The organism is Mycobacterium shunyiense, assembly GCF_058270075.1.
This window is the reverse complement of the sequence record NZ_JBZDPU010000014.1, coordinates 1-54,746: the sequence shown is the minus strand read 5'-3', so window position 1 is coordinate 54,746 and position 54,746 is coordinate 1. Positions and strand designations below refer to the sequence as shown.

The 54,746-nt window shown below is 65.8% G+C and carries 59 protein-coding genes (1 of these 59 running past the window's edge); 25 read left to right on the top strand and 34 right to left on the bottom strand.

The window, feature by feature from the left end; genetic code table 11:
• Positions 1-38, top strand: the end of a protein-coding gene (locus AC4ELH_RS11315) for an alpha/beta hydrolase-fold protein (RefSeq protein WP_448448084.1). The gene continues 922 nt to the left of window position 1, outside the view; the window shows 38 of its 960 coding nt (coding positions 923-960); the start codon falls outside the window, past its left edge; the stop codon is at positions 36-38.
• 75 nt (positions 39-113) lie between these two features.
• Positions 114-1,196 (top strand): ABC transporter ATP-binding protein MceG, encoded by a 1,083-nt coding sequence (gene mceG / locus AC4ELH_RS11310; protein ID WP_418009076.1) that lies wholly within the window; start codon positions 114-116, stop codon positions 1,194-1,196.
• A gap of 545 nt (positions 1,197-1,741) precedes the next feature.
• Here mceG and AC4ELH_RS11305 read toward each other — a convergent pair.
• Positions 1,742-2,443, bottom strand: coding sequence for a UdgX family uracil-DNA binding protein (locus tag AC4ELH_RS11305; protein ID WP_448448087.1), 702 nt, complete (start codon positions 2,441-2,443; stop codon positions 1,742-1,744).
• Positions 2,444-2,512: 69 nt separating this feature from the next.
• On the opposite strand from AC4ELH_RS11305, the gene AC4ELH_RS11300 reads away from it, so the two are divergent.
• Positions 2,513-3,505, top strand: coding sequence for an alpha/beta hydrolase (locus AC4ELH_RS11300; protein ID WP_498884516.1), 993 nt, complete (start codon positions 2,513-2,515; stop codon positions 3,503-3,505).
• 48 nt (positions 3,506-3,553) lie between these two features.
• Complete coding sequence (locus tag AC4ELH_RS11295; protein WP_448448091.1) at positions 3,554-3,835, top strand: hypothetical protein; 282 nt, start codon at positions 3,554-3,556, stop codon at positions 3,833-3,835.
• A 55-nt stretch (positions 3,836-3,890) separates the two neighbouring features.
• Here AC4ELH_RS11295 and AC4ELH_RS11290 read toward each other — a convergent pair whose 3' ends face one another.
• Genes AC4ELH_RS11290 through AC4ELH_RS11245 form a run of 10 tightly spaced genes read right to left on the bottom strand, consistent with a single transcriptional unit; the run spans position 3,891 to position 11,707 of the window.
• Complete coding sequence (locus AC4ELH_RS11290; protein ID WP_498884514.1) at positions 3,891-4,658, bottom strand: GntR family transcriptional regulator; 768 nt, start codon at positions 4,656-4,658, stop codon at positions 3,891-3,893.
• Between the two features lie 49 nt (positions 4,659-4,707).
• A complete protein-coding gene (gene fabG / locus AC4ELH_RS11285; RefSeq protein WP_064913152.1) occupies positions 4,708-5,487 on the bottom strand; it encodes a 3-oxoacyl-ACP reductase FabG in 780 nt (259 codons plus the stop codon).
• A 19-nt stretch (positions 5,488-5,506) separates the two neighbouring features.
• Positions 5,507-6,511: a phosphotransferase enzyme family protein gene (locus AC4ELH_RS11280; protein ID WP_448448093.1), complete on the bottom strand. Its 1,005-nt coding sequence runs from the start codon at positions 6,509-6,511 to the stop codon at positions 5,507-5,509.
• Entirely contained in the window at positions 6,511-7,173 is a 663-nt protein-coding gene (locus tag AC4ELH_RS11275; RefSeq protein WP_064882009.1) for a hypothetical protein, read from the bottom strand. Before AC4ELH_RS11275 ends, AC4ELH_RS11280 begins: the two co-directional genes overlap by 1 nt.
• 2 nt (positions 7,174-7,175) lie before the next feature.
• Positions 7,176-7,457: a BMC domain-containing protein gene (locus AC4ELH_RS11270; RefSeq protein ID WP_019347921.1), complete on the bottom strand. Its 282-nt coding sequence runs from the start codon at positions 7,455-7,457 to the stop codon at positions 7,176-7,178.
• A 31-nt stretch (positions 7,458-7,488) separates the two neighbouring features.
• A complete protein-coding gene (locus AC4ELH_RS11265) occupies positions 7,489-7,746 on the bottom strand; it encodes a EutN/CcmL family microcompartment protein (protein WP_064882011.1) in 258 nt (85 codons plus the stop codon).
• Positions 7,740-8,276, bottom strand: a complete 537-nt coding sequence (locus AC4ELH_RS11260; RefSeq protein WP_448448096.1) for a hypothetical protein — start codon at positions 8,274-8,276, stop codon at positions 7,740-7,742. Before AC4ELH_RS11260 ends, AC4ELH_RS11265 begins: the two co-directional genes overlap by 7 nt.
• The gene (locus AC4ELH_RS11255; protein WP_064957841.1) at positions 8,273-8,878 is read right to left on the bottom strand and encodes a BMC domain-containing protein; all 606 of its coding nucleotides are present in this window, start codon (positions 8,876-8,878) and stop codon (positions 8,273-8,275) included. Before AC4ELH_RS11255 ends, AC4ELH_RS11260 begins: the two co-directional genes overlap by 4 nt.
• A gap of 4 nt (positions 8,879-8,882) precedes the next feature.
• On the bottom strand, positions 8,883-10,430 hold the full coding sequence (locus tag AC4ELH_RS11250) for an aldehyde dehydrogenase family protein (RefSeq protein ID WP_448448099.1): 1,548 nt from the start codon (positions 10,428-10,430) through the stop codon (positions 8,883-8,885).
• On the bottom strand, positions 10,427-11,707 hold the full coding sequence (locus AC4ELH_RS11245) for a class-III pyridoxal-phosphate-dependent aminotransferase (RefSeq protein ID WP_064957843.1): 1,281 nt from the start codon (positions 11,705-11,707) through the stop codon (positions 10,427-10,429). Before AC4ELH_RS11245 ends, AC4ELH_RS11250 begins: the two co-directional genes overlap by 4 nt.
• Positions 11,708-11,892: 185 nt before the next feature.
• Between AC4ELH_RS11245 and AC4ELH_RS11240 the strand changes: the two genes are divergently transcribed.
• A complete protein-coding gene (locus AC4ELH_RS11240) occupies positions 11,893-13,428 on the top strand; it encodes an APC family permease (protein WP_064882020.1) in 1,536 nt (511 codons plus the stop codon).
• 241 nt (positions 13,429-13,669) lie between these two features.
• Here the strand turns inward: AC4ELH_RS11240 and AC4ELH_RS11235 are convergent, their stop codons facing one another.
• Both AC4ELH_RS11235 and AC4ELH_RS11230 read right to left on the bottom strand, forming a co-directional pair.
• Complete coding sequence (locus AC4ELH_RS11235; RefSeq protein WP_064882024.1) at positions 13,670-14,560, bottom strand: alpha/beta hydrolase; 891 nt, start codon at positions 14,558-14,560, stop codon at positions 13,670-13,672.
• Between the two features lie 27 nt (positions 14,561-14,587).
• A complete protein-coding gene (locus AC4ELH_RS11230; RefSeq protein WP_498884508.1) occupies positions 14,588-14,950 on the bottom strand; it encodes a nuclear transport factor 2 family protein in 363 nt (120 codons plus the stop codon).
• A gap of 88 nt (positions 14,951-15,038) precedes the next feature.
• Here AC4ELH_RS11230 and AC4ELH_RS11225 point away from each other — a divergent pair, with 88 nt between their 5' ends.
• The gene (locus tag AC4ELH_RS11225) at positions 15,039-15,857 is read left to right on the top strand and encodes a MerR family transcriptional regulator (protein ID WP_082941655.1); all 819 of its coding nucleotides are present in this window, start codon (positions 15,039-15,041) and stop codon (positions 15,855-15,857) included.
• Positions 15,854-16,627, top strand: coding sequence for an SDR family oxidoreductase (locus tag AC4ELH_RS11220; protein WP_064882028.1), 774 nt, complete (start codon positions 15,854-15,856; stop codon positions 16,625-16,627). The genes AC4ELH_RS11225 and AC4ELH_RS11220 overlap by 4 nt, the downstream gene beginning before the upstream one ends.
• A gap of 13 nt (positions 16,628-16,640) precedes the next feature.
• Here the strand turns inward: AC4ELH_RS11220 and AC4ELH_RS11215 are convergent, their stop codons facing one another.
• Positions 16,641-18,803: an acyl-CoA dehydrogenase family protein gene (locus tag AC4ELH_RS11215; protein ID WP_498884507.1), complete on the bottom strand. Its 2,163-nt coding sequence runs from the start codon at positions 18,801-18,803 to the stop codon at positions 16,641-16,643.
• A 124-nt stretch (positions 18,804-18,927) separates the two neighbouring features.
• Between AC4ELH_RS11215 and AC4ELH_RS11210 the strand changes: the two genes are divergently transcribed.
• From AC4ELH_RS11210 to AC4ELH_RS11190, 5 genes are all read left to right on the top strand, one after another.
• Positions 18,928-20,154 carry an alpha/beta hydrolase gene (locus AC4ELH_RS11210; RefSeq protein ID WP_064882031.1) on the top strand — a complete coding sequence of 409 codons (1,227 nt, stop codon included), beginning with the start codon at positions 18,928-18,930 and terminating at the stop codon, positions 20,152-20,154.
• A gap of 27 nt (positions 20,155-20,181) precedes the next feature.
• Positions 20,182-21,600, top strand: a complete 1,419-nt coding sequence (locus AC4ELH_RS11205) for a WS/DGAT/MGAT family O-acyltransferase (RefSeq protein ID WP_498884505.1) — start codon at positions 20,182-20,184, stop codon at positions 21,598-21,600.
• 128 nt (positions 21,601-21,728) lie between these two features.
• Positions 21,729-22,484: a DUF6891 domain-containing protein gene (locus AC4ELH_RS11200; protein ID WP_498884503.1), complete on the top strand. Its 756-nt coding sequence runs from the start codon at positions 21,729-21,731 to the stop codon at positions 22,482-22,484.
• Between the two features lie 69 nt (positions 22,485-22,553).
• Positions 22,554-22,742, top strand: a complete 189-nt coding sequence (locus tag AC4ELH_RS11195; protein WP_064957848.1) for a ferredoxin — start codon at positions 22,554-22,556, stop codon at positions 22,740-22,742.
• Positions 22,743-22,819: 77 nt separating this feature from the next.
• Positions 22,820-24,325, top strand: coding sequence for a GMC family oxidoreductase (locus AC4ELH_RS11190; RefSeq protein ID WP_498884501.1), 1,506 nt, complete (start codon positions 22,820-22,822; stop codon positions 24,323-24,325).
• Positions 24,326-24,338: 13 nt separating this feature from the next.
• Here AC4ELH_RS11190 and AC4ELH_RS11185 read toward each other — a convergent pair whose 3' ends face one another.
• Complete coding sequence (locus AC4ELH_RS11185; RefSeq protein WP_498884500.1) at positions 24,339-25,226, bottom strand: LysR substrate-binding domain-containing protein; 888 nt, start codon at positions 25,224-25,226, stop codon at positions 24,339-24,341.
• A 108-nt stretch (positions 25,227-25,334) separates the two neighbouring features.
• Here AC4ELH_RS11185 and AC4ELH_RS11180 point away from each other — a divergent pair, with 108 nt between their 5' ends.
• Together AC4ELH_RS11180 and AC4ELH_RS11175 are read left to right on the top strand one after the other, a co-directional pair.
• The gene (locus AC4ELH_RS11180) at positions 25,335-25,748 is read left to right on the top strand and encodes a cupin domain-containing protein (RefSeq protein WP_064934231.1); all 414 of its coding nucleotides are present in this window, start codon (positions 25,335-25,337) and stop codon (positions 25,746-25,748) included.
• 21 nt (positions 25,749-25,769) lie between these two features.
• Positions 25,770-26,693, top strand: coding sequence for an NADP-dependent oxidoreductase (locus AC4ELH_RS11175; RefSeq protein WP_498884498.1), 924 nt, complete (start codon positions 25,770-25,772; stop codon positions 26,691-26,693).
• Positions 26,694-26,782: 89 nt separating this feature from the next.
• Here AC4ELH_RS11175 and AC4ELH_RS11170 read toward each other — a convergent pair whose 3' ends face one another.
• From AC4ELH_RS11170 to AC4ELH_RS11150, 5 genes are read right to left on the bottom strand one after another with little or no spacing between them, the layout of a single operon-like run.
• Positions 26,783-27,628 carry a TauD/TfdA dioxygenase family protein gene (locus AC4ELH_RS11170; protein ID WP_498884496.1) on the bottom strand — a complete coding sequence of 282 codons (846 nt, stop codon included), beginning with the start codon at positions 27,626-27,628 and terminating at the stop codon, positions 26,783-26,785.
• A 29-nt stretch (positions 27,629-27,657) separates the two neighbouring features.
• Positions 27,658-27,993 carry a hypothetical protein gene (locus AC4ELH_RS11165; RefSeq protein ID WP_448448121.1) on the bottom strand — a complete coding sequence of 112 codons (336 nt, stop codon included), beginning with the start codon at positions 27,991-27,993 and terminating at the stop codon, positions 27,658-27,660.
• Positions 27,990-29,264: an aromatic ring-hydroxylating oxygenase subunit alpha gene (locus tag AC4ELH_RS11160; protein WP_498884494.1), complete on the bottom strand. Its 1,275-nt coding sequence runs from the start codon at positions 29,262-29,264 to the stop codon at positions 27,990-27,992. The genes AC4ELH_RS11165 and AC4ELH_RS11160 overlap by 4 nt, the downstream gene beginning before the upstream one ends.
• A gap of 56 nt (positions 29,265-29,320) precedes the next feature.
• Complete coding sequence (locus AC4ELH_RS11155; RefSeq protein ID WP_174554221.1) at positions 29,321-30,079, bottom strand: SDR family NAD(P)-dependent oxidoreductase; 759 nt, start codon at positions 30,077-30,079, stop codon at positions 29,321-29,323.
• Positions 30,072-31,136 carry a ferredoxin--NADP reductase gene (locus AC4ELH_RS11150; protein ID WP_064882054.1) on the bottom strand — a complete coding sequence of 355 codons (1,065 nt, stop codon included), beginning with the start codon at positions 31,134-31,136 and terminating at the stop codon, positions 30,072-30,074. Before AC4ELH_RS11150 ends, AC4ELH_RS11155 begins: the two co-directional genes overlap by 8 nt.
• A 232-nt stretch (positions 31,137-31,368) precedes the next feature.
• Here AC4ELH_RS11150 and AC4ELH_RS11145 point away from each other — a divergent pair, with 232 nt between their 5' ends.
• Positions 31,369-32,466 carry a fatty acid desaturase family protein gene (locus AC4ELH_RS11145; protein WP_448448128.1) on the top strand — a complete coding sequence of 366 codons (1,098 nt, stop codon included), beginning with the start codon at positions 31,369-31,371 and terminating at the stop codon, positions 32,464-32,466.
• Positions 32,467-32,494: 28 nt separating this feature from the next.
• Here the strand turns inward: AC4ELH_RS11145 and AC4ELH_RS11140 are convergent, their stop codons facing one another.
• The 4 genes from AC4ELH_RS11140 to AC4ELH_RS11125 form a co-directional block, all read right to left on the bottom strand.
• Positions 32,495-32,947, bottom strand: coding sequence for a MarR family winged helix-turn-helix transcriptional regulator (locus AC4ELH_RS11140; protein WP_064882058.1), 453 nt, complete (start codon positions 32,945-32,947; stop codon positions 32,495-32,497).
• Between the two features lie 68 nt (positions 32,948-33,015).
• Positions 33,016-34,260, bottom strand: a complete 1,245-nt coding sequence (locus tag AC4ELH_RS11135; protein ID WP_448448130.1) for a metal-dependent hydrolase family protein — start codon at positions 34,258-34,260, stop codon at positions 33,016-33,018.
• Between the two features lie 14 nt (positions 34,261-34,274).
• Positions 34,275-34,604, bottom strand: a complete 330-nt coding sequence (locus tag AC4ELH_RS11130; protein WP_064882060.1) for a hypothetical protein — start codon at positions 34,602-34,604, stop codon at positions 34,275-34,277.
• Between the two features lie 4 nt (positions 34,605-34,608).
• On the bottom strand, positions 34,609-35,874 hold the full coding sequence (locus tag AC4ELH_RS11125; protein WP_064882062.1) for an aromatic ring-hydroxylating oxygenase subunit alpha: 1,266 nt from the start codon (positions 35,872-35,874) through the stop codon (positions 34,609-34,611).
• Positions 35,875-36,020: 146 nt separating this feature from the next.
• Here AC4ELH_RS11125 and AC4ELH_RS11120 point away from each other — a divergent pair, with 146 nt between their 5' ends.
• Complete coding sequence (locus AC4ELH_RS11120; protein ID WP_498884491.1) at positions 36,021-37,481, top strand: aldehyde dehydrogenase; 1,461 nt, start codon at positions 36,021-36,023, stop codon at positions 37,479-37,481.
• A gap of 16 nt (positions 37,482-37,497) precedes the next feature.
• Positions 37,498-38,640 carry an amidohydrolase family protein gene (locus AC4ELH_RS11115; protein WP_498884490.1) on the top strand — a complete coding sequence of 381 codons (1,143 nt, stop codon included), beginning with the start codon at positions 37,498-37,500 and terminating at the stop codon, positions 38,638-38,640.
• Between the two features lie 18 nt (positions 38,641-38,658).
• On the opposite strand, the gene AC4ELH_RS11110 is transcribed toward AC4ELH_RS11115, so the two are convergent.
• Positions 38,659-39,261, bottom strand: coding sequence for a TetR/AcrR family transcriptional regulator (locus AC4ELH_RS11110; RefSeq protein ID WP_064882068.1), 603 nt, complete (start codon positions 39,259-39,261; stop codon positions 38,659-38,661).
• 124 nt (positions 39,262-39,385) lie between these two features.
• On the opposite strand from AC4ELH_RS11110, the gene AC4ELH_RS11105 reads away from it, so the two are divergent.
• Genes AC4ELH_RS11105 through AC4ELH_RS11095 form a run of 3 tightly spaced genes read left to right on the top strand, consistent with a single transcriptional unit; the run spans position 39,386 to position 43,055 of the window.
• Complete coding sequence (locus tag AC4ELH_RS11105) at positions 39,386-40,552, top strand: spirocyclase AveC family protein (RefSeq protein WP_064882177.1); 1,167 nt, start codon at positions 39,386-39,388, stop codon at positions 40,550-40,552.
• Positions 40,549-41,373 (top strand): CbbQ/NirQ/NorQ/GpvN family protein, encoded by an 825-nt coding sequence (locus AC4ELH_RS11100; protein WP_498884487.1) that lies wholly within the window; start codon positions 40,549-40,551, stop codon positions 41,371-41,373. The genes AC4ELH_RS11105 and AC4ELH_RS11100 overlap by 4 nt, the downstream gene beginning before the upstream one ends.
• Positions 41,370-43,055, top strand: a complete 1,686-nt coding sequence (locus AC4ELH_RS11095) for a nitric oxide reductase activation protein NorD (protein ID WP_498884485.1) — start codon at positions 41,370-41,372, stop codon at positions 43,053-43,055. Before AC4ELH_RS11100 ends, AC4ELH_RS11095 begins: the two co-directional genes overlap by 4 nt.
• Before the next feature lie 17 nt (positions 43,056-43,072).
• Here AC4ELH_RS11095 and AC4ELH_RS11090 read toward each other — a convergent pair whose 3' ends face one another.
• Complete coding sequence (locus tag AC4ELH_RS11090) at positions 43,073-43,507, bottom strand: MarR family winged helix-turn-helix transcriptional regulator (RefSeq protein WP_082941657.1); 435 nt, start codon at positions 43,505-43,507, stop codon at positions 43,073-43,075.
• A 188-nt stretch (positions 43,508-43,695) separates the two neighbouring features.
• Between AC4ELH_RS11090 and AC4ELH_RS11085 the strand changes: the two genes are divergently transcribed.
• Entirely contained in the window at positions 43,696-44,307 is a 612-nt protein-coding gene (locus AC4ELH_RS11085; RefSeq protein ID WP_498884482.1) for a hypothetical protein, read from the top strand.
• A 77-nt stretch (positions 44,308-44,384) separates the two neighbouring features.
• Here AC4ELH_RS11085 and AC4ELH_RS11080 read toward each other — a convergent pair whose 3' ends face one another.
• From AC4ELH_RS11080 to AC4ELH_RS11060, 5 genes are all read right to left on the bottom strand, one after another.
• Positions 44,385-45,758, bottom strand: coding sequence for an FAD-binding oxidoreductase (locus AC4ELH_RS11080; protein ID WP_064957859.1), 1,374 nt, complete (start codon positions 45,756-45,758; stop codon positions 44,385-44,387).
• A 10-nt stretch (positions 45,759-45,768) separates the two neighbouring features.
• On the bottom strand, positions 45,769-47,013 hold the full coding sequence (locus AC4ELH_RS11075) for an alpha/beta hydrolase (RefSeq protein WP_498884480.1): 1,245 nt from the start codon (positions 47,011-47,013) through the stop codon (positions 45,769-45,771).
• Positions 47,006-48,613, bottom strand: a complete 1,608-nt coding sequence (gene fadD12 / locus AC4ELH_RS11070; RefSeq protein ID WP_498885019.1) for an acyl-CoA ligase FadD12 — start codon at positions 48,611-48,613, stop codon at positions 47,006-47,008. Before fadD12 ends, AC4ELH_RS11075 begins: the two co-directional genes overlap by 8 nt.
• A gap of 36 nt (positions 48,614-48,649) precedes the next feature.
• A complete protein-coding gene (locus AC4ELH_RS11065) occupies positions 48,650-49,459 on the bottom strand; it encodes a 1-acyl-sn-glycerol-3-phosphate acyltransferase (RefSeq protein ID WP_498884478.1) in 810 nt (269 codons plus the stop codon).
• 147 nt (positions 49,460-49,606) lie between these two features.
• Entirely contained in the window at positions 49,607-50,179 is a 573-nt protein-coding gene (locus AC4ELH_RS11060) for an HD domain-containing protein (protein ID WP_064882083.1), read from the bottom strand.
• Positions 50,180-50,234: 55 nt separating this feature from the next.
• Here AC4ELH_RS11060 and AC4ELH_RS11055 point away from each other — a divergent pair, with 55 nt between their 5' ends.
• The 3 genes from AC4ELH_RS11055 to AC4ELH_RS11045 are packed head-to-tail and all read left to right on the top strand — an operon-like array spanning position 50,235 to position 52,595.
• Positions 50,235-51,074 carry an arylamine N-acetyltransferase family protein gene (locus tag AC4ELH_RS11055; RefSeq protein ID WP_064957917.1) on the top strand — a complete coding sequence of 280 codons (840 nt, stop codon included), beginning with the start codon at positions 50,235-50,237 and terminating at the stop codon, positions 51,072-51,074.
• A 60-nt stretch (positions 51,075-51,134) separates the two neighbouring features.
• Positions 51,135-52,058, top strand: coding sequence for a helix-turn-helix domain-containing protein (locus tag AC4ELH_RS11050; RefSeq protein WP_448448152.1), 924 nt, complete (start codon positions 51,135-51,137; stop codon positions 52,056-52,058).
• Between the two features lie 3 nt (positions 52,059-52,061).
• Entirely contained in the window at positions 52,062-52,595 is a 534-nt protein-coding gene (locus tag AC4ELH_RS11045) for a dihydrofolate reductase family protein (protein WP_448448154.1), read from the top strand.
• Here AC4ELH_RS11045 and AC4ELH_RS11040 read toward each other — a convergent pair.
• Positions 52,573-53,223 (bottom strand): TetR/AcrR family transcriptional regulator, encoded by a 651-nt coding sequence (locus AC4ELH_RS11040; RefSeq protein ID WP_448448156.1) that lies wholly within the window; start codon positions 53,221-53,223, stop codon positions 52,573-52,575. The two genes, AC4ELH_RS11045 and AC4ELH_RS11040, sit on opposite strands and share 23 nt — an antisense overlap.
• 315 nt (positions 53,224-53,538) lie before the next feature.
• Between AC4ELH_RS11040 and AC4ELH_RS11035 the strand changes: the two genes are divergently transcribed.
• A complete protein-coding gene (locus AC4ELH_RS11035; protein ID WP_498884474.1) occupies positions 53,539-54,336 on the top strand; it encodes a crotonase/enoyl-CoA hydratase family protein in 798 nt (265 codons plus the stop codon).
• Positions 54,337-54,353: 17 nt separating this feature from the next.
• On the opposite strand, the gene AC4ELH_RS11030 is transcribed toward AC4ELH_RS11035, so the two are convergent.
• The gene (locus AC4ELH_RS11030) at positions 54,354-54,575 is read right to left on the bottom strand and encodes a hypothetical protein (RefSeq protein WP_064957865.1); all 222 of its coding nucleotides are present in this window, start codon (positions 54,573-54,575) and stop codon (positions 54,354-54,356) included.
• Positions 54,559-54,746, bottom strand: a 188-nt coding sequence (locus AC4ELH_RS11025) for a hypothetical protein (protein ID WP_498884472.1), incomplete at its 5' end; no start/stop codon positions are given. The genes AC4ELH_RS11025 and AC4ELH_RS11030, both read right to left, overlap by 17 nt.

The following is a 54,746-nucleotide window of genomic DNA, read 5'->3' as shown; positions in this document are numbered from 1 at the left end:
CCGGCGATCTCGTCGCCACCATAGGCCAGCCGAAATAGCTTTTCGATCACGGGTTCCGTTGCGGCGCCGGCGCGGTGAACAGGTCCCCGACAAACCCCTGAGAGGTGATGACCATGGGTGTCCAAATCGATGTGGCGGGATTGAGTAAATCTTTCGGGTCGTCAAAGATCTGGGAAGACGTCACGATGTCGATTCCCGCTGGCGAGGTCAGCGTGTTGTTGGGCCCGTCGGGTACTGGTAAATCGGTGTTCTTGAAGTCGCTGATCGGTCTGCTGCGTCCGGAGCGCGGTTCGATCGTGATCGATGGCACCAACATCTTGGAGTGCTCGGCCAAGGAGCTGTATGAGATCCGCACGCTGTTCGGGGTGTTGTTCCAGGACGGTGCGTTGTTCGGGTCGATGAACATCTACGACAACACCGCGTTCCCGTTGCGTGAGCACACCAAGAAGTCCGAGTCCGAGATCCGCAACATCGTGATGGAAAAGCTCGAACTGGTCGGTATGCCTAATGACGGGCACAAGTTCCCCGGTGAGATCTCCGGTGGTATGCGCAAGCGTGCCGGCCTGGCCCGCGCCCTGGTGCTCGACCCGCAGATCATCCTGTGCGACGAGCCGGACTCCGGTCTGGACCCGGTGCGTACCGCCTACCTGAGCCAGCTGCTCATCGACATCAATGCGCAGATCGACGCCACGGTGCTGATCGTGACGCACAACATCAACATCGCCCGGACCGTGCCGGACAACATCGGCATGCTGTTCCGCAAGCAGCTGGTGATGTTCGGTCCCCGTGAGGTGTTGTTGACCAGTGAGGAGCCGGTGGTCAAGCAGTTCCTCAACGGCCGCCGGATCGGGCCGATCGGGATGTCGGAGGAAAAGGACGAGGCCACCGCGGCCGCCGAGCAGGCCATGTTAGATGCCGGTCAGCACGATGGTGGGGTCGAGGAGATCGAGGGTGTGCCCCCGCAGCTGACCGCCACCCCGGGGATGCCCGAGCGTGCGGGTGTGGCCCGGCGTCAGGCCCGGGTCCGCGAGATCCTGCACACCCTGCCCCCGGCCGCCCAGGCCGCCATCCTCGACGACCTCGACGGCACGCACAAGTTGCCGGTGCACCAGTTCGGCGACGAGCCCAACGCACGCCACCACCGCCCGGTCGAGGACGAGACCTCAACGATCTCGATTGCGGCGACGGAGGTATAGCTGTGGATCGAGCCGAGGAATATACGTTCGTGTGGGGGCTCCTCGATGAAGCTGGCGTTATCTTGGATGACGCAGAACGCGCAAAGTTGTGTATCCGAATTGGTGCTGGCGAGTATCGAGAGACGATTATTGACCTGCTACAACGTTTCGCATCCAGCGGCACGGTGCTATTACCAGCCTTGTCGGTTTCACTTCGGACGTGGATGACCGGCTTCGTAGGCAGCGACTCCGAGATGTCGCTGCGGGATCTGGCAAGCCGAATCCGGCCTTCGAACGCCTCTAAGCCACACGTGCCTGTGGTTGGCGAACATCCACCGTTGCTGCGCGTACCCCGGCGGAGCGGTCACTCCGCACGGCGACTCGTTGAAGCGGAGCGATTCTGACACTGAACATCGTGGTACTGCAAGGCTTCTCTCCGTCGCACTTATCGTCCCCATTCGTGCAGCAGACTGTTCCGGCCGCAGTGCGTTAACGGCTGCCCGGGCAGATGAGGTCGGGTGTTCCCGCGGTGTTCCCGGGGAGCGGATCAACGAGGCTGTCCTGGATTACCTGCGCACCGGTTTGGCGGCAGGGATGAACGTGCCGGACCCCGCCGACCCTTCGCTGCGCACGGTGCGCGTCGTCGCGTAGGCGGTGCGAAGGTCGGCCACCAGTCCGTCGAACGCTTCGTCGCGGGTCTCCGACGGTCCGCGCAGCACGGCCGACGGGTGAATCGTCGCTACCAGCGCCGGGTCCCCGCCGGACGGCAGGCCTGCGATGTGGAGGATCTCCCCTCGGTGACGCGAGATCCGAAAGTCATTGCCCAGCAGTGATTTAGCCGCAGTCGCTCCGAGAAGGACCACGACCTCTGGGGAAACCGTGTCCAATTCAGCCAAGATCCATGGCCGGCACGCCTCCACCTCGGTGCGGCTGGGGGTCTTGTGGATACGGCGTTTGCCGCGCTCATTGGTGGTGAACTTGAAGTGCTTCACGGCGTTGGTCAGATAGAGCTCGTCGCGGTCGATCTCGGCAGCGGCCAGGGCTTTGTCCAAGAGGCGGCCGGCCGGGCCGACGAAGGGCTCTCCTGCCCGGTCCTCCTGGTCACCCGGCTGCTCGCCGATCAGCATCACCCGCGCGGACGGTCGTCCGGACCCGAAAACAGTCTGAGTGGCGTCGCGATATAGCGGACAGCCTTCACAGTGCCGCGCCGCACCGGCCAGCTCGGACAACTCATGTGTCTCGGGGACGAATGGCGCTGCGCTGTGCATTGCCGTGGAATACCCGATCAACCGTTTGCCACGCGCAAGTGCGGGTATTCGTTGTCATGACAACAGGAGATGATCGACATGACCGGGGCATACGCAGCTAAACGGGTATTGCATCGCAGGAGCAGCCTTGAGGCCGCGGTCCTGGGATTCGGCTGTCGATTCGCCGTGAAGAACGCGATCCGTGCCTGGGCGTTGCAGCCTGATCTGGCGTGGCCGCTCAGCTCCATCGATCATCTCGTCGGAGTGGTCCCGCGGCGATCGTCGGTGTCGGTGCAGCCCGTGGCACTGCCGAATTGCCCGACGGAACTGGTGCGCGCACCGGGGACATCGGGGCGTAACGCGATTCTGTACTTGCACGGTGGGGCGTTTCTTACCTGTGGGCTCAACACCCACCGTGCTCTGGCTTCTCGATTGTCGGCTGCGGCAGACGCACTGGTGCTCAACGTCGGCTACCGGATGTTGCCCGTGTGCGGCCTTGCCGACGCCGTCGAGGATGCCCTGGCCGGGTTGTCCTGGCTTCGACAGCGGGGTTACGGCGCCGAGCGGACAGTGATCGCCGGTGACTCGGCCGGCGGATACCTGGCCTTCGGGACGGCGCTGAGGTCGTTGGACCGCGGTGTGGTGCCGGCGGCCGGTCTGGCCGCGATCTCGCCGTTGATCGATCTGGACCCCGCGCAAAAACTGGCTCACCGCAACGTCTCTCGGTGCTCGATGTTCACCGGGGCGGCGTTGTCGGCCTTCGCCCGCTGTGTGCGGCGCAGCCAATGTGAGCCCAACCGTTGTGACGCCGAGCCGTTGATCGATCCGGCCACGGCGGATCTGACGGGTATGCCACCGGTCATGATCCACGTGGGCGCAGACGAATTACTCTTGGCAGACTCGGAATTGGTCGCCGACCGGCTGGCCGCCGCGCATGCATCGTGTGAGCTTCACGTCTGGAGCGGCCAGATCCACGACTTCCCGCTCGCCGCCGAGATCCTGCCGGAAGGCAGGCAGGCCATCGGCTACATGGGCGACTTCGTCAAAGGTGTGACCGCCGCACCTGCTCAGAGTGCAGCCTGATCGATCTGCCGGAGTTTCCCGCGGCGGTGCCGTGGGCATCCCACCACTATGAGCGATATCGAAAATGGCCCGGGCGACACTCTCTCGCCGAGTGAGTCAACCGATTCCGACGAAGTCGCCAACGCCGACGGCGACGACGTGGTCGATCCGCCGGAGCAGTGGCACGGCGCCGACCGGGCGGGCGAGCCGGAATCGCTCGAGAGCAAGCTGGATGCGGAGCGGCCCGACCGGCCGGCCGGGCCGGGGCCTGCGCGCGACGTCGACGAGGCGATCGCCGAGCCTGGCGGCTTCCGGATCGTGAGCCCCGACGACGAGTCTCAGGACGGTTGACAGCCGCTCCTTGACGAAGCTGGCGAAATCAGCACGGGCGGCGGCGAATTCCGTCTCAGCCGGCCTGGCGCTGCAGTGTGACCGAGGCGGTGTTGGCATCGGCGTGGGTGGCGATGCCGCTGCCCTTCGCCGTGACGGCCAGCGCCGTGCGGTCCCCGCGGAACAGGTCGCGGGAGAACTCGCACGGGGAACCGTTCTGGTCGTAGGTGACCCGCGTGATCAGCAGCAGTGCCGCGTTGGGCTTGATGCCGAGCAGAGTGGCTTCACTGCTGGTGGCGTTGACTGCCTCGATCCGCTCATCGGCCCGGCCGGTGACCAAACCGTATTGGGATTGCAGGATTTCGTAGAGTGACCCACCCAACTGCTGGTCGAGCAGGCCGGGGAAGGCGTCTGCGGGGAACTGGGCGTGTTCGAGCGAGATGGGCGAGCCGTCGGCCAGGCGCACGCGCTGGATCTCGATGACGTAATCGCCTGCGCCCAGACGCAGCGCGCTCCGGGTGGCGTCGTCGGGGGTGGTGATGCGCGTCGAGAGCACCCGGGTGCCGGCGACATATCCCTGGTTGGCCAGGAAGGCGGGCACACCGACCACGTCGGAGAGGTGCCGCTCCACCTGACCGTGGCTGATGAAGATGCCGCCGGCCCGGCCGATCACCCGGTGCACCATCCCAGCTTCTTCCAGCGCGGCCAGCACCTGGCGCAGGCTGGAGCGACTGGTGCCGTAGCGTTCGGCCAGGTCACGCTCGCTGCCGAGTTTGGCGCCGGGGGTGCCCGCGTTGATGTCGGCGACGATGTGCCTGCGCAACTCTTCGCTGTGAACTGCCACCCCGGCCCCCTGCCCGTGTATTGGTCCAGCCAATTCTATCCAGGTTGAACTAGAGTTCAGCGATCGCCATGTGCGATTCGGGCAGAATCTGTCCGCCGTCCACGACCAGCGACTGTCCGGTGATGTAGGCGGCCTCGTCGGTGGCGAAGAACAACGCCGCATTACCGATGTCGGCGACCGAACCGAGGCGACCGGCAGGTACTGCCGAGGCCATTTGGTTGAGGTAATCGGGGCCCATTTCGTCCAGCCCCTCGGTGACGATGTTGCCCGGCAGGACCGCGTTGACGGTGATTTTCTTGGGTGCCAGTTCCATCGCCGCGGTGCGCAGGAAGCCCAGCTGGGCGGCCTTGGATGCACCGTAGTGCGACCAGCCCGGGTATCCGGTGATCGGGCCGGTGATCGACGAGGTGATGACGACGCGTCCGTGGCCGCTGGCGGTCAGTGCCGCCAGGGCGGCCTGCACGATGTAGACGGTGCCCTTGAAGTTCACCGCAAGGACCTGGTCGATGTCGTCGGGGGTGAGGTCTTCGAGGCGTCCGGACGGGAAGATGCCGGCGTTGGCGCAGACGATGTCCAGGCCGCCGTGCCGTTCGACGGCGGCGTCCACCACCTGGCGGGCGTCTTCAGGACTGGTGACGTCGGCGCGCAGGGCGCTGACCCGACCCGGGGTGCCGGCGAGCGCCGAGACCGTCTCGTCGAGGTCGGCCTGGTTGCGGCCGGTGATCAAGACGTCCACGCCGGCATTTGCGAAGGTCTGGGCGATGCCGCGGCCGATGCCCTTGCTGCCGCCGGTGACGATGGCCGAGCGGCCCTGAAGCGATGCGAACATGGTTGAGATCCTTTGAGAGTCAGGTCAAGGTGAGGCCGTTGGAGCGCAGATAGCGCTCGGCGAGTTCACAGCTACCCGCGGCATAGCTTATGGCCTTGGTGGCCGATTCCCTGGAGTGGCTGTGGCTGCCCATCCAGGCCAGCAGCAATAGCCTGCGCAGCAGCACGAACGAGGCCAGCATGTCCTCGTCGGAGGCCGGCAGGTCGCGTCGCGTGCGGTAGCCGCTCACCCAGGCGTCCTGCCATTCCGGCAGGGCTGGGTCGTGTTCGATGAACGATACGGCGGTGCCGAAATCATAGAAGTGCCAACCGAATCCACAATCATCGAAGTCGATGACGGTGATGTTGGGAGTTCCTGCGGGATCAGGGTCAACCAACAGGTTGGCCAGCCGCAGATCGGCGTGGATCAGCCCGTAGACGTCGGACCCGGTGCCGTACGCCTGCAGCCGGTCATGCAGCAGTGCCTGGGCGCGTTCGAGCACCTGTTGCTCGGCCGGGCCGACGCCTTCGGCATCGTGCCAGCGGCCCCAGCGCGGTTTCGCGCCGAGGCTGTGCTCCCAGTCCCACGAGAACCGGCCGAACCCGGGCGGGCGTTCCCACCGCTGCGAATGGTCGTGCAGCGCAGCGGTGATCCGGCCCAGCGTGTGGAAATCGTCGAGGGTCAACGACCCCTCGTCGGGTTCGGCCCCGGCGACCATGCCGAAATGTACGACATGCCGGGCGACTCCTCCGGTCTCCTCGCCCTGGACCGTGACCAGCCGCCGACCGTTTCTGGCCGGTAGCACCGAGGGCACCGTGACGTCACTGTCAGTCTGAAGTGCCTGCAGCCAGTCCAGTTCGGACTCGATCTCGTGGGGCCGGTGGTAGTCCTGCCGGTGCACTCGAAGGATGGACCGGGTGCTGCCGTCCTCGACGAGATACGTGGCATTCTCGGACAGGTTCAGCAACCTCAGGGTCGCGTCTGTCCCGATGTCGTACTGGCGTAACGCCAGTTGTGCGACATCGATCTCGTCGGTGATGACCATTAGTGATCCCGTCCTTCGATACTGTCGAGCACTGCAGTGATCCGGTCCCGTGCCACCGTGACATCCGCGGTGCTGCCACCGATGTAGAGCCTTCCAGCAGCGCCGATCATCTGCACGTCGACCACGGTAAGCCCGGGTGCGGCGCGCTCCGCCTCGTTGGCCGCGACCGCCGCGAACAACGCCGGGGTCATCTCGTACACCAGCAGCGACTGCCCGGGCAGGATCATCGATGCCTGCCGGTTGCGGTTGAGGATCACCGCGTGCTGATCGGTGATGCTCTCGATGATGTCGTGGTAGAGGACCCGCGGCCGCAACTGATCGGATGCCTTGTTGCCGGTGCCGGCCAGGATCGCCTCGCCGGCCCGCCGGACATCGTCCAGGTTGGCCGAGTGGATCTCCAGGACTCCGAATTGGCGTTCCACGTAAAGGATTCCGGGCTGTATGCCGGGGACTTCACGCAGGGCCAGATCGATCACCCGCTCGATGGCCAGGGCGGGGGATACCTCGACGATGAGCGCATGCTCGCCCTCGTACGGCGGGTATCCCCTGGCCCGGGTCGGCGTTCCGAGGTACGCAGCGAACTGGCGCTGCAGGTCCTCCACCAACAGGTAGACGCGGATCTGGGTGCGAATCCGCGTGCTCTCCTCCGCTTTGGTAGGCATGACTACTTGCTGGCGACCGAGAAGTGTGCGCCGAGCTCGTTGTGCGGACGCGGGATGACGTGCACGCTGACCAGTTCGCCCACCTGGGAGGCAGTCTCGGCGCCGGCCTCGGTGGCGGCCTTGACCGCACCCACCTCACCGGTGACGATCACGGCGACCAGGCCGTCGCCGACCTGCTGCCGGTCGGTGATGGTGACGTTGGCGGCCTTCACCATGGCATCGGCGGCAGCGAGCGCAGCCACGAAGCCTTTGGTTTCGATCAATCCGATTGCGTTGCTGGACATAGGTGTTTCTCCTTATTTGTTGGGTTCGCTATCAGGGTTGGGTGTCTGTATTGATATCGATGGATCCGATGATGAGGGCGTCGACGGGCGGCGGGGTTCCGGTGAACCAACCCGACGCCACCGAGCCCTGGGCCACGAGGACGTGCTCGCCCACGCCGGTACCCAGGACGTCGAAGGCGATCAGCTTCGATCCGGTGCCGTCGACCTCGACCTCGAGGAAGGCGCCTGCGGGGATACCGTCGATGCGCCGGGTCGACCACACGTTGCCGGTGACAGTCGCTGCTAGCACTTTGGCTCCTTTTCAATCTTGATTCCCAAGGTGCGGGCCTTCTCCCGGGCCAGCGGGGTGAGCACCGCCTTGCGACCGAGCACGAGCGTGCCGCCGGCCATGTCGGCGATCTGGCGTTCGGTGACCGCGCCGCTGTCGATGCGCCTGCTGGCCCCGCCGGCCGACGTGCGGGATGCTCCGGCCAGCCGGAACCTGAGCCGGCCGGCCTTCAGATCAGCGCGCGTCTTGGGGCTTTCGAAGAGACGCAACAACTTCCGGACGAAGGTGTCGAGGTCCCTGTCGTTGGCCAGCTGCACGGTCTCGGTGCGGTTCTTGCCGTCGACGGCGCGGGGCCCGGTGGGTTCCACACCGAACTGGGCTGCGACCGTCGGCGGTGCCGACAATGCTGCGACCGTCGGCGGTGCTGTTGGAGCCGGAGCCGGTGGTGGGGGGACAGCCACCGGCCCCGGAGTCTTGGCGGCGGCGCCGGCATCCCGGACGGCCTCCCGCACCACCTCGCGCACCAGGGCGCGCAGCTCGTCACGGTTCATGCCGTGGCCCTGGCGAGTGCGTCCTGGGCGGCCTCGGCCGCGGTGCGGATGTCGGCTTCGGTGCCGGACAGGTAGACGCGGCCGGTGGCGCCGATCATCCGGAAGTCGACCACCTTGATGTCGGCGGCCTTCTCGGCCTCGTTGGTGGCCAGGATGGCGTACGACGCGGGCTGGACCTCGAGTACGAACAACGACTCACCCGGCAGCACCATCGACCCGATCTTGTTGCGGTTGATCAGGAATGCGTGCTGATGGTCGATGCTGGAGATGATCCGCGAGGCCAGCACATTCGGTGCCACAGCGCTTCCGGTGTCGCCGCCCAGCTCGTCGAGCGCGGCGTCGGCAGCGGCTTTGACCGCTCCGGTCTCGCCGTGGAACTCCAGGTAGCCGAATTGCCGTTCGACAACCAGGATTCCGGCCTTGACCTCGGCGTGTTTGAGGGCGACGTCGGTGACGCCCTCGATGTCCAGACCGGGAGCCACTTCGATGATCTGGGCGGCCTGGTCGGCCCGGGGCAGGGCACCTTTGATCCAGGTGCCCAGATACGACATGGTCTGCGGTTGCAGCCGGTCGATGAAAATGAAGGAACGAAGTTCAGCCACAGCCCTACCTCTTGATCAGTTGTGCGAGTTCTTCGACGACCAGTGCGCGCAGTTCGGCGCGCAGCGTGTCCAGCCCGGGGTCCGAGGACCGGTTGGCAGCCGGGTACGAACGGCGCGGCGTGACGGGTACGCCGTCGCGGTCGTTGGTGGCGCGGGGATATTCGGGCACCGGACCGGCGGGGGAGTGCCACGGGTTGATGCCCGCGAAATTGCCCATCGGCACCCCGGCGTCGCTGTTGTAGGCGACACGGGCCCAGTTGACCAGGTTCTGCGGCTGCAGGTTCTCTCCGATCGAACTGCGACCGACAAACCCGGTGCCGATGGTCATCGACGGTGCCAGGTTGGTGTCCAGCCCGGAGCTTCCGGTGGAGTTTCCGACGTTGACCGATACCCGTAGCACGGGAACCTGCGCGGCGAAATCGGTGATGACCGAGGGGTTCTCGCTGTGGATGGCGGCCGAATGCCCGGCCCCGCCGATCCGCACCACGGCCCGGGCCGCGCGAATGCCTCGCGCGGCGTCGGCAGCGGTGGTCATGCCGAGCACCGGGGACAGCTTCTCGTGGGCCAGCATCTCCTCGGTGATCACGTCGTCGAACGGCGCGATCAGCACGCGGGTCTTCGGGGTCACCCGCAGGCCGGCCTGCCCGGCGATCCACGCAGCGTCCCGTCCGACCACATCGGTGTTGAGGTGGCCGTCGGCGAACATGTAGGCCCGCAGCCGCCGGGCGCCGTCCTCGTCGAGGATGTGCGCCCCGGCCCGGGTCAGCGCCGAGCGCAGCTTGTCGGCGACGGCCTCTTCGACGATCAGCACCGACTCGTTGGTGCACAGCACCGAATTGTCGAATGCCTTGCTGTCCACGATCCGCTTGGCGGCGGCGTTGATGTCTGCACTGGCGTCGACGAACACGGGGACGTTGCCCGGGCCGACCCCGAGCGCCGGGTTGCCCGACGAGTACGCGGCTCGGACCACGCCGGTGCCGCCCGTGGCGACGATGACGTCGGTGCGTTCGTCGGCCATGAGCGCCTGGACCAGGGGAATCGACGGCTCATCGACGACTTGCACGATGCCGTCGGGCGCACCGGCCGCGACGGCGGCCTCGGCGAGCACGCGGGCGGCCTCGACCGAGCACTGCTTGGCCCGGGGATGGGGCGCGACGACGACGGCGTTGCGCGTCATCAGTGCCAGGATCACCTTGAAATACACGGTGGCAACGGGATTGGTGGTGGGCGTCAGTGCCAGCACCACCCCCGCGGGGCGAGGCAGTTCGACGATCTTGCGAGCCTCGTCGATCCGGGGTGACACATAGTCTTCTCCGCGGTAGTAATCGACGATGCCGCGCGAGCAGGCCCGGTTCTTGGTGACCTTGTCAGCCACCACACCCATGCCGGTCTCGGCGACCGCCTCGGCGGCAAAGCGCTCGGCCTCGGCGTAGCCGGCCTCGGCCACCGCGTTGACGATGTTGTTCACCGCGGCTGCGTCGTAGTCGGCGTAGGCCGCGGCGGCCCATCTGGCCCGTTCGAGCATGTGGCCCGCCTGTGCAGTACTGGTCATGATGCCTTCCGTCCGATGGCGGCGGTCTTGGCCCGGCTCACCGCTACTTCGAGGCGGTCCAGGACGTCTTCGCACAACTCGCGCGAGAGCAGAAGACCCGGTTTGAACTGCAGCACACGGGGATCCAGTGTCGAGAAGATCGCCCAGACCCCGTTCTGGTAGAGCTCGCGCATCACGAACTTCGCGCCCTCGGGATGGTCGAACTCCAGACCGATGACCACACCGTTCTGCCGGATCCCGACGAACCAGTCCGGATGGTCGGCCTGGATGCGGCGCAGGCCCTGGTCGAAGATGTCGGAGATGTAATGGACCATCGAGCGCACCTCGGGGCGGGTACAGATCTCCAGGGTCTTGATCGCCGCGACACAACCGAGTTCGGCGCCGCCGAAGGTGGAGATGTGTCCGAAGCCGTCCTCATCGAGCCACTGCGCTGCCCGATCGCCGAGCAGGGCCGCGGTGATCGGGTACATGCCGCCGGACAGGCCCTTGCCGGTGACCAGGATGTCGGGTTCGATGCCGTGTTTGGTGATGGCCCACAGTTCACCGGTGCGCATCAGACCGGTCTGCACCTCGTCGGCGATGTAGAGCGTGCCGTGCTTCTCGGTCGCGGCCTTTACCGCTTCCAGGTATCCCGGTGCGGGAAGGGGGAATCCGTAGGTGGCCGGGATGGTCTCCATGATCACCGCGGCGACATCGCCGGGAGCCAGCACCTTCTCCATCGCGGCGATGTCGTTGAACGGCACCTGCAGGAACTCATCGGGTTGGTCGGCCAGGAAGAACTTGGCGAACCTGTCGTCGCCGGTGGCCACCGCCAGGCCGGTGTGGCCGTGATAGGCCTTGACGATCGAGACGATCTTGCGGCGCTTGGTCGCGTGCCGGGCGCTCTTGAGCGCGATGTCGATGGCCTCGCCGCCACCTGACCCGAACGCGACCTTCTTGATCGATGCCGGGGCCGTCTCGACCAGGCGCTGCGCCAGGGCGGTACGGGCCACCGAGGGAAAGTGGTGGTTACCGACGTCGAAGTGTTGCATGCCTTCGGTAATCGCCTGCATCACTTCGGGATTGCGGTGACCGAGGTTGTAGGTGCCGCCGTTGAGGTGCATGTCGATGAGACGACGCTGCTCCATATCCCATAGGAAGTAGCCTTCCCTGCGGTCGATCACCAGATCGACACCCGTATCGGTCCAGAACTGCGTCTTGTCTGGATTCCAGAACGTCTTCGCCCTATCCAGCACTTCGGCTTTGGATTCGAACGTGAACGTGCCGTAGTCGTACATGCGGCTCCCTTGAGTAGCTACCCGGTAGCTGTGATGGCCCTCACCGTAAACGGTCGCAACCATTTGTGTCAATGGTTGCGAGTAGCGCTTGCGAACCGCTTTTGGTCGTGCCAATATGCCTTAGGTTCGCACTGTGGCCCAGGCCACATCGAGCATCCACTGTTACCTGGAAGGTATTCCGCTAGATGACCGAACAAGTTGTCGCAAAGAGCGAATCTGCAGCTCACGATGTACAGCGACTAAAGCGCAACGCCGTCGGGACGGTCGGCGTGATCTTCATGGCGGTGGCGACGGCTGCACCGATCACCGCAATGGTCGGCAATGTCCCGATCGCAGTTGGCTTCGGAAATGGTTCACACGCTCCAGCCGGCTACATCGTGGCGACGGTCGTCCTCGGCCTCTTCGCCGTCGGCTACGCGACCATGGCCAAGCACATCACCACCACCGGCGCGTTCTACGGCTACATCTCCCACGGCCTCGGCCGTATCGTCGGGATGGCCAGCGGCGGGCTGATCACCATGGCCTACGTGGTTTTCGAGGCCTCGCTCATCGGGATCTTCTCGTTCTTCTTCCAGAACTTCATGCAATCCCAGCTCGGTGTCCATATCCACTGGATCATCCCGGCATTGCTGATGCTGGTGATCAACGCGGCCCTGACCTACTTCGATGTCAACCTGACCGCCAAGGTGCTCGGCGTGTTCCTGGTGACCGAGATCGTGATGTTGGCGCTCGGCGCGGTGGCGGTGCTGTTCAAAGGCGGCGGCCCGCAGGGATTCGCGATCGCCGAGACCATCAACCCGATTGGCGCCTTCTCTCCGGCAGCTGGAATCGCCGGTGCGAGCGCCGGATTGGGCCTGTTCTTCGCATTCTGGTCATGGGTCGGGTTCGAGTCGACCGCCATGTACGGCGAGGAGTCGCGTAACCCCAAGAAGATCATCCCCCGCGCCACGATGCTGAGCGTCGTCGGTGTCGGCGTGTTCTACGTGTTCGTGTCCTGGATGGCGATCGCCGGTACCGGTCCGCAGCACGCGGTGGAACTCGCGCAGGACTCCGCCACGTCCTCGGAGATCTTCTTCGCCCCGGTGCGGGATGCCTACGGCGAATGGGCGATCACGGTGTTCAACGTGCTGCTGGTCACCGGATCGTTCGCCTGCGGGATGGCATTCCACAACTGTGCCTCGCGCTACCTCTACGCGCTCGGTCGCGAAGGTCTGTCCAAGGGACTGCAGAAGACCATCGGCTCAACACATCCCACACACGGTTCGCCCTACATCGCCTCGTTCGTGCAGAGCGGTATCGCACTGGTGATCATCCTGGCCTTCCTGTTCGCCGGAATGGATCCCTACGTGCACATGTACACGCTGCTCGCGATCCTCGGGACGATGGCGATCCTGATCGTGCAGTCGCTGTGTGCCTTCTCGGTGATCAGCTACTTCCACATCCGGAAGAACCACCCGGTGTCCAAGCACTGGTTCAAGACGCTCATCGCCCCCGGCCTCGGCGGGATCGGCATGCTCTATGTCGTGTACCTGCTGTGGGAACACAAGGACGCCGCCGCGGGCACCGCATCCGGCACCCTGCTGTTCAAACTGACGCCGTGGATCGTGGTGGGCATCTTCGTCCTCGGCGCTGGAATGGCCACCTACTTCAAGCTGCGCGATCCGCGCCGCTACGAGTTGATCGGCCGGATCGTGTTCGAGGACAACGTTGTTCGAGATTGACGCGTTCGACCGGTAGATGGACTCCTTCGAGCGTCTCCTGCTGAAGTTCGTCCTCGCGTGGGCTCCCTACGGGGGTCCGCGCGAGGACGACGTCTGGCTCGAGTTCGGTATGACAACCGACCAGCTATGCCTGCGCTTCGCCCGGACCGTCCAGTGCCTGGTGCCCAGGGCCGGTTCCCTCTCGAGAGCCGACCGCTGTCTGCTGGAACGGGCCTGCGTGTACCTGCGTCACCGCCGCGAACTAGCCGAACGCCGCCCGTAGATAGCCGGCTTGACTGGCCATGAAGGCTTGGGCCACGGGGGTTTTCGCTGCGATCTGATCGAACCCGTGGAAAGCTCCGTACACCTGCTCGACTTGGCAGTCCACCCCCGCCGCGCGCAGCCGCTCGGCGTAGGCCAGGTCCTCGTCGTGGAACAGGTCCAGCGTGCCCACCCCGATCCAGGTCGGCGGCAGCCCGGCCAGATCCTGGCGGCGACCCGGTACGGCGACGGCCGGATCGGCGCCGCCGAGGTAGGCCGACCAGCCGAATCTGTTGCTGCCCTGGGTCCACAGCCGATGACCGGGGTTCTCCAGCTCCGGGCCCACCGAGCGGTCGTCCAGCATCGGATACACCAGGATCTGGGCCGCCAGCTGTACCTCCCCGCGATCGCGGGCCAGCAGGGCGAGCGCCGCGGCCAGGCCGCCTCCGGCGCTGGCACCGGCGACGGCGACCCGGGTGGGATCGACCGCGGGCAGCCCCGCCAGCCACTTCAGCGCGGCATAGCAGTCCTCCAACCCGGCCGGGTAGGGATTCTGCGGCGCCAGCCGATACTTGACGGCGGCCACGGTGGCACCGAGTTCCTTGGCGAACCGCCGGCACAGGGCGTCATCCTGTGCCGGGCTACCCAGCACGTAGCCGCCGCCGTGGATCCACAGCAGCGCCGGCGTCGGCTCGGTGACTCCCTTCGGGCGAAACAGCCGGACGCCTGCTCCCGAGCTCAGGGTCAACACCTCGACGTCCTTGGGTGTCTGCCGGTTCTGCAGGCGGGTCAGCCGCTGCAGCAACGGCAGCGAACGCCTGGTCACCAGCTGGCGCGGGATGAACCGGGCGATGCGTTCAAGATCGGGGTGAAAGGCTGTGCTGACGGTCACACCGTCAGTTCTACCGTGCCGGTCTGGTCAGCTGTTGTTGAAGGCTATAAACAGTGCCGCGACCGCGTCGTCACGGACCACGATGTAGTTCGTCAGGATCAGTTCGTCAGGCAGGTTCGTCTTGTCGAACTCGCCGTCATAGCGCGCGCACACGACGATCACCCCTGGCCGTACGTCGGCGTCGGTGACCTCCATGGTGACGCGGTCACCGGTGATTTCCCGGGCGATCCAAGTGCGGATGGCCGCGGTATCGGCGAACTCGCGGTGGTTGTCGTTGACCACGGCGTCCGCCGTGAAGGTGGCCAGCACGGCATCGGTGTCGAAGGCGTTGACTGCGTCGACGTAGCGGCGCACGACTGCGGGGAGCTGATCTGAGATATCACGGGACATGACGTCAGGCTCGCGTCGTCGGCGGCGGGAGAGTCAACCCCGGCGCCGTGCTTGAGTCTCCCCCTGGGGGAGACGCCACACTGGGCACGTGAACATCGCCCTGTCCATCGGCGACTTCTCGCGGATGACGCAATTGCCGGTCAAGACGCTGCGGCACTACCACGAGGTAGGCCTGCTCGTACCCGACCGCATCGACTCTTCTTCGGGCTATCGCTACTACACCGTCGAGCAGGTGGCCACTGCGCAAGTGGTGCGCCGCCTGCGTCAGCTCGACATGCCGATCGCCGATTTACGCGCGGTGCTCGCTGTCGCACCGGCCGAGCGCAATGCGTTGATCAGTGATCATCTGCGACGGCTGGAGGATCGGCTTACCGCCACCCGCAGCGCCGTCGAGTCCTTGCGGGCCATCCTGGAGCCGCCGGATGAGACGTCGAGTATCGAGTACCGCAGTGTCCCGGCGGTTGCGGCCGCCGCGATCACGGCGACGGTGGATCGTGACGATCTGCCGGCCTGGTGGCAGGGCGCGGTCGGGGAACTTCGCGCCACGGTCCACGCCGATCCCGGGCTGGTGGCGACCGGCGCACCCGGCGCGTTGTTCGGGTTCGACATCTTCAGTGGTGACCGCGGCGCCGCGACGGTCTTCATCCCGGTCGACGGCCGCGTTCGCCCGGTCGGCCGGGTCGAACGGCAGACCGTCCCGGCGGCCGAACTCGCGGTGGTGAACCACCGTGGTCCCCACGATGATGTGGACCTGGCATACAGCGCACTCGGCGAGTATGCGACACAGCGGGAGATCAGTGTCGAGGGTCCGCTGCGCGAGTACTACGAGCGATTCGTCTGGGACACAGATGATTCCGCGCAGTGGCGTACCACTCTGTGCTGGCCGGTCTTTCGGGCCGACGCATGAACGCCCTCGACGGGCGGCGCGCGGTGGTCACCGGCGGTACCAAGGGTGCCGGCGCGGCGATCGTCCACCGACTACGGGCCGCCGGCGCTCACGTCACCGCGGTGGCTCGTCGCCCCGACCGTGACGGCGCCGCGGCGGCAGACGATTTCCTCGCCGCGGACCTCACCTCGGCGGCCGACATCGCCGACCTGGCGTCGCACATCCGTCAGAACGGCGGCGCGCACATCGTGGTCCACACGGCGGGCGGCTCCAGCGCACCACCCGGAGGGTTCGCATCGCTGAGCGATCGGAACTGGGCCGACGAGCTGAACCTGAACCTGCTGGCGGCGGTCCGGCTCGACCGGGCATTGCTGCCGACGATGATCGACGACGGCCGGGGTGCGGTGGTGCACGTCGGATCGATCCAGAGCCGGATGCCGCTCTACGACGGAACCCTGGGGTACGCCGCGGCCAAGGCGGCGCTGCGGGCCTACAGCAAGGGCCTGGCCAATGAACTGGCGGCCAAAGGTGTTCGGGTCAACACCGTTTCACCCGGGTTCATCCAGACCACGGCGGCCGAGGCGTTGATCGATCGCATTGCCACGGCCACCGACGGATCCCGAGAGGACGCCCTCGAATCGCTGATGTCCGCGCTCGGTGGCATCCCGCTCGGCAGGCCGGCCCAGCCTGCCGAAGTCGCAGAAGTGGTCGCGTTTCTGGTGTCGGATGCGGCCTCTTCCATCGTGGGTGCCGACATTGTCGTCGACGGCGGTACCGTCCCGACGGTGTAGAGGCGCCCGCGAGCTATTTCAGCAGCGGGTCGCGGGGCAGGCCGAGGATGCGTTCGGCGATGGTGTTGCGGGTGATCTCCGATGTGCCACCGGCGATCGTCATCGCTCGGTTGCCGAGGTAGGCCCGGGTCAGCTTCGTTGTCTGTCCGGTCACCCCGGCCGTCCCGACCAGGTCCATACCGAGTTCAGTCAGATGCTGTGAGTGCTCGGCTACCAGCAGCTTGGTGACGTTGCCCTCCGGTCCTGGCTCGGTGCCTGCGATGGCCCGGCTGACCCGGCGCAGGTTCAGCAACCGGAGCGTGTGGCCGACGGCAATCACTTCGCCGGCGCGGCGCACGTACCGCGCGCCGTCGGGGCCGGCGTCGATCAGGGCGACCAGCTCGTCGGCGTCGAATCCGGTCGGGGCCGCGGACCCGCCGCCGATCGAGATGCGCTCATTGCCCAGGGTGGCCCGCGCGACCAGCCAGCCCTTGTTCACGTCGCCGACCACGTCGGCGTCCGGAACGAACACGTCATCGAAGAACACCTCGTTGAAGTGTGCGTCACCGGTCAGGCCACGCAACGGATTCACCGTCACTCCAGGTGATTTCATGTCGATCGCCATCATCGTGACGCCGGCGTGCTTGGGTGCGTCGGGGTCGGTGCGCACGGTGGCCAGGCCCCACTGGCAGTGCTGAGCCAGGCTGGTCCACACCTTCTGACCCGTTACCCGCCAGCCGCCGTCGACCTTCTTGGCGGCGGTCCGCACGGCGGCCGCGTCCGAACCCGCTCCCGGCTCGGAGAACAGCTGGCACCACATCACCTGACCGCGCAGCACGGGTTCCACCCAGCGCTCGCGCTGATCGTCGGTACCGGCTTGGGCGATGGTCAGAGTCACCCAGCCGGTGATGCCCATGTCTGCGCGCTCGATGTCGGTGAATTCTTCCTCGATCACCAACTGTTCCAACACATCTGCGGCGCGCCCGTAGGGCTTGGGCCAGTGCGGCACCAGGTAGCCGGAATCCACCAGATAGTCGCGGCGCTTGTCCTCGGGCAGCGCCCGCACCGCCGATGCCGCGGCCTGCGCGTCCTGGCGATACTGCTCGGCGTCTTCGGGCAGTGTGAACGACGCCCCGTGCGCCTGCCCGCTGCGCTGCCCGTCGACGACGTCGACCAGCGGATCGGCGCCGTCACCGAGCACCGCGGCCAGGGTCCGGGCCCGGCGCAGGTACAGGTGCGCGTCGTGCTCCCAGGTGAAGGCGATGCCGCCGTGCAGTTGAACGTTGGTCTGGGCGCAGAAGATCTGGGCCCGGATGGCGTGGGCGGCGGCCACCGCGGCGGCGAACCGGGCACCGTCGAGAGTGTCGGCGCGGGCGGCGTCCCACACTGCTGCGGTGGTCTGTTCGGCGTCGACGAGCATGTTGGCCGCGTGGTGTTTGACGGCCTGGAAGGTGCCGATGGTGCGACCGAACTGCTCACGTACCTTGGCGTACTCGACGGCCATGTCCAGTGCGGCCCAGGCGACACCGACCGCCTCGGCTGAGCCGAGGATGCGGAACACCGTGCGGGCCCCGCGCGCCGCGCCACGCAGGATCCGGCTCTCGTCGACGGCCACGGCACGCAGGTCGACCGCGCCGATGCTCCGGGTGGTGTCCAGGGAATCCTGTGCGGTGACGGTGATTCCGTCCGCCATCGCGTCCAGGATGACGACGTCGTCGCCGGCGGCCAGGACCAGCACCTGCGCGTCGGGGGCGCCCAGCACCGCGCGGGCCTGTCCGCCGAGGAGTCCGTCGGCGTCGATGCTCACCGAGCCGGCCAGTCCGAGTGCTGCCACCGTCGTTCCCTCGGCGAGGCCCGGGAGGAGTTCGGCGCGAACGGAATCCGCTGCGTAGCGGTCGATGACCACCGAGGCGGACACTGTGGGCAGGAACGGACCCGGGCACAGTTCGCGTCCGGCGACCTCAGCCACCACGGCGAGCTCGGGCAGGCCGAAGCCCGAGCCCCCGTACTCTTCGGAGATGGCCAGTCCGTTCCAGCCGAGCGCGGCGCCGGCCGCCCAGATCTCGTCGGGATAGCTGCCCGCCTCCTCCAGGGTGGCGCGGGCGGCTGCGCGGCTGTCGAGGCGGTTCAGCTGCCCGAGTGCCGCATCGGCGAGATCCAGGTGCTCTTCGGTGATGGCCAGCGCAGACTTAGTCATGGTTAGCGAAGCTAACGGGGGTTACGCGGTTAAGTCGACGTGATGCAGGTCACAATCCGACGCCGGGTGGACAAGTCGGCGAAGTTGTCGCCTGAGTCAATAGGCTGCGGGGTACGCTCGCGCAATGACGGCACGACCGGATAACCGGTACCCCGCACCGACGCTCGCTGATCGAGCAAAATGGTTGCTGCATGCCAAGCCTTCCGACCATATGCTGGCCCTTAGCGTGGCATCGGCTTCGCTGCCGGTCGTGGGCAAGCACCTGGAACCGCTCGGCGCCCTAGCTGCCATGAGCGTGTGGGGATTCCGCCATCTGCCCGAGTTCGTCGCCTCCTCGGCGAAGTCATGGTTCGCCCCGGACAACAGCGAGTTGCGGCAGGCGGAGCGGGAGCAGACCAACGCCGTTGCCCAAGAGGCGCTGCGCGGGGTGGTCTCGCCGGCTGACCTGGCCATCGACTGGCCGGCCCCCGACAGCGTGGCGCCGTTGTGGCACACCTACGAGTACCGGCGCGACGTGTACCGAACCTCGGTGCGCTACGGCGACGACCCGACTCAACTGCTCGATGTGTGGCGGTCCAAGGATCTGCCCAGCGCAGCCCCCGCTCCCGTCCTGTTGTTCGTGCCGGGCGGTGCCTGGGTACACGGTGGCCGGATCCTCCAGGGCTACGCGCTGTTGTCACATCTGGCCCAGCAGGGCTGGGTGTGTCTGTCGATCGATTACCGGGTGGCCCCGCATCATCGCTGGCCGCGCCACATCACCGACGTCAAGGCCGCCATCGCCTGGGCGCGGGCCAATGTCGACAAGTTCGGCGGCGACCGCAACTTCGTCGCCCTCGCGGGCTGCTCGGCCGGCGGTCATCTGGCCGCGCTGGCCGGGCTCACCCCGAACGACCCCGAGCTCCAGGGAGACCTGCCGGAGGGCGCCGACACCTCGGTCGATGCCGTAGTGGGCATATACGGGCGCTACGACTGGGAGGACCGCTCCACCGAGGAGCGGGTCCGGTTCGTCGATTTCCTGGAACGGATCGTGGTGGGCCGCAAGCTCGATCGGTATCCGGAGATCTTCCGGAAGGCCTCACCGATCGCGCAAATCCATCCCGATGCACCGCCGTTCCTGGTCATCCACGGCACCGGCGACAGTGTCATCCCGGTCGCGCAGGCACGCAGTTTCGTCGACAAGCTCAGGTCGGTGTCGCGGGCCGTGGTCAGCTACATCGAGTTGCCCGGCGCCGGACATGCCTTCGACATGACGGACGGGGCCAGAACCGGGACGATGGCTACGGCAATCGGCTTGTTCCTCAACCAGATTCACCGAAACCGGGCGATGGACGAGGCTAAAGCGGTCATATAGACGTTTCCACACCTGGGGAGGGACACCGTGAAGCGGTTGAGTGGGTGGGACGCGTTCCTGCTGTATACAGAGACGCCCAACGTGCACATGCACACGTTGAAGATCGCGGTCATCGCGCTCGAAGACATGGGTGAGCGGACTTTCGGGATCGACGAGTTCCGGGAGGTGATCCGCGGGCGGTTGCACAAGCTCGACCCGTTCCGGTATCAGCTCGTCGACATCCCGTTCAAATTCCATCACCCGATGTGGCGGGAGAACTGCGACGTCGATCTGGAGTACCACGTCCGGCCGTGGCGGGTACGGGCTCCGGGCGGGCGCCGTGAACTCGACGAGGCCATCGGCGAGATCGGCAGTACCCCGCTGGACCGTAGCCGGCCGTTGTGGGAGATGTACTTCGTCGAAGGCCTGGCAAACGGGCGCATCGCCGTGGTCGGCAAGATCCACCACGCCCTGGCCGACGGGGTGGCCTCGGCCAATCTCCTGGCCCGCGGGATGGATCTACGCGACGGCCCGGACCGCGACGACGACTCCTATGCCACCGATCCTGCGCCCAGCAAGTCTGAACTGGTGCGCTCCGCGTTCGCCGATCACATGCTTCAGCTCGGCCGGTTGCCCGGGACCATGCGATACACGGCCAAGGGGTTCGGGCGGGTTCGACGCAGCAGCCGCAAGCTGTCGCCCGAGTTGACCCGGCCGTTCACCCCGCCGCCCAGCTTCATGAACCACATCCTCGACGAGAAGCGCCTGTTCGCCACGGCCACACTGGCATTGGCTGACGTCAAGGAAACGAGCAAGAAACTCGGGGTGACGATCAACGACCTGGTGCTGGCCATGTCGTCGGGGGCACTGCGCACGTTGTCGCTCAAATACGACGGCAAGGCCGACCATCCGCTGCTGGCCTCGGTGCCGATGAGCTTCGACTTCTCGCCGGACCGCATCTCGGGTAACCGCTTCAGCGGTGTGTTGGTGGCGTTGCCGGTAGATATCGCCGACACCGCCGAGCGGGTGCAGCGCGCGCACGATGCAGCCGCGCTGGCGAAGGAAAGTCATCAACTGATCGGTCCGGAACTGATCGCGCGCTGGGCCGCCTACATGCCGCCGGCGCCGGTCGAGGCAGCGTTCAAATGGCTGTCCCATCAGGACGGTCAGAACAAGGTGCTCAACCTCAACATCTCGAACGTGCCGGGACCGCGGGAGCGCGGCAAGGTCGGTGGCGCCACCGTCACCGAGATCTACTCGGTCGGGCCGATCACGACGGGCAGCGGGCTGAACATCACGGTGTGGAGCTACGTCGATCAGCTCAACATCTCGGTGCTCTCCGACGATGCCACGGTCGACGATCCGCACGAGGTCACCGAGGGCATGGTCGACGAGTTCCGCGAAATTCGCAGGGTCGCAGGACTTTCGGATAAGTTGACCGTGGTCGAGTCGGCGATGCCGCAGTGACTTCTGCACCGCGAGCGTGCGTGTTTGTCTGCCTACTCGCCGTGCAACAGTGACAGTTGCCGCACGCTCGCGTAGTCGCACATCAACCGGGTTTCTGGATGAACCGGCCAAACGGAAGGATGTGGCCAATGGACAGCCCAGACTCGGAGACTGGTGATCTCGCCGAACTGCAGGAGGAGCTCAGGCTTCGACTGATCGCCGGGTTCTGGGACTACGACGACTTGCTCGAATGGGCATCCGATTCCGAAGTGCTGCAGCCTGACGACGCGGCGCTCCTGGTGGGATCGATGTGGGATGAGCGGGTGGCCGAGCAGGCCGCCTGGCTCGACACCGGTGATTACGGTCGGTTGAAGGACGCGTTCACCCAGCTGGAATCGGAGGGCATCCTCGGTCGGATGTGCTTCTCCTGTTGCATGACCTGTGGCACCAGCGAGATCGATGACGAGCGCACCCTCAATCCGAATCCGCCGGACTGGTATCGCTACCGCGAGTGGGCCTACACCTTTTTCCACGAGCAGGATGCACTGCGGCTAGGTGAATACCCGCCGAAATTGGCATTGGGATACAGCTCTTTTCGTGCGCATCCCGACTTGCCGGAGGCATTGGTCCAGGCCTCCTACGACGGGGACGAAGCGGCGGCCGAGGAGGTGAAGGACCGTACCGACACGATGGTGGGGCAGCGAATCGTCGCAGTGGCCGAGAGTTTTGGTCTGACCACGTACTGGTCGGGATCACGCCACGAACGCATCGAAGTGGAGATCAGGGAGTGGCGCAAGCCGCTGTCACCCCGCGCCGTCGACATGCCTCAGGAGCAGAACCGGAGCTGGGCGGCACCGGTGCGGTGGCTGGGCACTCTGTTCAATCCACGCGGCGGCGGTTTGTAGTACCGAAGGCGTTCATGAGGGGTACCATTTCTACAAATAGAACTTGGAGAAATTCCTCGGGAGGTTGCCGTGCGCGTCGAGGTCGACCTGGACCGCTGCGAAGGTAATGCCATCTGCGTGAAACTCGCACCGCAGCTGTTTCAACTCGATGAGGACGACTATTCGGTGGTCCAACTCGATCCGGTGCCGGCCGGGCTGGAAGAAGTCGCCGCAAAAGCGATCGAGGAATGCCCCCGCGCGGCACTGCGGCGCGGCTAGACAGTTTCTGAATCTTCCTGTCGGACAAATGATCGAACTGGCCGCGCATCGCGGGAGGACTGGTTAGCCTCCGTTCCATGCCTGCCGCCGACATTGCCGACTTCATCGTGGTCGGTGCGGGTTCGGCCGGATCGATCGTGGCGTCGCGACTGGCGTCGGCAGGTGCCGATGTGGTGCTGATCGAGGCCGGCGGCACTGATCGTCGGCCCGACGTTCCCGTGCCGACCGGGATTGCCTCGCTCTACCTGACGGCGAACTGGAAACATCAGTGCGCGCCCGATCCGAGTAAGGGCGACATCGCCGAACACTTCCGCGGTGGACGGATCATCGGCGGCAGCGGGTCGATCAACGCCATGGTCTACGTGCGCGGTCGCGCCGCCGACTACGACGGCTGGGCCGCGGCCGGATGCGACGGTTGGTCGTACGACGAGGTTCTGCCGCATTTCAAGGCCATCGAGAACTGGATCGGCGGCGGTGACGAGTATCGCGGCGACGCCGGCCCGATTCCGGTGTCGTGGTGTGGACACCACCACGAGGTCGACGAGGCGTTCATCGCTGCCGCCGCCGAGGCCGGACACGACCGCAACCCAGACCAGAACGGACGGTCGCAACTGGGAGTATCCCGAACCCAGGTCAACCAGCGTCGAGGCCTGCGGGTCTCCTCGGCGCATGGCTTCCTCCGGTCGCTACCCCGAGATCGACGGCCCCGGCTGCTGGCCAGAACGACGGTGTCGCGGATCCTCATCGAGAACGGTCGAGCTGTCGGCGTCGAGTGCGGGGGTCGCAAACTGCTTGCCCGCCAGGACGTTATCTTGAGCGCAGGCGCCATCGGCTCACCGACGCTGCTGTTGCGCTCGGGCATCGGACCGGCAGGCACCGTGCTCGAGCTTCCCGGCGTCGGCGAGAACTTCCAGGACCACCTGGTCGGCACTCAGTTCTGGGAATCGAAGGTGCCGACGGCAAATACACTCGGGCCGATCAGGGCGCTGAAGGGTGTCGGCTCACTGCTGCTCGGCGGCACCGGGGTACTCACCATGTCGCCGTTCGAAGCCCAGATCTTCACCGACGATTTCCAAATCGCGGTCAGCCCCATACATTACGAGCTCGACGGGAGCACGGGCCGCACGGCCATCGAGCGCGTCGACGGGTTCACCGTCTACACCGTGCTCATGCATCCGCAGACCCGGGGCCGGGTCGGACTGCACGACGGTAAGGCCAGGATCGAGTTCGAGCGTTTGGGTGACGGAGACGACATCGATCGGCTGCGCAAGGGGATGAGCCATGCCCGTGAGGTCGTCGAGGGTGCCTCGGCCATGAAAGGCATTGCGGGTGCGTACCTGAACACCGGCGATCAGGATCACGCATGGCTGGCCCGCCGGGAGACCAGCATCGGCCACGCGGTCGGAACGTGCCGCATGGGTACCGATGACGCGTCGGTCGTGGACCCCGAGTTGCGCGTGCACGGCATCGACGGACTCCGCGTCATCGACGCATCCGTGATGCCGACACTGACCTCGGGCAACACCAACGCGCCCACCATGATGATCGCGCACCGCGCTGCGGATCTCCTACTCGGAGTGTGACTTTGCTCGCCGCTCACGCCGGGGCGGAGGCGAGGAGAAATTCTGCCAGCTTGGCGCTGGCGGGGCCGAGCCGTGACTGTTCGGCTGAGGCGAGGTAGATGTCCCACATGATCGCCGGTCGTATCTCGATGGCGCGCAGGTCCGGATAGTGCGCGGCCTCACTGGCGGGCATCACGATGGTGCCGAGGCCGTGTCGGACCAGGCGGCCGGCAATCGAGTATTCGAGAGCCACCTCGTGAGACACCCGGGCGTCGACGCCGGCAGCCGCGAAAGCGGTGTCGACGAGACGTCTGAGGCCGAATTCGCGCGGAAACCCGATCAGATCCTCGTCGCAGAGTTCAGCGACCTCGACGTCATTGCGGTCTGCGAACGGATGATCCCTGCGGCAGACGAACACCATCGGTTCTCGGCACAGCAACTGCATCTGAACGCGCGCGGGGAACCGGTCCGGTGCCGATACCAGAGCCAGGTCGAGTGAGCCGTCGGTGATCGCCGAAAGATAGGCCATGGAACCAATTTGGCTCTGCCGCAACCTGATGCGGACAAGCGGATACTCGCGGTGGAAGTCGCCGAGTATCTCAGGTACGTCGAGCGTGCCGAACGAGATCAGCGACCCGAGGTCGACCGTGCCGGTCAGCTCTCCGTGGTACGCGCTCACCGCGTCCTTTGCCAGTCGTGCGGTCTGGACCACCTGGCGGGCGTGCTCACGGAACAGCTCTCCCGCAGGTGTGATCCTGATCTGGTGTTTGGAGCGGTCGAACAGATCCACTCCGAGTTCCTTCTCCAGTTTCGCCACTGCCGTGGACAGGGCCGACTGGACAACGTGTGTCTGGTTCGCGGCCCGGGAGAAACTCATCTCACTCGCGACCGCGATGAAGTACTCAAGCTGGCGAAGTTCCATGACCTCGAGTATCTCGTTTCGCGATAGAGATGATCAATATTGTTCGTTGGACTTGATGGATTGGCATTGGTCTGATGGAAGGGCAAGATTCGAACGAAGGAAGTGAACATGCTGGCTGCAGGCAATGTCACGGTCACCGATCTGCTGTGCGTCACCCCGCCCCGGATTCCGGAGGGCGCGCATGCGATGACGCAGATCATCGAGATCCCGCCGGCCGACCCTGGCGTGCAGCCGCACCGTCACTCCGGACCCGTCTTCGGCTACGTGCTGGAGGGGACGATCCTCTTCGAGCTGGAGGGTGAGGCACCCCGGAACATTGCTGCGGGAGAGGCGTTCTGGGAGCCCGGTGGAGATGTGGTCCACTACCAGGTCGCGAATCTGGACCCGCACCACCGCGCTGTTTTCCTGGCGGTCTGCATCTGCGCTCCGGGCGTCGACATGATCACCATGCTGGGTCCCGACGAGATCCAGGCCCGCGACCACCTGCGTCATCCGGACGCGCGTCAAATCAACATCGGCTGACCGAGGAACGAGGAAACAACCGTGAAAGCCCTGATCACCGGCGACCGCGCTGCGGGCGCCGACGGACTGTCGCTGTCCGAGATCCCCCACCCGCATGCGGCCGAGAACGACGTCATCGTCGCGGTGCACGCGGCCGCTTTCACTCCCGGTGAGCTGGACTGGCCGGGAACCTGGGTCGATCGCGCCGGGCGGGACAGGACGCCCGCCGTGCCTGGTCATGAAGTCTCGGGCGTAGTTGTCGAACTCGGCTATGGCACAACGGGCCTCACGGTCGGGCAACGGGTCTTCGGGGTCACCGACTGGGCCCGCAACGGCACTCTCGCCGAGTACGTCGCGGTCGAGGCGCGAAATCTTGCGCCGCTGTCGGCCGGTGTCGACCACACCACTGCGGCAGCACTTCCGATCTCGGGACTGACAGCCTGGCAGGGATTGTTCGACCACGGGCACCTTGCGGCCGGGCAGACCGTGCTGATCCACGGCGTGGCCGGTGCTGTCGGATCGATCGCGGCGCAGCTGGCGCGCGAACGCGGAGCCCGGGTGATCGGTACCGGTCGGGCAGCGCAGCGGGACGCCGCGCTCGAGCTGGGGGCCGATGCCTTCCTCGAGCTGGAAGGCGGGTGGGAAGAGGCCGTCGGCCAGGTCGACGTGGTGTTCGACGTGATCGGCGGTGAGATCCTGGATCGCTCAGCGCAGTTGGTGCGGGCGGGTGGCACCCTGGTCACCATCGCCGAACCACCCCGGGTTCAGCCGGCGGACGCTCGGGCAGTCTTCTTCGTCGTCGAACCCGACCGGACGCAACTCGTGATGCTCGAGCGCAAACTGCGCGACGGCAAACTGCGGCCGACTGTCGGTGCGGTCCTTCCGCTCTCGGATGCGGTGTCGGCGTTCAACCCGGCGAAACGCGTCGCGGGCAAGACGATCATCCGGGTGGTCGAGGGCGGCTGAAGCCGCACACCGCGAGCGTGCGCATAATGCGGCCGTTTCAAGGCGTGTCGGGCGACAAACACGCACGCTCGCGGTGGTGGGTGAGTGAGCTACTGGATCGGCTCGTCTCCCAACACCGTGGTGCGCAGCATGTGCCGGGGTGAGTTGGGTTCGTACGGCGCGGCCCGGTGCAGGACACCCTGGTTGTCCCAGATGACGGTGTCACCGACCGACCACTTGTGGCTGTACACCTTGTCTGTGGTGGTGGCGTGGGCGAGGAGTTCGGCGAGCAGGGCCCGACCCTCGTCGCGGTCCATCCCGACGATGTAGTCCGCCGAAGCGCCCAGTACCAACGACTTTCGCCCGTTGCGGTGCGTCCACACCAGCGGGTTCTCGTGGGTAGGTCGGGCCTGCCAACGGCTCAGCTGATCGGGTGTCGGATCCGAATAGACCCGCCGCTGCGACGCTTCCAGGGAGTGGACCACCCGCAACCCGCGATAGCGCTCCTTCTCGGCCTCATCGAGCGAGTCGTAGGCCGCATAGGTGTTGGCGAACTCGGTTTCACCTCCCCGGGCAGCGACCTCCAGGGCTGACAGCACCGTCGCCTTCTGCGGGCATTCGTCGTGCATGGGGGTGCAACCGTCGATATGCCAGTCGAACGTCGCCTTGAGGTATTCGGCGGCCTTGTTCTTCGTCTTGTCCAGCGTGATCGGGTAGATACCCGAGACCGGGTGATGGCCATCTGCCGAGCGGTCGATCTCGCCGAGGCGCTGCGAGAAAGCCACTTGGGCTTCGGGATTCAGATGCAGGTCGTGGAACACCAGCACCCCGTTGTCCTCCAGGGCGTCGAGCACCGCGGCTCCCAGGCTGTCGTCGGTTCCCAGGCGTTCGGGGTCGACGCCGACAACCTCGGCGCCCACCGAAGTGGTCAGCTTGTTGATGGTCAACACACTCATCGGGTGCGTCCTTTCAGGGTTCGGTGGTGTTACGGCCGTGGCTCGCCGGTGCGGATCATCACGGCGTCGGCGGAATCGGTCGGAGCTGGTTGGTGCATGATCTCCACCGACATGGCGACCATGATCAGCGAATAGATCAGGTGCAGCAGGTTGAGCGCATCGTCGGGAATGTCGTCGAGCGGAAACTTGTCGCAGTACTCGATCGCCTCCTCGACGCGCGGGAAGAAGGCGTCGTAGAACTCGTGCATCTCCGGCATGGTGCTGGCCAGCCGGCGCTCCCAGCGCTCGGTCTCCGTTGGCAGACACCAGATTTCGGCGTAGGGCTCCAGCTCGGCGAAGGCGCTGGGGAGTCGAGGGGAGGTCATCGTGACGTCCCCACCGGCGTGCGGTCGCGCTGATAGGCCTCGACCCAGTCGACCGCCATCTTGTGCAGGTGCCGTACCAGGATCTCCTGATCGTTGAGCGGGTAGTCGTCGATGACGTCGTACTCGAGCGCGGCCTGGGTGCCGCCGAGCATGCCGGCGTCCTGCAGGGCGAACTCTTTGAGCACCACGGCGGCTACCTCATGCTCGACGCGTTCCCGCACCGTGCGTGCCGGGTGGAAATAGGTGAACGCCTCGAACCGATGGGTGTTGTGTGAGGTCGGCCAGTAACGGTAGAGCAGATACCAGCCGCCGTAGATCAGGATCTCGAGGTTGGGGAAGATCTGGAAGTTGCTGATCCCCCAGGGATCGATGTTGCCCGGGTTGAGTCCGTGCATCGGCAGTTCGCCGATGTCGGGAGTCCGCCAGGGACCCACCAGCCCGCTTTGGGTGGCGCGCTCGATCGGGTACATGTATTCCGGTGCCAGCAGCCAGCGTCGGGTGCCGGCCGTCGAGACGAGGCGGTGCGGGCCGTCGAGTTGAAAGTGGCCGCAGGTGAAGCCGGCGTTGGGATCCCGAACCTCGGGCGGCACCTGCTGGGTGTGCAGCGAGGGCACGTGGTAGTACTCCTGGAAGGCGTCGGCGAAGATCTTCCAGTTGCTGTTGTTGTGTGCCACCCAGTCGTATCGCTCGGTGAGTTTGTCGAACGGGTAGTCGTCGAGCGCGGTGACCATGGGGCCGAGGAACTCGCGCAAGCTCTGGCGTGGTTCGCGGTCGAAGTTGACGAACACGAAGCCCGCCCAGACGTCACAGTGCACCGGAACCAGTCCGTAGTCATCGGGGTTCAGGTCGCTGAAACGGTCCGCGTCGGGCAGCGATATCAGCCTTCCGTCCAGGCCGTAACGCCAGCCGCAGTGCCGGCATTCGAACTCGGCTCCGGTACTGCGTAATTCGGTGGCGCGGAAGTCCGGTGACACCAGCGTGTGCCCGCGTCGACGGCACAGGTTGTGGAAGGCGCGGATACCGCCGTCGTGGTCTCTCACCAGGAGCAGCGACGCTTCGGCGGCCTCGATCTGCCGGGTGATGAAACTGCCGACCTCGGGCGTCTCTTCGACCCGGCTGATGTTGAGCCAGGCCCGCTTGAAGATGGCCTCCTGTTCCAGGGCGTAGAACTCTTCAGAGATGGAGTCCCGGAACGGGATCGGGCCGGTACCCAGATCGGGATAGTGTTCGGTCCAGGAGCCCTCAGCCGGCTTGGGCCACTTGGTTGCCATGTGAACCTCCGTGGTGACTAGTGCGTTTTCGGACTGCTCGGACGGCTCGGGAGCCGTTACATCACTGCGCCGCCGTTCACCCCGAGGGTTTGACCGGTGATGAATCCGGCCTCCTCGGAGCACAGGAACCCCACGGCGGCAGCGATATCCGCACCGGTACCGAGTCGGCCGAGCGGGATGTTGGCGGCGATCGTCTCGTTGGGCGGCAGGTAACCCGCAGCTTGCGAGTGGTGCTGCATCGGGGTCTCGATACCCGATGGCGGGATGTTGTTGACCGTGATGCCGTGCGCGGCGTACTCGCGCGCCAGCGATTTCGTCAGGGTCAGCAGGGCGCCTTTGGAGGCGGCGTAGTGGGCCGCGAACGGGGTGCCGCGCTGCGCGCTCGACGAGGAGATCATCACGATGCGACCCCACCCCGCCTCGACCATGTCCGGCAGTGCCACCTGGCAGCAGCGGAACGTCCCGCTCAGGTTCACGTCGATCATCTGCGCCCAGGACTGTTCGGTGATGTCCGCGAACGAGGCGTACCCGAACATGCCCGCGCTGGTCACCAGGATGCCGACCGGCCCGAGCTCGCTGCGCACCTTGCCGAAGGCCTCTTCCACCGCAGCCCGGTCGGTGATGTCGGCGCCGACCGCGAAGGCGGTGGCGCCGGCCGACCGCAGGTCGTCGGTGACGCGTTGGGCGGCATCGGCATTGACGTCGAGCACGGCGACCTGATGCCCACGCCGACCCAACTCGTGGCACGTCGCCTCGCCCATGCCTGATGCCCCGCCGGTCACCACGGCCACCCTGTTCACACTGGTTTTACTCATAGACCACTCTCACTGTGCGGCTGGTGGGCAGTGCCTGGCACGTCACCACCCAGCCCTCGGCAATCTCGTCGTCGTCGAGGGCGTCGTTGTTGAGCATGCGCGCGCTGCCCTCGACCACCTGAGCCATACACGTTCCACACGAACCGGTTTCGCAGGAGGACGGCGCCTTCAGGCCGGCCAGCCGCGCGGTCTGAAGCAGGGTGTTACCTGCGCGGTACGGCGCGGTGACGGTGCTGCGGCCGAGTTCGATCGTCACCTCTTCGGTGACCGCAGGTTCGTCCGCGTCGGGCGGCGGGATCGCAGCGACGCTGAACCGCTCCAGATGCACGTGCTGTTTGGGGATCCCGGTGTCGAGCAGGACCCGTTCGACGGTGTCCATGAACGGGGCGGGTCCACAGACGTAGTAATCGGTAGCCGCGTGGCTGTCGTTGGCGATGAAATCGGCGATCTGTTGCGGCGAGACGACGCCGTCCAGATCGTCGAGGTGATGGTGCACCTGAAGGTGCTCGCTGTGGCTGTCGACGAGGGCGGCCAGCGCCTCCCGGAAGATCACCGAGTCGAGATTCCGGTTGGCGTAGAACAGTCGAGTCCTGCGGGTGGTGGCGGCCAGTGCCGACTGCACCAGCGAGAACACGGGGGTGATGCCGCTGCCGCCGGCGAAGGTGACGATGTTGCGTTCGCCTGCAGTAAGGACGAAGCGGCCTTCGGGCGGTGCGACGTGCAGTTCGTCGCCGATGCTCACGGTGTCGTTGACCCAGTTGGAGACCAGGCCGTCGCGATCACGCTTGACGGTGATCCGCAGATCGGGATCGACGGTCGGCGACGAGGACATCGAGTAGCACCGGCGATGTTCGGCCCCGGCGATTCTCGGCCGAATGGTGATGAATTGCCCCGCCGCATAACGGAATCGGTCTCTGGCCGGCTCGGGGATGTCGAGTACCAGGGATACCGCGTCGGAGGTCTCCCGGATCACCTGCTTGATCCGCACGGGAGTGAACCCGTCGGCGTCGATCACGTCGGCGGATTCCGTGCGGGGCGTCGTCGTAGATGTCTCCATCGCGTTCAATAATATCAAGTACTTGTCATTAATCTCAAGTGGTAGATATCGACGACGGTGCGGGGGCATGACCCACTCCCGTAGAGGTGCGCAGGCGATACGTCCGCACCACCATTTCGCCTGTTCGGTGCACCTCGATTACCTGTCGGTAAGTCTGAGGCTCTAGGCTGCGGTCTGACGCTCGCGGTGATTGTGCCGCTCTACCTGCCGCACACACCCCGAGGACACCTTGATGGCGATCGCCGATGTTCCCGCCTACCTGCATCTCAGCAGGGAGGATGTCGAAGAGATCGCCTATGAACTCGAGGTCATCCGCCGAGACGTCGAGGAGTCGCTCGGGGCGCAGGACGCGGCCTACATCCGGCGGGTCATCCACTTCCAGCGGGCGCTCGACGTCGCGGCACGACTGATGATCGCCGGCACCCGGTCGAAGACCGGATGGTTGGTGGGAACGTGCGCACTGGCATATGCGAAGTCCATCGAGAACATGGAGCTCGGCCACAACATCTCCCATGGCCAGTGGGATTGGATGAACGACCCCGAGATCCACTCCAACACCTGGGAGTGGGACATGGTCGGACATTCCGCGCAGTGGCGGTACTCGCACAACTACCGGCATCACGTGTACAGCAACGTGCTCGGGATGGACGAGGACATCGGCTACCGCCTGCATCGGGTCACCACCGACCAGCCGTGGCGCTGGGTCCACTTGGCGACACCGGTGCGAAACCTGGTGCTGGCCGCGATGTTCGAATGGGGCATCGCCCTGCACGGCCTGCACTCCGAGCGTCTGCGGCACGAGACGCCAGACGGCCTCGCCGTGGAAAAGCGGAAGTTCTTCGGCAAGATCACCCGCCAGTTGAGCAAGGATTACGTGGTCCTGCCCGCCCTGAGCCTGCGCCGGTGGCGTCGGACCCTGGCTGCCAACATCACCGCGAATGTGGTCCGGAACCTGTGGGTGTACGTGAACATCATCTGCGGGCACATCCCCGACGGCGCCGAAACTTTCGATCCGGCGGTGGTCGAGGATGAGACCAAAGGCGAGTGGTATCTGCGGCAGATGGTCGGGACCGCAAACTTCAACGCGAGCCGGCTGCTGGCGTTCTCAGGCGGTCACCTGTGCTACCAGATCGAGCATCACCTGTTCCCTGACCTGCCGAGCAACCGCCTCCCAGAGGTCAGCGTTCGTGTACGGGAACTGTGCGAGAAGTACGACCTGCCCTACAACACGGCGTCGCTTCCGCGCCAGTACTTCCGGACCCAGCGGATCATCCACGGGTTGGCGTTTCCCGACTGGATGCTGAGCATCGGCCGGCGACGCCGCAAATAGGCGATCGCCTCGTCGGGAGGCGGAGATGTCACGGGTCGATGTGATCGGACTGAGGGGTGTTGCCCGTCCCCTGTTCGATCACCCGACGCAGGAGCGCCTTCAGTTGCTCCTGCTCGTCGTCACTGAGCACGCCGAACACCCGCTCATGGGCGGCGACGGCGTCGGCGACCACCGCCGAGGCCACCGCCCGGCCTTCGTCGGTGAGAAAGACCTGCAGGATGCGTCCGTGCTGGGGATCCTGTTTGCGCTCGACCAGGCCACGCTTCTCCAGCGCGGTGAGCGCGAGCTGCACGCCCTGCGGGGTGATCAGCAGGCGACGAGCCAACTCGGCGCCCGACAAACCCGGTTGATTGGTCAGCTGGCGCAGGACACCGATCTGGGCCGTGGTGACCCCGTGGTCCTTGACCGACTCGTTGACCTCGGTGAGCGAGAAGTAGAACGCCTGTTTGAGCCACCACAAGGTGTTCTCGGTGAGGTCCATGCTCTCGTCTCCTGCCGTGCCTGTCATTTTCGACGCTAGCGCACGTCACCTGGTTCGCGGCGAGCCGCTCAGACGTGCTTGTAGATCGCGCCGTCCTTCATTACGAACCGGACGTCGAGCGTCGTCGCGATGTCGACGCTGGGATCGCCCGCGACGGCGATGACGTCGGCCAGGTAGCCCGGGGCCAGCTGCCCCAGCTCGTCGGCGGCATCGACCAACTCCGAGGCCACCAGGGTCGCGGCTTGCAACGCCTGCATCGGGGTCATGCCCCGCTCGACGAGCGCGCACAATTCCTTCGCGTTCTCGCCGTGCGGGACGGCCGGGGCGTCGGTGCCGCAGGCGATCCGGACCCCGGCGGCGATGGCCTTGGGAAGCATGGATTTTGCCCGGGGGAACACCTCGAGTGCCTTCTTGCGTAGCTCGGGGGCGATGCGGTCGATGGCCATGGCATCGGTGAGATAGGTGGTGGACACCAGGAACGTGCCGTGGTCGACCATCATCTGGATCGTCTCGTCGCTGGCCAGGAATCCGTGTTCGATGCAGTCGATGCCGGCGCGGATGCAGGCCTGGATCGCGGTGTCGCCGACCGCGTGGGCAGCGACCTTGACGCCTGCGCGATGGGCCTCGTCGGCGATCGCGGCGAACTCGGCATCGGAGTACTGCTGGGCGCCCGGCGCGGTGCTGTGGGACATCACGCCACCGGAGGCCGACACCTTGATCAGCTTGGCGCCGTGGCGGATCTGGTAGCGCACGCACGCGATGACGTCTGGAACCCCGTTGGCGATGCCCTCGGCGATCGACAGCGGCATGATGCCCGGCGCCAGCCGCTGGAAGACCGTGGGGTCGAGGTGTCCGCCGTAGGGGGTGACGGCGTGGCCGGCCGGATAGATGCGCGGCCCTTGGTGCCAGCCCTGGTCGATGGCCCGCTGCAACGCAACGTCGAGCAGGTAGCCGCCGGTCTTGACCATCAGGCCGAGGTTGCGGACCGTGGTGAACCCGGCGTCCAGCGTGGTGCGGGCGTTGACCGCGCCGCGCAGCGTCCGGTACGCCGGATCGTCCTGCACACCGTGCATCGGGGTCGGCAGGCCGCCTGGGTTGCCCGGACCGCCGATCAGCAGGTTGAGTTCCATGTCCATCAGCCCGGGCAGCAGGGTGGCGTCGCCCAGATCGATGACGGTGGCCGAATCCGGTAGTGGCCCTTCGGGGTTGATGGCCTTGATGCGGTTGCCCTCGACGACGACGACGGCCGGGGAGTGGACCTGGCCGGCAGCCACGTCGATCCAACGGGCGGCGCGAAGGACTGTCGTTTTCACGTTGTCGGTCTGGGTCACGGCACCGGCTCGGCGACGCAGTCCAACGATGTGGCACCGGAGTCGGGTACCCGTGGCTGTTTCCAGCACTCCACCGGGAACGACACTGTGATCATCGAATACAGCAGGTGCATCAGGTTGAGCACGTCCTCGGGCAAGGCGTCGAGGCTGAACTTGTCGCAGAAGCTGATCGCCTCCTCGGCCCGCGGCGTGATCGCGTCGTAGAAGGCCTGCATCTCGGTCATGGTGCTGGCCAACCGCTTGCTGTAGCGCTGCGGCTCGCTGGACAGGCACCAGTCCGAAAATTGTTCGAGGTCGGCGAATTCGGCCGGCAGTTTGACGCTCATCGGTTCACACTCCCGCGGTCTTGCGTTGGTAGTCCTCGATCCACGACGCCGTCTCCTTGTGCAGGTGACGCAGCAGGATCTCCTGATCGCACAGCAGGAACTCGTCGACCACCCGGGTCTCGATCGAGGTCTGCGTCGCTTCCAGGGTGTTGGCATCCTGCAGGCCGTACTCCTTGAACGAGACCGCGGCCAGTTCCTGGCCCAACCGCTCGCGCGGGGTGCGTGGCTGCGGAAAGTACAGCGTGCACTCGAAAGTGTGCGTGTTGAACGACGTCGGCCAGTAGTGGTAGGTCAGATACCAGCCCTGTCCCCAGAACAAGATGACGAAGTTCGGGAACAACTGGAACGAGTCCAGCCCCCACGGATCGCACTTGGCGGGGTTCAGCCCGGCCGGCATCTCGCCGAGATCGGGCTTCTCCCACGGTCCGAAAAGTCCGCTCTGGCAGATGTCTTCCATGGGCTTGCGCATCTCGTCCGGCATCTCCCAGGCGCGCACGCCAGACGTGCTCACCAGCCGGTGCGGCCCTTCGATCCGGTAGTGCGGGGCCTCGAAACCGGACTCCGCGGCGGCCTTGGAGTAGGCGGTGGGGGATTGGTTCGCGTGCAGGATGGGTGCGTGGTAGAACTCCTGGAAGGCGTCCATGTAGAGCTTCCAATTCGCCTTCACCTCAGAGCGATACGTGAATCTCGAGGTCATCTTGTCGAACGGGTAGCCTTCGAGATCGGTGATCATGGGGCCCAGGAATTCGCGCAGTGACTGCTCGGGCACCTTCGCGAAGTTGACGAAGATGAAACCTTCCCACACCTCGCAGTGCACGGGAACCAGGCCGTAGCGGCTCTTGTCCAGGTCGAAGAACTCTGCCTCCTGCTGGACGAAGGTCAGCTCACCGTCCAGGTCGTAGCGCCAGGCGTGGTACTTGCAGGTGAACTGCCGGCACACTCCACTGGTCTCTTCCAGCGGCATGTCGTCCCACACCAGCTTGTTGCCGCGGTGTCGGCAGACGTTGTGGAAGGCCTTGACCTCTCCGGACTTGCCTCGTACCACGATGATCGAGGTGTTGGCCGCCTTCATCTCCCGGGTGAAGTAGCTGCCCTTGCGTGAAAGCTGTTCGACCCGGCCGACATTCAGCCAAGCGCGTTTGAAGATCGCCTTGCGTTCCAGCTCATAGATCTCCGGGCTGATCGAGTCTTCGTAGGACACCGGCCCGGTGCCGAGCTCCGGGTAGTGCTGAGTCCAGCTGCCTTCAGCCGGCTTGGGAAACCGAGCCATGCCCGCTCCTCTGAGGTGTGGTTCGACCGATGATGCCGACATGGGGCTGCAATGCCGGCCAGGGGCTTCAGGCTCGACGGTAGACGCCGGTTTCATCAATGACAAGTAGTTGATACTCTGAGTTCGACTGAGGCGGGAGAGTCTGGATGGATCAACATCTTGGGGAGTATCTCGGAATCGAGGCCGACTGGTCGCTCGACGGCGACGCTGCCGACACCGTGGAGGTGATCTCCCCGCACACCGAGCAACCCATCGCTCGCGTGGCGGCAGCCGGGCCCGCCGAGGTGGATGCGGCCGTCGCGGCCGCTCGTGCGGCCATCGACCACGGGCCGTGGCCACGCCTCGATCCGGCGGAGCGCATCGCGGCGGTGCGGCGCCTCGCCGAGGTCTACGCCGGGCGACGCGGCGAGATGGCCCAACTGATCTCGGCCGAGATGGGTGCGCCGATCACTTTCGCCCAACGGGCGCAGGTCGGACTGCCGACGATGATGATGTCCGCGTTCAGCGAACTGGCCGAGACCTACCCCTGGCAGGAGACCCGCACCGGTTTCTTCGGATCGGACATACGTATCCAGAGACATTCGGTGGGCGTCGTCGCCGCCGTCGTGCCCTGGAACATGCCGCAGTTCCTGATCGTCACCAAACTGGTGCCGGCGCTGCTGGCCGGCTGTGCGGTGGTGCTCAAACCTGCACCCGAATCCCCGTTGGATGCACTGCTTTTAAGCGACATGCTCAAAGAGATCGGCCTGCCCGAGGGCGTCGTCTCCGTCGTCCAGGGGGATGCCGCCGTCGGCGCCCACCTGGTCGGTCATGCAGGCGTCGACAAGGTCTCGTTCACCGGCTCCAGCGCCGCGGGCCGGGCCGTCGCAGCAGCCGCCGCGGCCAACCTGACCAAGGTCAGCCTCGAGCTCGGTGGAAAGTCGGCGGCGATCATCCTCGATGACGCCGACCCGGCGACGGTCGCGGCCGGGGTGCGCTCGGCCAGTCTGTCCAACAGCGGCCAGATCTGCAATGCGCTGACCCGCATCGTCGTCCCGGCCTCTCGGGAACGCGAATTCGTCGACGCCCTGGCCGACCGGATGAACGCACTCGTCGTGGGCGATCCTGCCGATCCCGCCACCGAGCTCGGGCCACTCGTGTCCCGACGCCAACAGCAGCGCGTGCGCGACTACATCGACCTCGGCGGGCGCGAGGGTGCCCGGCTGGTCTGCGGCGGCACCGATCTGCCCGACGGTGTGGACACCGGCTGGTACGTCCGGCCCACCCTGTTCGCCGGCGCCGACAACTCGATGCGCATTGCCCGCGAAGAGATCTTCGGTCCCGTCCTCACAGTGATCGCATACCGGGACGAGGACGAGGCTGTCGCGATTGCCAACGACTCCGACTACGGACTGGCCGGCTCGGTGTGGACGGCCGATCCAGACCGGGGAATCGGGATCGCCGAGCGTGTACAAACGGGGACTTTCGGGGTAAACCAGGGGTACACGATGGATCCGTTTGCACCGTTCGGCGGTATCAAGGACAGCGGCTACGGTCGCGAACTCGGCCGTGAAGGGCTCGACGGGTACCTCGAGACCAAGTCCATCGCCGTCGCGGCCACCCGGTGATCGAGAGGGAATGACGATGACCACTACTACGTCGCCCAGGATTGCTGCCGCCGAGCGCATCGCGGTGCGATGCGTCGATTCCGACGTGCATCCGGTGCCCCGACGGGGCGAGCTCGGTCAGTACATCCCCGAGCCGTGGCGGTCCCGATACTTCAACTCCCACGATGTCGGCGACCTGATCTACTACGACGCTCCCGACTATGCGCATGCCTACGCCATGCGCACCGATTCCTTCCCGTCCGACGGCGAATTCGCCGGCAGCGACCCCGATCTCGCGTTCCGGCAGCTGATCATGGAGGCCGGAGCGGATATCGCCGTCCTGGAACCAGCGGCATACTCGGCCCACATTCCCGAGGCCAACCATGTGATGAACTGCGCGCTGAACGACTGGCAGGCCAATCACTGGCTCGACAGCCACAACAACTGGCATGAGCGCTGGCGCGGATCCATCTGCCTGGCGGTCGAAGCGCCGGAGTTGGGGGCGCGGGAGATCGAGCGGTGGGCCGGTCATCCCTACATGGCGCAGATCCTGATCAAGGCCGAGCCGCGTCCGTCCTGGGGTGACCCGAAGTACGACCCGATCTGGGCCGCGGCCACCAAGCACGACATCACCGTGAGCTGCCACCTGTCCCGCGGCGAGTACGACGAACTCCCCCTCCCTCCGGTCGGGTTGCCCAGCTACAACCACGACTTCATGGTCACGTACTCACTGTTGGCGGCCAACCAGGTGATGAGCCTGATCTTCGACGGGGTTTTCGACCGGTTCCCGACGCTGCGCATCGTGTTCGTCGAGCATGCATTCACCTGGATCCTTCCCTTGATGTGGCGGATGGATGCCATCTACGCAGCCCGCAAGGGTTGGATGGACATCAAGCGCAAGCCCAGTGAATACGTCAAGGACCACATCAAGTTCACCACCCAGCCGCTGGATTACCCCGAGGACAAGACCGAACTGTCCCGGGCATTCGAGTGGATGGAGTGCGAGAAGATCCTGCTGTTCTCCAGCGATTACCCGCACTGGACGTTCGACGATCCCCGCTGGCTGGTCAAGCATCTGCCCGAACATGCCCGCGAGCCCATCATGTTCCGCAACGGCATCGAAACCTACAAGCTGCCCGAGACTGTTCCGGTGCTCGAGGGGCAGGTTCGGGTCTTCTGAGACTCGGCGCGGCCGCGGTCAGGGCAATTTGATCGCCGATACGTACATCTCGACCATGGGCCGGTAGAGGTCGACATCGTCGAGTTCGCTGCCCAGGACCACCGAGTCGCTGGTGGCGATGAGAACTTGGGCGAACGTCTTCGGCGGTATCAGCAGGGTGCCGCCGAATTGCTCGATGCCGTTGACGATGAACTTTGCCAGCGCGTCGACTACCTCCGAACGCTTGGCGGCGACGCGGTCCCGTGACTCCGGGTTTCGCCGGAGGTAGAGCGTGAACTCATGCCCCAAGGCGGCGTGCTCGGCACCGCGATCTTGGCTCAATTGCCTCCAGCGCTTTGCGATCTCGTCGCGTTCACGCGTGCCGACCTGTTTCGCGCTCGACATCACCTCGGCGAAATTGTCGAAGTAGCGCCGCCAGTAGCGGTCACTCACGGCCAGGAACAGGTCTTCCTTGGTCGTGAAGTGCTTGTAGATGGCGCCCTTGGTGTAACCGGCGGCTCGCGCAATGTCATCCAGTGTGGCTGGCGCGAAACCTTTTTCGGCAAATACCTCTTCGGCGGCGTCGAGCAGTACTGAGCGGGTGTGCTCCAGTCTGCGTTCTCGGGTCCAGCGCTCCGCCATGGCAGAATTCTGCCACAGAATCTGAGTGACCTATTGGAATCTCAGATACCCATGAGTATATTTGCACCCGTTGGCCGGGCCTGGCACCACCGGCTGCTCCACGATCGCCAAGGGGAATCCGAACATGAGTGATCTGTCCAAGAAGCCTGCTGTCACCGAATCGATCGGCGGCGTCGCCGAACTCGAGAAGCAAGGTCCGCCGTCGTCGAATGCGTACAGAATCTGGGCGACCGTCGGCGGTGTTTTTCTGCTGGTGACGTTGTATGTGTTCACCCGGTGGGTGACCGGCCCCTACTTCGAGCCGGTGTCGGGTGGCCCGAGCGAGCCACCGATGTATATGAAGATCCCGCTGATGGCCAATGCTGTGGTGCTCTGGGTGGGTCTGCCGTTTGCCTTGTGGTTCTTCATTATTCGGCCTTGGATGCGTGAGCGGCGCATCACGCTCGACGGCATGCTGCTCGTGTCGATGGGCCTGATGATGTTCCAGGATCCGATGCTCAACTACTACAGCACCTGGTGCACGTACAACGCCTGGCTGTTCAACCAGGGGTCGTGGGCGCCGTACATTCCGGGCTGGGTGGCACACGAGGAACCGGGCCACACGGTGCCCGAACCGCTGCTGACCAACATCCCCGGCTATGCGTACGGTGTCTTGCTGCTCACCATCGTCGGCTGCGCGATCATGCGAAAGATCAAGAACCGTTGGCCTGGGATCAGCAATCTGCGGCTGGTCTTGGTCACCTATGCGATCGCCTTTGTCTTCGACTTCGTCATGGAGGCCCTGATCATGTTGCCGATCGGGTTCTACTCCTATCCCGGTGCCATCCAGTCCTTGTCGTTCAACGCCGGCACCTACTACCAGTGGCCGATCTACGAGGGGCTGATGTGGGGCGGTGTCCAGACGGCGCTGGTCTGCCTGCGCTTCTTCACCGATGACCGTGGCCGCACCGTGGTCGAACGGGGGATCGACCGGGTCCGCGGCGGGTTCGTGAAACAGCAGTTCGTCCGCTTCCTCGCCATCTTCGGTGGTGTCAGCGCGTGCTTCTTCCTCTTCTACAACGTTCCCGCGACCTGGCTGGGCATGCACGGAGATGCGTGGCCCGAAGATGTCCAGAAGCGCTCGTACTTCAACCCCGGGATCTGCGGCGAGGGAACCGACCGGCCGTGTCCGAATCCTGATCTGCCGCTGCCGACCAAGCACTCGGGGTATGTGAACCACGAAGGCGAACTGGTGCTGCCGGATGGGGTGAGCATCCCGCCCGTGGTGCCGATCCAAAGGCCCGAAAAGTGACGACGGTCAGCAAGTTTCGGCCGTCCGCCGAATCAGGGACACGGCCGCCGTTCTATCGTGCCGCGGGCCGGGAGGTAGAGACCTTCCGGGCGGCCGCCCGCCGCGGCGCGCCGGTGCTCCTCAAAGGCCCCACCGGGTGTGGCAAGACCCGTTTCGTCGAGGCGATGGCTCACGAACTCGGTCGCGAACTCATCACCGTCGCCGGCCACGAGGACATGACATCTGCGGATCTGGTGGGGCGCTTCCTGCTCAAGGGCGGCGAAACCGTCTGGGTGGACGGCCCGTTGACCAGAGCGGTGCGCGCCGGCGCCATCTGCTATCTCGACGAGATCGTGGAGGCGCGTCAGGACACAACGGTGGTCATCCATCCGCTCGCCGACCACCGGCGCGAGCTGCCCATCGACCGGCTGGGCACCACCTTGTCCGCGGCGCCCGGCTTTCAACTGGTGATCTCCTACAACCCCGGTTACCAGAGCATCCTGAAGAGCCTCAAAGACTCGACCCGGCAACGCTTCGTCGCGATCAGCCTCGACTTCCCGACAGCCGAGGTCGAGACCGAGATCGTCGCCTCCGAGGCTGGAATCGACTCATCCACCGCGGCATCGCTGGTCGTCCTCGGAAACGCCATCCGGCGTCTCGACGGCTCGGCGCTGAGCGAGGTGGCCTCGACCCGCATGCTGATTCTCGCCGGTGGTCTTGTCGCCGAAGGACTCAACCTGCGCGACGCTGTCCAGTCCGCGGTGGTGGAGGTGCTGTCCGACGATCCCGACGTGATTCGGGGCCTCGGGGAACTGGTCGACGCAGTCCTGCTGCCGCAGTGAGCACCGGCCTCCCGGAACCGCATCACTTCCGGTTTCTGGCCGGTTTCCTCGCCGGGCGCCCGATCGAGGTGGCCGTGGGCCACACGGACGAGCCCGCGTACACCGACGGGCGGGTCGTCTTCGTGTCGGCGAACGCCGATCGGGACCGGCAGCGCCGCGAGGTGCTGGTTCAGAGCGCACTCCTCGGAGCCGGAAGCCTCGATGGTCGGTACGTCAGGCGACTGCGGGCGCGGCCGTCGGTTGCGCGCCGCTATCTGGGGCTCGAAGGCTATCGTGTCCTGGCCGAACTCGGCCCGCGGATCGCCCTGGCGGCATCGGTCGCCCCCGCCCCGGCGGTACAGTCGGCCAGTTGCGAGGAGTCGTTGCAGATCGCCTTGGGCCGAACCGAACTCGACGCACCACCGAATTGGTTCGGGGCGATCAAACCGTCCAAACTGATCCGTACCCGCGGCGAATCTGGCTCACCGGCGACCGATGCCGATGTCCGGACGATCGCCGAGCATCCCGACGCGTCGGAAATGGATGAGGACGATGACGACGACGGACCGTCCGAGAAGAGCTGGATTCTCAAACTTTTCGAGGCTCCGCTCGGTATGCAGGCGCCCGCGAAGTTCTTGCGCACGCTCTTCGGCAGCTCTCGCTCGCCCGGAGGTGAGGGCGCCGGGGCTGAAGTGGGGGTCGGCTCGATACGACGGACTTCGCACGCCGGGGTGAATGCGCGGCCGGCACCGACCCCGATCCACTTCATCGGTGCCGGCAGGCCTGGCTCGGCTCTCACTGTCGGCGGCGCCCTGTATCCGGAATGGAACGTTTTCGGCGACCGGTATCGGGAGAACTGGTGCCGCGTGATCGACTATCCGATCACCGCCCCGGCGGATGTCTCGGCCGTTCGCGTGGCGCGCGACGCCGTGTTGCGACGCAGGCTGGCACGAGTCGGCCTCGGAACCAAAGTGTTACGCGCCCGCGCCGACGGTGACGACGTGGACATCGAGGCCATGATCGACCTGGTCGTCGATCTGCGCTCAGGCCATTCACCGCCCGAGCATGTGTACACCGAGCGCCGTCGACTCGCGCGCAATCTCGGTGTGCTCATCCTCGTCGACGCATCGGGATCGGCGACCGACGCCGACGGCGAAGGCCTTGCCGTCCATGAGCACCAACGACGCGCCGCTGCGACGCTTGCTGCGACGCTAGAGGAACTCGGTGATCGCGTGGCCGTCTACGGTTTTCGTTCGCAGGGCCGCCGCGCGGTGCACCTGCTCGCCGTCAAGACCTTCGGTCAACGCTTCGGCGCCGCCGAGCGGTCCCGGCTCAGCCAGCTTCAGCCCTTCGGCTACACCCGCCTGGGCGCCGGAATCCGTGGAGCTGGTGAGATCCTCAAAACCAAAGCGGGAACGCCACACCGGCTGCTGCTCGTACTGTCCGACGGGTATCCGTACGACGACGGCTACGAGGGACGATATGCCCAGGCCGATGCCGCCAAGGCCCTCGAAGAACTGCGGGCCGACGGCGTGGCCTGCCTGTGCCTGTCCATCGGCGCACCTGCCGATCCTGATGCGCTCGATCGGGTCTTCGGGTCGGCCAGTCACGCCGGGGCCGCTACGTTGTCGGAGCTGAGCCCGCGGATTGATGAGTTGTTCTTGTCCGCACTGGCAGAACTGGCTGCTCCGAAGCCACGGTGACGGGCGTGAGGAGTTGATCAACACCACGCATTGTCGTCGCGTCCGGCTTTGCGTAACAACGTCTTGAGTTGTCGCTGTTCGGAGGGCGTCAACCGGTCGAGTACCCGCTGATCGGCGGTGTGCACGGCCTCCTCGGCACGGGTGAGCAACGCCCGGCCGGACGCTGTGAGTTCGGTGGGCAGTGCTTTACCTGCCGCCGCGGTATCGGGTCGGTGAACAGCGCCCGCGGCTTCCAGTCGGTGCAGTAACTGATTGGTCGCCTGCGCGCTGACATTGGTGAAGCGGGCCAGTTCGGCGCTGGTGAGCCCGGGATTCAGCGAGATGATCCGGAGGCACACGAACTCCGCCAGTCCGAGTCCGATCGGGGCGAGAACTGCGGCGACCTCCGGGCGCAGTGTCGCGGCCACTCGGTGCAGCAGATATCCCAGCGGCTCCCCGTCCGAGGCAGTCATAGCTGGCATCTTCACATGCGCCGACCCCGCCGGCCATCCGGATCGACCGCGCCGTTTCGCCCACAGCTCAACCAGTTCTCAGCCAGATCTCATTGAATTGGCCCCGACTCGAGCGTATCAAGGAACTTGATACACCTGTTGGACCGCACTCCTGCGGTCCGGCTTAAACCTGGAAAAGGATGTGTGACATGGGTTTTGGAGGATTTGGTGGCGGCTGGGGTCCGGCGGGATTCGGCGGCGGCTGCGGCCATGAAGGACAGGGCGGTTTCGGTCCGGGAGCGTTCGGCGCGGGCGGCTTCGGCCGAGGTTTCGGCGGCGGTGGGTTCGGTAAGGGTTTCGGCCCGGGTTTCGCGCTCAAGCGTGCGGCGATCGGCACCGCGGCTCTGCTGCTCGACGGGCCGGCCACGGCCGAGCAGATCGTCGAGCGCACCACCGAGGCCACCGGCGGCGCCTTGACCCCGCCGCTGGACATCGTCGAACTGGCCATCTCAGGACTGGCCGGCCGCGGTGTGGTCACCGTCTCCGACGGGGTCGCCACTCTGACCGAATTCGGCACCCAGCTGCTGGCCTGGCGTGGTGTCACCAGCGAGACCGCGCACGCGCTGTTGGGCAAGGTGGGAAAGTTCGCCGACGTCATCAAGATCCGTGCCGGCCTGCACGAGGTGGCGGGCCTGGCCCGCACCATCGCGTTCACGGGGACCGACGAGCAGAAGGCCAAGCTCGGTGAGGTTCGGACGAACCTGCTCGCGGCGATCACCGAGGCGAAGAAGGCTCTGCACGGGGCGCTGGCCGAAAGCTGAAATCCCCGTCGAGACTACGGTTTGTGACGCAATTTCGGTTGCCCGCATCAGAAACCGTAGTCTCGGCGGAGGTCGGTTCAGCGCAGCACTGAGCCCGGGTTGAGGATGCCGAGCGGGTCGAGGGCATCCTTGATGCGTCGGGTCAGCTCGATCACGTCATCGCCGAGTTGCAGTGGCAGCCAATCCCTTTTGAGTCGGCCGATACCGTGCTCGCCGGTGATGGTGCCGCCCATGGCGATGGCCAGTTCCATCACCCGGGCGAACGCCTGACGGGCGCGCTCGCTCATATCCGGATCGTCGGCGTCGAACACCACCACCGGGTGGGTGTTGCCGTCGCCGGCATGAGCGACGACGCAGATCAGCACGTCGCAATCCTCGGCGATGTGTTTGATACCGGCCACCAACGCGGGTAGGTCGGGTACCGGCACGGTCACGTCCTCGAGATAGAACGTGCCCAGCTGCATCAGTGCCAGGCCCACCAGCCGCCGGGCCGCCGTCAAGGCAGCACCTTCCTCGGCATCGTCGGTCGCGTAAACCTCAGTGGCCCCGGACTTCTCGCAGGCCTCGACGATGTGGGCGATCTCCTCGGCCGCCGCGCCCGGTGCATCGGACTGGACCAGTAGCAGTGCCTGCGCCGAACGGTCCAGGCCCATGCGGCGGTAGTCCTCGACTGCATTGATGGTGGCGTGATCCATCAGCTCCAACATGGCGGGCCGAACTTTGGCCGTGATCGCCACGACGGCGTCGGCGGCGTCCTCCACCGAGGCGAACACCGCGACCACCGTCGACGCCGGAGGCTGTGCCGGGATCAGCCGCAGGGTGAGTTCGGTGATCACCCCGAGAATTCCCTCGGAGCCGACGAACAACTTGGTCAGTGACAGTCCGGCGACGTCCTTCAACCGTGGGCCGCCCAACCGGACGGCGGTGCCGTCGGCCAGCACCACCTGCATGCCCAGTACGTAATCACTGGTGACCCCGTACTTCACGCAGCACAGTCCACCGGCATTGGTCGCCGCGTTCCCGCCGATCGAAGAGATCTCGACAGAGCCGGGGTCCGGCGGGTACCAGAGGCCGTACTCGGCGGCGGCCTTCTTCACCTCGGAGTTCAGCAGGCCGGGTTGCACCACCGCGGTGCGGTTCGCGGTGTCGATGTGGATCTGCCGCATCCGTTCGGTGCTGAGGATGATGCCGCCGTCGACGCCGTTGGCGCCGCCGGCGAGCCCGGAACCCGCGCCTCGGGCCACCACGGCGACACGGTGCGAACTGGCCCACCGCAGCACGGCCTGCACGTCCTCGGTGCTGGTGGCCCGCACCACGGCTCGCGGCACCCCAGCCTCGGGATCGAGAGCGGCGTCGCGGCGATATCCCTCGATCACGGCCGGGTCGGTGAGTACCGCGCCGTCGGGTAGGTCGGCGGCCAGCGTGGCGATCTCGGTGTCCGGTGCGGACATTTTCAGGAGCTTACCGACCGGCAGCGGAGCTCGCGGTGAGCTGAGCCCGGGCTCGCGCCCAGGTCAGGAATTCCGCGACGGCATCGGCGGTGTAGTGCCCGCGGGGTGAGCCGAAGATGTCGAAGGCGTGCTGTGCATGCGGGATCTCGGCGTAGACCACGGGCGAATTCGACACCCGGCGCAGGGCGGCGACGAAATCGCGGCCTTCCACCACCGGGATGAGTGAGTCGTTGGTCCCGTGCAGCACGAAGAACGGCGGTGCGTCCGGGTGTACCAGAGTGATCGGTGAGGCGTCCCGGTACACCTGATCATTGGTGGCGAGCGGCAACTTCACGATCAGCCGCTCCAGGATCTCCATGAACTCCTGACGTCCGGGACCCGTGGTGCTGAACCAGTCGTAGCGACCGTAGACGGGTACCGCCGCCGCCACCGAGGTGTCCGCGTCCTCGAAACCGGGCTGCCACTTGGGATCGTTGGGCGTCAACGCGGCCAAGGCGGTCAGATGCCCGCCCGCCGAACCGCCGGTGATACACACCGCGTCCGGGTCACCGCCGTACTCGGCGATGTTCTCCTTCACCCAGGCCAACGCGCGCTTCACGTCGATGATGTGGTTGGGCCACGGGTGGCGCGGGCTGATCCGGTAACCGATCGACACACAGATCCAGCCCTGCTCGGCCAGGTGGCTCATCAGCGGATACGACTGCGGCCTGCGCATCCCGATCATCCATGCCCCGCCCGGGACCTGCAGCAGCACCGGTGCTTTGCCGTCGCGCGGCAGGTCCGGGCGCATCCAGATGTCGGCCAGATTGGCCCGGTGCGGGCCGTAGTGGACGGTCTTGCGGGCGTAGCGGCGCCGGCTCATCGCGGTGGAGTACACCTCACCCCGACGCAGGGGCCGCACTGTCGTGGGGTATTCGTCGGCCAGGGCTTCGTGCACCGGATTTTCGAAGTAGGGCCGCGATTGCACACCGCGCCGGTGCACCAGCACCAGCAGGCCCCAGGAAATGGCCTTGAGCAGCAACGAGATTCGGCCACCCGCGGAGCGGTAGTCGCCGCGGATGGTGCGGCGCAGCGCATCGAGGGCCGACACGGTGATCACCAGCGGGGCATTCTCCGAGGTCGGCCAGCCGAACGCGAAGGACTGGACCGTGGTGTAGCCCCTACGTCCGAGCGGTTTCACCGCATTGGCGGCGTTGAGCAACTCGGCGGCGGCAAGGAGTAGCCGCCTTCTTGGTCCAGGTTGGCGGTCAGCCACTCACGATCTCCTGCAGTTGACGGCGGTCGATCTTGCCGGTGCTGTTGCGCGGCAACTCGGCCAGCACGGTGATCTCCCGCGGCACTTTGTAATTGGCGAGGTTCTCCCGAACATACGCCTTCAGGTCGTCGGGCGTGGCAGCGCCCGAGACCCTCACGAACGCCACCAGGCGTTGGCCGTACTGCTCGTCGTCGACACCGATGACCGCGGCCTCGGCGACATCGGCATGGCCGGCCAGCACTTTCTCGACCTCGATCGGATAGACGTTCTCGCCGCCGGAGACGATCATCTCGTCGTCGCGCCCCACCACGAACAGCCGGCCTGCCTCGTCGAGGTAACCGACATCACCCGAAGACATGAAGCCCTCGTGGAAGTTTTTGTTGCTGCCGGAGGTGTAGCCGTCGAACTGCGTGGAGTTGCGGACGTAAATGGTGCCCACCTCGCCGGCGGGAACCTGTCGGAACTCCGCGTCGAGGATGCGGATCTCGGTACCTTCGGCCGGTTTACCCGCGGTGTCAGGTGCGGCGCGCAGATCGGCAGGCGTCGCGGTGGCGATCATGCCTGCCTCGGTGGCGTTGTAGTTGTTGTAGATGATGTCGCCGAACCGGTCCATGAAGGCGGTGACGACGTCCGGACGCATGCGCGAGCCGGACGCTGCGGCGAACCGCAGCGTGCGCCCGTCGTAGCGATTCAGGACGTTCTCGGGCAGGTCCATAATCCGGTCGAACATCACCGGCACCACGCACAGGCCCTTCGCCCGATGCCGGTCGACGAGCTCGAGGGTGGCCTCGGGATCGAACTTGCGCCGCGTCACGATGGTGCAGGCCATCGACGCCGCGAAGGCCAGCTGGGAGAAGCCCCAGGCGTGAAACATCGGCGCGACGATCACGACCCGCTCTTCGGTGTGCCAGGGGGTCCGGTCGAGGATCGCCTTGAGCACCTCGGGACCGCCACCGGAATGCTTGGCGCCCTTGGGAGTTCCGGTGGTGCCCGAGGTCAGCAAGATCACCTTGCTTTTCTCGGTGGCACGGCGCGGCTCGGCGCCGCGGTGCTGCTCGACCAGTTTCGCGACGGTGAGGTCGTGGGCGTGGGTGTCGGTCCACGCCACGATCCGCGCGGCCTCGGGCCGGTCGGAGAGGGCCAAGGCGGCGGTGTCGGTGAACTCCTCGTCGTAGATGACCGCGTCGACGGATTCGCGGTTGACCACCTCGGCCATGGCCGGCGCGGCGAACGACGTGTTGAGCAGCAGCACGTCGGCGCCGATGCGATTGGCCGCGATCAGTGACAGCACGAAGCCGCGGTGATTGCGGGCCATGATGCCGAGCACTTTGGGTTCACCGCCCGGCAGCGCCTGCAGGCCGGCGGCCAGGGCATCGGCCTGCTGATCGACCTGCTGCCAGGTCAGCGTGCCGAGTTCGTCGACCAGGCCCGGCCGGTTCGGACACCGCTGTGCCGAGGCCGCGAAACCCGAAGTGACACTCATGTTCTCGCGGGCCATGGCCGACGCGATGCGCAGGTACTTGTCCGGGCGCATCACGGTGATGATTCCGGCCCTGCGCATGGTGGCCACCAGGCCTGCGACGTCGGACACTCGGTCCACCGGTCCAGTCAGCAGATCAAGCGGATTCACCGGCGCTCAGCCGATCACCGGGAAGCGGCGCTCTTCGGCCAGCTCGTCCAGCGCGCGCTGCATGACCCGGCGGACGTGCGCGTCGACCTCGTCGATGTCGGGGTTCTCGCCGAATTCGGCCTCGATGTCGATCGGCGGCAACGTCTTCATCACGATCTTGGACGGCAGCGGCACATTGAGCGGCAACACCGCCGACAGGCCGAACGGGAAGCCGAACGACACCGGCACGATCTTGGTGCGGGCCATCCGCGCGATCGGGCCGAGTGCCTTGGCGATCTCGGTGCCGCGGGACAGGAACAGTTGGGTCTCCTGGCCACCGATGCCGACCATGGGCACGATCGGGACGCCGGAGTTGATCGCCGCCTTGATGTAACCGGTACGCCCGGCGAAATCGATCTTGTTCGCCGACAGGGTCGGTCGGTACACGTCGTAGTCACCGCCGGGGAACACCACGACCACGCCACCCGAGCGCAGCGCCTCGTCGGCGTTCTCGTGGTTGGCCCGGATGAAGCCGGTCTTCTTGAAGAAGGCCGCGGTCGGGCCGGTCATCAGCATGTCGTGGCTGAGGGTGTAGACCGGGCGCTCGTAACCGAACTTCTCGTAGAAGCCCGTCGCGAACACCGGCACGTCCAGGGCGAACAGGCCACCGGAATGGTTCGACACCACCAGGGCGCCCCCGTTGGGGAAGCTGTCCAGCCCGCGCACCTCGGCACGGTGGTAGCCCTTGATCAGCGGCCGCAGCAAGCCCATGACCTTCTCGGTCAGGCTCGGATCCCACTTGGTGATTTCGGACGGGTCGATGTCGGTCACGGCCACAGGGTCCCCCTATGTGGATTGGAACGTGTTCTAGTTTTGCTAGTGTACCCAGGTCGAGGGCGAAAAACCCATTCGCTTCGCAGGGTCGTTCACCTACTGCCGAGTAGCCGCGGTCAATCCTCTCAAAACCACAGGTCCGCGGTGTCGCTATGAGTCCAGCTCACTGATCTCCTCGCCGACGTTGCGCCGGGCCTGGGCTTCCCAGCGTTGCCGGCCCGCCTCGGTGTGGAAGATCGGTCCGTCGAGCAACGCCGCGAGCACGCGCGCCCGCGCCGGTCGGAACACGTCGTCGGGCACCGATGCGTACTCCTCGCGGACCGCGTCGGCGTACTGCCGGTAGCGCAGTGCCGGCGCTGCGAGTACCGACAGGTCTGCGTCACTCAGCACCGCCGCGTTGACGTCCTCCGGCTCGACCTTGTGCGACTTGGTGGCCAGGACGAGTCGGGCGACTTCGCCGCTGTCGGGCGATTCGGCCAACAGTTGGCGGGCCAACGCCGCGGAGCGGTCTTCGTTGTCGTCGCGACCGATCTCGTAGATCGCATCGTGAAACCACGCCGCGAGTTCGACCGCTTCCCGGTCGAACTGCAGTCCGTCCTCGGCAAGGACGCCGATCGCGTCGAGCACTTCCCGTAAGTGCGCGACGTTGTGGTGCTTCCGGTGCGATTCGGACCAGCGGGCCAGCAGGTCTTCCCGCAGTCGCTCGGTGAGATGTGCAGCCATAGGGCCAGTGTCCTCCGAGGTTGACCACAACCACCGTTGAGGCACCATGGCGATCATGGGATCAGACCTCACTGCGTACCTCGACCGGATCGGCCTTGCGGGTCCGGTGTCAGCCGATGTGGACACGCTGCGCAACGTCGTCGCCGCGCATGGTCGCTCGATCCCCTTCGAGAACCTCGACCCCCTGCTGGGCATCCCGGTCGCAGACCTCAGTGCAGAGGCGTTGGCGGACAAGCTGATCACCCGGCGCCGCGGTGGCTACTGCTACGAGCACAACGGTCTGCTCGGCCACGTCCTGGACGAGCTGGGATACGGCGTCGACCGGTTGGCCGGGCGGGTGGTCTGGATGAAGGAGCCCGACGCGCCGTTGCCCGCGCTCACCCACAACGTGCTCGCCGTGACGGTGCCGGGAGAGGCCGGACGCTTCCTGGTCGACGTCGGTTTCGGCGGGCAGACATTGTCGTCCCCTATCCGTTTGCAGACCGCCGCGGTGCAACAGACCCGCCACGAGCCCTACCGGTTGATGGAATTGCCCACCCAGGGCGCACCGGTATACGAACTGGCCGCACAGGTCCGCGGGCAGTGGCAGCCGCTGTACCGATTCACCGCCGTGCCGCAACCACGCATCGACCTCGAAGTCGGAAGCTGGTACGTGTCAACGCATCCCGGCGGAATCTTCGTCGTCGGGCTGACCGCGGCCCTGGTCACCGACGATGCCAGGATCAACCTGCGCGGCCGGAACCTGGCCATCCACCACCACGACGGGACCGAGAAGATCCGCTTCGACACCGCCGAGCAGGTGCTCGATGCGCTCACCGGGCGGTTCGGGATCAACCTGTCCGATCTCGACGGCGTCGACGTCGAGGCCCGGGTGGCACAGGTGCTGGACAGCTGAGGGCCGCGCGAGCGCAGCAGGAAATGTCATGTCCCGCGGACGGGCAGCCGACCATACTCGGTGACCGTGGAGGAACAACCGAACGGGCGTGACCGGTTGCGGGAACTGCTCGACGCCGTCGTCGACGACGCGAACTCGGGCGTCGGTGACATGGCGCGCAGCAGTTACGCGTCGGAGTTTCACTTCTCCCGGGAGGTCCGCAGACTCACCGGAGAACCGCCCGCGGCGTTGCGCCGTCGAGTCATGCTCGAGCGTGCGGCGTGGCGTTTGCAGCAGGGGGCCGGAGTGGCCGAGGTGGCCGAGTCCGAGGGCTGGTCTTCGGCCGAGGTGTTCTCCAGGGCGTTCCGTCGCGCGTTCGGGGTGCCGCCGTCACGTGCCGGCGCTGTGGGATTTCGGCTCACCGCGCCCAACGGCGTGCACTTCCATCCGCCGCAGGCCTTGTGGTGTGACGCCGACCCGAGTGAGGCCACCGGTCCGGACATCGCGCAGTTCATGCTCGTGCACGACGTCGCCGACACCGAGAACCTGATCGGTGCCGCCCGCAGGCTCTCCGAAGAGCAATGGGGGCAGGAGATCTCACCGGGGCAGGTAGTGCTCGACTGGGACGGACCCGAAGGAAGTGTCGCCGCGGTGCTCGGCGCGATCGTGTGGACCAAGGAGGTCTGGCTGGCCACCATCGAAGGCCGGGACTTCCCCGCCCGGACCGCGACCAGCCAGGCGACTGCCGAGCAGCTAGAGGCGCATCACGCCGACATCGGAAAGCGCTGGACCACAATGATCTCCGAATACTCGGCGGCGGGACGGCTGGGGGACACCGTCATCGACGCACTGTGCGATCCGCCGGAATCCTTTCAGCTGTACGGGATCATCGCGCACGTGCTGACGTACTCCGCGCACCGGCGTGCCCTCGTTCGCGGCATGCTGGCCCGGCACGGTGTCGCTGTCGACCGGGGTGACCCACTCGAATGGATGAGAAAGGACTGACCGTTGAAGACCGTGTACTACACCGCGTCGAGCCTGGACGGTTTCATCGTCGACAACGAGGACAGTCTGGATTGGCTGATCTCACGGAACATCGACCAGCAGGGCCCGTTCGGCTATGACGAGTTCATCAAAACCATTGGCGCCCTTGCGATGGGATCATCGACCTACGAATGGATCGTGAAGAACCAACCCGATGAGTGGGCGTATGAGCAGCCGACGTGGGTGCTGACCCAACGACCCGAGATCGTGGCTGCTGAGCATCCGGTGCAGGTGTTCTCTGGTGACGTTGCCGAGCTGCACACCGAGCTGGTGTCGGCTGCGGCGGGCAAGGACGTCTGGGTGGTCGGGGGAGGGCAGGTCGCTGCCCAGTTCGTCACCGCTGGACTGATCGACGAGATGATCGTCAGCTACGCACCCTGTTCGCTGGGTGCGGGGTCACCGGTACTGCCGGTCCGGTCCGAGTGGGCATTGGCCGAGAGTGCGCTCAACGGCGATTTCGTCTGCGCCCGCTGGGTCAGGGCGCAGACTGCCGGCTGAGCCGTGGGACGCCGTTACGGAGGACGAATTCCTTTGACTTGATCAGGAATTCGAGTTGGCGGGCGACATCGTGCAGGGGCTCGACCGATCTCGACGATCGGCACAGCACCACGGCGCCCTCCAGCGCTGCGATGCACATGACCGCCAGCGAGGACGCGTCGGATGCGTCGAAGCCGTCGGCGGCGAAGTGGGCGGTCAGGGCGGTGCGCCAGCGGTCGAAGACCGCGCCCGCCGCCGCGGTGAGTTCCGGTTCCTCGTCCGGGTCGGCGATCGCCACCGCGACCACCGGGCAGCCCGCGGTGAAATCGCTTCCGGTGAGCACTCGCTCCCAGAATTCGACGAACCGGTGCACCAGATCCCACGCGTTTTCCGACGTTTCGGCGCCGACGACATCACCGATCGTGTCCGCGGCGAACTGCAGCGCCTCCATCAGGATCTGGCGGCGACCGCCGGGGAAATGGTGGTAGACGGAACCGCGAGGTGCGCCACTACGGGCCAGGACCTCGTCGATCGTGACGCCGGCAGCGCCTCGCTCACGTAGTACCTCGACCGCGCTGCCGAGCATGCGGGCGCGGGTGGAGCCGCGTTTGTTCCGCGGCTTCGTGGCGGAGTCAGGCGACTCGGTCATGCAAGAACTGCGAGGAACAGCGAAGCAGCATTCGCGGGGTGATGGTGCGCACCGGAGTATGTGGTGTGCGGACCCGACGGGTGAACCGGTGACCGGCGAGGTTGAGTTCAACGACCCACATCGCGCACCGCCCTTCTATGTCATCCACCATAGAAATGATGGAATCCTCGCATGATGTCGAGTATCTAACGAACATGCTTGTGGATAAGAGACTAGCAGGTGAACGGCTTCTGAACAGGTTCTGCTCCGCTTCGGTGGACCTCAGCCGAATTATGATTTCTTGCATAATTCTGCGAACAGGCGTTGACTGCCCCCATGACGACGGACCCGGCCCTCGACACTCTGACGTTGCATCGGGACGGCCACGTCCTGCTGATCGGACTCAACCGTCCGGAGAAACGCAACGCATTCAACGTCGCGATGCTGACCGATCTCGCGCTTGCCTACGGACTGCTCGAATCCGACGACGACCTGCGCGTCGGGGTGCTGTTCGCGCACGGTGACCACTTCACCGCGGGCCTCGATCTCGTCGACGTCGCCCCCTACGTGGCCAGTGGCGATCTGCCCATGCCCGAGGGTGGACGCGACCCGTGGCGCCTCGACGGCGAGTGGACCAAGCCCGTCGTCGCCGCGGCCCAGGGTCGATGCCTGACCCTCGGCATCGAACTGCTCCTGGCCGCCGATGTCCGTGTCGCGGCGCAGGACACCCGGTTCGCGCAGATCGAGGTGTTGCGCGGCATCTACCCGTTCGGCGGTGCCACCTTGCGGCTGCCGCGCCAGACGGGCTGGGGCAATGCCATGCGATGGCTGCTGACCGGCGACGAGTTCGACGCCGCCGAGGCGTACCGCATCGGGCTGATCCAGGAAGTCGCGCCGGACGCAGACGTGGCCCTGACCCGAGCCTGCGCGATCGCACACACGATTGCCGATCGCGCCGCGCCGCTCGGAGTCCGGGCCACCCTCGCCTCGGCGCACACCACCCGCCGCGACGGGGATGATGCCGCGATTGCGCGACTGCGGCCTGTGGTCGCTGAACTGTTCGCCACCGCCGACGCGGCCGAAGGCGTGCAGTCCTTCATCGAACGTCGGGCCGCGAACTTCCAGGGCCGCTGAGGGTTCGGCGCGAACAGCTAGCCGGCGGACTCCAGCGCGACCAGGGCCGCGGCCACGGCGTAGAACTTGTTGGACCCGAGCTGGCGCACGGTCTTGATGTTGAACGCGGCAGCGAGATGCTCGGCATCGGCGTCGGTGACCCCGGCCAGGGCCGCCGGAGAGGCGTCCAGGATCTCCTTGAGCGACTTGTCCTCGTAGGCCTTGTCGAGCGACTTGGCCAGATCAACGGAAACTGCCACGGTGCCTCCTCGTTGTTGGGCTGCCCACCGTAGTTGCCCAACCTGAACCTTGGCTGTCCATTTCCTGGCCGAGCAGACGTAAAACTGCCCCAAAACCGGTGTTTGAAGTGCTCCCCGGAAGTTGGACTGAGAAATTCAGTTTGTTCTTCTGGGGAGTACTTTTTTGCATCC

Excerpts from the sequence above, each read along its gene's own strand:
- mceG (WP_418009076.1), top strand. The coding sequence starts at position 114 with ATGGGTGTCCAAATCGATGTGGCGGGATTGAGTAAATCTTTCGGGTCG.
- AC4ELH_RS11305 (WP_448448087.1), bottom strand. The coding sequence starts at position 2,443 with ATGCACAGCGCAGCGCCATTCGTCCCCGAGACACATGAGTTGTCCGAG.
- AC4ELH_RS11300 (WP_498884516.1), top strand. The coding sequence starts at position 2,513 with ATGATCGACATGACCGGGGCATACGCAGCTAAACGGGTATTGCATCGC.
- AC4ELH_RS11295 (WP_448448091.1), top strand. The coding sequence starts at position 3,554 with ATGAGCGATATCGAAAATGGCCCGGGCGACACTCTCTCGCCGAGTGAG.
- fabG (WP_064913152.1), bottom strand. The coding sequence starts at position 5,487 with ATGTTCGCATCGCTTCAGGGCCGCTCGGCCATCGTCACCGGCGGCAGC.
- AC4ELH_RS11280 (WP_448448093.1), bottom strand. The coding sequence starts at position 6,511 with ATGGTCATCACCGACGAGATCGATGTCGCACAACTGGCGTTACGCCAG.
- AC4ELH_RS11275 (WP_064882009.1), bottom strand. The coding sequence starts at position 7,173 with ATGCCTACCAAAGCGGAGGAGAGCACGCGGATTCGCACCCAGATCCGC.
- AC4ELH_RS11270 (WP_019347921.1), bottom strand. The coding sequence starts at position 7,457 with ATGTCCAGCAACGCAATCGGATTGATCGAAACCAAAGGCTTCGTGGCT.
- AC4ELH_RS11260 (WP_448448096.1), bottom strand. The coding sequence starts at position 8,276 with ATGAACCGTGACGAGCTGCGCGCCCTGGTGCGCGAGGTGGTGCGGGAG.
- AC4ELH_RS11250 (WP_448448099.1), bottom strand. The coding sequence starts at position 10,430 with ATGACCAGTACTGCACAGGCGGGCCACATGCTCGAACGGGCCAGATGG.
- AC4ELH_RS11245 (WP_064957843.1), bottom strand. The coding sequence starts at position 11,707 with ATGTACGACTACGGCACGTTCACGTTCGAATCCAAAGCCGAAGTGCTG.
- AC4ELH_RS11240 (WP_064882020.1), top strand. The coding sequence starts at position 11,893 with ATGACCGAACAAGTTGTCGCAAAGAGCGAATCTGCAGCTCACGATGTA.
- AC4ELH_RS11230 (WP_498884508.1), bottom strand. The coding sequence starts at position 14,950 with ATGTCCCGTGATATCTCAGATCAGCTCCCCGCAGTCGTGCGCCGCTAC.
- AC4ELH_RS11220 (WP_064882028.1), top strand. The coding sequence starts at position 15,854 with ATGAACGCCCTCGACGGGCGGCGCGCGGTGGTCACCGGCGGTACCAAG.
- AC4ELH_RS11215 (WP_498884507.1), bottom strand. The coding sequence starts at position 18,803 with ATGACTAAGTCTGCGCTGGCCATCACCGAAGAGCACCTGGATCTCGCC.
- AC4ELH_RS11210 (WP_064882031.1), top strand. The coding sequence starts at position 18,928 with ATGACGGCACGACCGGATAACCGGTACCCCGCACCGACGCTCGCTGAT.
- AC4ELH_RS11200 (WP_498884503.1), top strand. The coding sequence starts at position 21,729 with ATGGACAGCCCAGACTCGGAGACTGGTGATCTCGCCGAACTGCAGGAG.
- AC4ELH_RS11190 (WP_498884501.1), top strand. The coding sequence starts at position 22,820 with ATGCCTGCCGCCGACATTGCCGACTTCATCGTGGTCGGTGCGGGTTCG.
- AC4ELH_RS11185 (WP_498884500.1), bottom strand. The coding sequence starts at position 25,226 with ATGGAACTTCGCCAGCTTGAGTACTTCATCGCGGTCGCGAGTGAGATG.
- AC4ELH_RS11180 (WP_064934231.1), top strand. The coding sequence starts at position 25,335 with ATGCTGGCTGCAGGCAATGTCACGGTCACCGATCTGCTGTGCGTCACC.
- AC4ELH_RS11170 (WP_498884496.1), bottom strand. The coding sequence starts at position 27,628 with ATGAGTGTGTTGACCATCAACAAGCTGACCACTTCGGTGGGCGCCGAG.
- AC4ELH_RS11165 (WP_448448121.1), bottom strand. The coding sequence starts at position 27,993 with ATGACCTCCCCTCGACTCCCCAGCGCCTTCGCCGAGCTGGAGCCCTAC.
- AC4ELH_RS11160 (WP_498884494.1), bottom strand. The coding sequence starts at position 29,264 with ATGGCAACCAAGTGGCCCAAGCCGGCTGAGGGCTCCTGGACCGAACAC.
- AC4ELH_RS11155 (WP_174554221.1), bottom strand. The coding sequence starts at position 30,079 with ATGAGTAAAACCAGTGTGAACAGGGTGGCCGTGGTGACCGGCGGGGCA.
- AC4ELH_RS11150 (WP_064882054.1), bottom strand. The coding sequence starts at position 31,136 with ATGGAGACATCTACGACGACGCCCCGCACGGAATCCGCCGACGTGATC.
- AC4ELH_RS11145 (WP_448448128.1), top strand. The coding sequence starts at position 31,369 with ATGGCGATCGCCGATGTTCCCGCCTACCTGCATCTCAGCAGGGAGGAT.
- AC4ELH_RS11140 (WP_064882058.1), bottom strand. The coding sequence starts at position 32,947 with ATGGACCTCACCGAGAACACCTTGTGGTGGCTCAAACAGGCGTTCTAC.
- AC4ELH_RS11130 (WP_064882060.1), bottom strand. The coding sequence starts at position 34,604 with ATGAGCGTCAAACTGCCGGCCGAATTCGCCGACCTCGAACAATTTTCG.
- AC4ELH_RS11125 (WP_064882062.1), bottom strand. The coding sequence starts at position 35,874 with ATGGCTCGGTTTCCCAAGCCGGCTGAAGGCAGCTGGACTCAGCACTAC.
- AC4ELH_RS11120 (WP_498884491.1), top strand. The coding sequence starts at position 36,021 with ATGGATCAACATCTTGGGGAGTATCTCGGAATCGAGGCCGACTGGTCG.
- AC4ELH_RS11115 (WP_498884490.1), top strand. The coding sequence starts at position 37,498 with ATGACCACTACTACGTCGCCCAGGATTGCTGCCGCCGAGCGCATCGCG.
- AC4ELH_RS11110 (WP_064882068.1), bottom strand. The coding sequence starts at position 39,261 with ATGGCGGAGCGCTGGACCCGAGAACGCAGACTGGAGCACACCCGCTCA.
- AC4ELH_RS11105 (WP_064882177.1), top strand. The coding sequence starts at position 39,386 with ATGAGTGATCTGTCCAAGAAGCCTGCTGTCACCGAATCGATCGGCGGC.
- AC4ELH_RS11090 (WP_082941657.1), bottom strand. The coding sequence starts at position 43,507 with ATGACTGCCTCGGACGGGGAGCCGCTGGGATATCTGCTGCACCGAGTG.
- AC4ELH_RS11085 (WP_498884482.1), top strand. The coding sequence starts at position 43,696 with ATGGGTTTTGGAGGATTTGGTGGCGGCTGGGGTCCGGCGGGATTCGGC.
- AC4ELH_RS11080 (WP_064957859.1), bottom strand. The coding sequence starts at position 45,758 with ATGTCCGCACCGGACACCGAGATCGCCACGCTGGCCGCCGACCTACCC.
- AC4ELH_RS11060 (WP_064882083.1), bottom strand. The coding sequence starts at position 50,179 with ATGGCTGCACATCTCACCGAGCGACTGCGGGAAGACCTGCTGGCCCGC.
- AC4ELH_RS11055 (WP_064957917.1), top strand. The coding sequence starts at position 50,235 with ATGGGATCAGACCTCACTGCGTACCTCGACCGGATCGGCCTTGCGGGT.
- AC4ELH_RS11040 (WP_448448156.1), bottom strand. The coding sequence starts at position 53,223 with ATGACCGAGTCGCCTGACTCCGCCACGAAGCCGCGGAACAAACGCGGC.
- AC4ELH_RS11035 (WP_498884474.1), top strand. The coding sequence starts at position 53,539 with ATGACGACGGACCCGGCCCTCGACACTCTGACGTTGCATCGGGACGGC.